The sequence below is a fragment of the Bacillus sp. FSL W8-0645 genome (assembly GCF_038007905.1).
Classification (GTDB): domain Bacteria; phylum Bacillota; class Bacilli; order Bacillales; family Bacillaceae; genus Bacillus; species Bacillus pumilus.
In genome coordinates this window covers 1,671,503-1,729,173 of sequence record NZ_JBBOYC010000001.1, presented here as the reverse complement: position 1 = coordinate 1,729,173, position 57,671 = coordinate 1,671,503, and the positions used below count along the sequence as shown (strand labels likewise).

Genomic DNA, 57,671 nt, shown 5'->3' with positions numbered 1-57,671 from the left:
ACAGAAAATGAACGTTTTTGAACACCTCCCGCTTGGAATAATTTAAAAGATATTACTATACATTAGTTTAACTATCAAAATTTTACATGTCAATTTATAAAAAAGAAAAAAGATGGCAAAATACCGTCTTTTTTCTAGATTAAACCGTTTTTAATTGTTCACTTTCATCTTCTTCATCTGGCTGGATGAAGAAGATGACCAAAAATAGAGAAATAAGACTGCAAATGGTCGAGAGAATAAAAACGATGGAGTCCCCTTTATCCATGAGATAAGCGTAAATCGGAGGTCCTAAAGCGACACCGATAAAACGCATACTGCTGTAAAACGACGTAATGGTTCCGCACTGCTCTTTTTCAATTCCTTCTGTGATCAGGGCATCAAGTGCAGGCAGGACAATACCGATGCCAACACCGCCAATGCTTAAGCAGATAAACAATACGTAAAAGCTGTGATTCCACCATAAAAACATATAGGAAAGTGATAACAAGGCCATGCCTACGATTAAAAAGATTCTCATTTTCCCTTTTTCTTTTCCAATCGTTTTCCCAGCAACGTATGAGCTGATGGATAGAAAAAGGAGCGGAATGCTAAGCAGGAGCCCTTTTTTGACACCCTTAATTTGATAAGCTGCCTCTAGGTTATCAGATAAGTAAAAAAGCACACCAAAAAGAAGAAACATAATAAAACCGCCAATTGCAAAAATGGCATACAGCCAGCGTCCCTCATGCTTAAATATGGTCTTTGTTGATTTTAAAAATTCTTTAAATGAAGGCGGGTCCTCCTCTTTTATCGCGGATTCTACCATGAACAGTACCATGAGAAAGCTGATGATTGAGAAGAACGGAATAAACCAAAACGGCACAAACCAAAACCATGAAGCCAAAAGCGCCCCAATAATCGGGCTCAATACCTTTCCAGCTGTGTTAGAGGTTTCAATGGCGCCTAGTCCCGCACTGACTTCTTCATCATCATGAAACAAATCTCCAATAAACGGCATCACGACAGGTGCTGCCCCGGCTGAGCCAACACCTTGAAGGACCCTGCCAAATAGAATCCACATGTACGGTTCTTTCATGATCGTTGAGGCAACTGCTGCCACAGCCCCTCCAAGTCCTGCGATTAACAGACACGGCAGGAGTACCTTTTTTCGCCCGATTCGGTCTGATAAATAGCCGGCGATCGGAATACATAAGATCGCGACAACGGAGTATACCGTAATAATGAGGGAGACTTGAAAGGAAGTAATGGAAAGTGTCTTTTCTATCTGTGGCAATACGGGAATGAGCATCGAGTTCCCAAGTGTCATGATTAAAGGCACTGATGATAATGCAATAATATTCTTTTTACTGACTGTTTTCTCGCCCAACATCATTCACCCAATTCTATATACTGTTACGTATTAGTGTGGCAAGTTTTACGGGTATTATGTATGGGCAAACAAAAAGCAACCGCTTATGAAAGCGACTGCTCGTTAAAATCGTTTACGTATCACATGAAAGCTGAATTTATCCGCTCGAAAATAATTTAGCGAGTATAAGACCGGCTGATCATCCTGATCATAGTGTATTTGTTTCAGTAATAATAATGCTGTTTCAGGGTCACATTCTAGTATCGGTGAAACCTGATCGTGGTAGCCGATTGGTTCAATGTCAGCAACTGCATATTTAATCCCGCTGTGTGGTTCTCTTCCAAACAGCTCAAAAAGAGACTCTTCTTCATGGGTAAAGGATGCAGGAAGATGCTTGACCGGAATTTTATCTAAACAGTAAACCACGGGCTGTCCATCGGCCGTTCGAACGCGCTCCATTGAAAAAATCTCATCAGATTCATCACACTGAAAACGAATCGCATCATTCTCTGTTGGCTCCCCTTCTTGAGAGGATAAAAAGATGGTACCAGGCGTCATATTGACTTGCTCTATCATTTTCGTGACACTTGCCAGCTGTTCTATGCCTGTTGAAAAGAGTGGTCTTGTGTTGACGAACGTACCCACACCATGCCTTCTAATTAAATATTTCTCTTCTTCTAATATACGAAGGGCTTCACGCAGTGTCGCTCTGCTCACGCCTAAAAGCTTTGAGAGCTCAAATTCAGAAGGTAGTTTCTCTTTTTCGGCATATACGCCTGATTGTATATCTTCTTTAATACGGTCAATCACTTTCAAATATAAATGGCGATTGTCTGTTTTGGTCGACATGTTTTCCCTCCGTCTAATCAATGCAAATGATAAGATGAGAAATCTCTATTCCGAGATAAGTTGAACATAACTATATCATGTTTTTGCAAATAAATAAATAGTCTGACTTCCAGTTAACATAATCATACTATCGTTCACTTTTTTAGAAAGCTCTCTTCGTTTTATGAAGAGAGCTCGTCATATTGTTCTTTTGAAAGCAGGACTTCTCTCGGTTTACTTCCTTCATAAGGACCAACAACGCCTCGCTCTTCCATTGCGTCAATCAGGCGGGCGGCCCGGGTATAGCCGATACGGAATCTTCTTTGAAGCATAGAGACAGAAGCCGTCTGCATGCCGATGATGAGTTCCACTGCTTCATCATATAAATCGTCATCCACAGCTGTAAGCTGATCCTGCGTTTCTTCAGTTGGAATCATTTCTTCTTGATATTGTGCTTTTTGCTGAGTGATCACATGATCAACGACATGTTCTACTTCTTCATCTGATAAAAAGGCGCCCTGCACACGAACTGGTTTGTTTGCTCCAACTGGTAGAAACAGCATATCCCCTCTGCCGAGCAGTTTTTCTGCGCCCCCCATATCAAGGATCGTCCTTGAATCGGTTTGCGAGGACACGCTAAAGGCAATGCGAGATGGGATGTTGGCTTTAATGACACCTGTAATGACATCGACAGAAGGTCTTTGTGTGGCAATAATTAAATGAATTCCGGCTGCACGAGCCATTTGCGAAAGTCTTGTAATAGAATCTTCCACATCAGAGGAAGCGACCATCATTAAATCTGCAAGCTCGTCTACAATGACAACAATATAAGGAAGTTCTGGCTGTTTCGCCTCTTCTGATTGATTCATTCGTTTAATGTAATCATTGTACCCTTCAATATTTCTTGTCCCCGTATGAGAAAATAATTCATAGCGGCGTTCCATTTCACTGACGACTTTTTTCAGTGCCTGTGAGGCTTTCTTAGGGTCCGTTACAACGGGAGCGAGCAGATGCGGAATGCCATTATACACATTTAGTTCAACCATTTTCGGATCAATCATCATCATTTTCACTTCATGAGGTTTCGCTCTCATGAGAATACTTGTGATAATGCCATTGATACACACACTTTTTCCGCTTCCAGTCGAACCTGCTACAAGTAAATGCGGCATTTTGTTCATTTCAGCCAGAACGGCTTCACCCGAAATATTGCGGCCGAGTCCAATCAGTAGCTTGGCATTTGGACGGTCATTTTGCTTCGATTCTAATACCTCTTTTAAAGAAACCATCGCAATTTCTGCATTCGGAACCTCAATACCGATGGCTGATTTACCAGGAATCGGCGCCTCAATCCGAATATCTTTTGCTGCGAGAGCAAGGGCTAAGTCATCACTTAGATTGACGATTTTACTTACCTTCACGCCGACATCTGGATAGACCTCATATTTGGTAACGGCTGGTCCTAAGTGAACCTGTGTGACTTTTGCTTTGACGCCAAAGCTTTGAAACGTTTTTTCAAGCTTTCTTGCATTTTCGTATATATTTTTCTTGTCTGTTTGCTGCCCTGAGTGCTGCGGCTCTGCCAAAATATCCAGTGACGGCAATTCGTAATCTTTGTTTTCAAGTTCCGTAAACGTCATCGGCGGCGCCTCTTTTGGTTCATCAGCTGAATCTGATGGAACCGGCGTACTTTGTACAGATTCTTGAAGAGGCGAAGTCTCTTTTGCCGCCTGCTCTTTTTGAACGAGCGGGGTGAGAATGTCATCTCTGTCAGCAAAGCTTGAGATAATCGGCTGACTATTGTCAGGCACTGGCGCTTCCTCTTCCATTAAGATCTGATCATCTTCGTCCTCTTCTTGAATACGAGACCGTTTTTTCTTTTGGGCCGTTTTCTGAGAGGGCGCGCTCTTTTTCGCCTGCCTGATTCCTTTCATATCTTCAACAAACGCTTTCCACTGCTTCACCATAAATTGCGAGACAGGCAGCGTCACTTTTTTCACCATTTCTTGAAGAGATCGATTTGTAATCAGAACAATTCCAATCAGCATCAGAACGATTGCCATGATTTGAGAGCCTGCTTGTGCAAATAAGAAATAAGAAGCAGCAAATAATACGGCACCGATCATGCCGCCTCCTAAATCAGGCGACCCCGTCTCACCTTTCATGTCCATCAAGAAAAGCTCAAATGTATTTCTGATCACACTTTGAGAGCCTATCGCACCCGCAGATGAAAGGTGCTGAAAAAGCTTCACATGAGACAAAAGCAAGATACTCGCAATGATGCAGTATAGACCTGCCTTTCTCCTTGTCAACATATCTGGGATTTGTTTTTTCCAGAAGATGGTCACGCCAAAAAGAAATAATCCGATAAGGCAGAGAATGAACCATTCACCTGCAAAAAATCGGAATAAATGTACGAAGGTTTGTCCAACGACGCCTAGCTGTAAAATGGCGATGATCGCTATGGCAATACAGACTAACCCATTTAATTCATATTTCAGTTTTAGTTGTTTATTTTGTTTTTTTCTCGTTTTCCGTTTTCTCTTTTTAGCCATACTCATCACCTTACTACGAAAGAAAATATAACCTACCGAAAGATCAGAAAGAAAGCAGCCTGGTTTTGGCTGCTGCATCTTGTTGTAAGTTTTCCCTTTATTATAGCATAGAATCATTCATATGAGTCGGTTTGATTGGAGCCTAATTGTAACTTCAATCGCTTGCCTGGTGCAAGCTCTTGATTCAGAAAGTCCATTGGATTGGTGCTCATGACTTGAACGATTTCTGCTTCATCCTCTTTCATTTCAACCATAACTGGCACGCCTTGGATGTTTACCTGCTGAAGTTTCCGGTCTCCTTGTTCCTCCGCGTAAATGGCTTCATATGGTATAGTTGTGTATAAAATCATTGGATCAGCCCCTCGTTTTGAGATGCCCTTTCTCCAATCAGCTCATTCAACTTTTTAATCGCTTGTCCTACACCGCCTACTTCATTCATGAGTCCGTATTCTGCTGCCTCATGACCAACAACATTTGTTCCAATGTCTCTTGTCAAATTGCCTTTTGAGAACATGAGCTCTTTGAACTTCTCTTCTGTAATATTGGAGTGGCTTGTCACAAAGTTAATGACTCTTTCCTGCATTTTATCTAAGTATTCAAAGGTTTGCGGGACACCAATCACAAGACCGGTTAAACGCACAGGATGAATGGTCATCGTGGCTGTTTCCGCAATATAGGAATAGTCACACGATACAGCAATCGGGACACCAATAGAGTGGCCGCCGCCAAGTACAATCGATACAGTCGGTTTTGATAAAGATGCAAGCATTTCTGCAATCGCTAGTCCCGCTTCAACATCGCCGCCTACTGTATTTAAGATGATCAAAAGCCCTTCAATTTTTGGATTTTGCTCTACTGCTACGATTTGCGGTATGACATGCTCGTATTTGGTTGTTTTATTTTGTGGTGGAAGCTGCATGTGGCCTTCAATTTGTCCAATAATGGTAAGGCAATGGATATTTGTATCTTGCGGCAGCTGTGGTATGGCTGTTTCACCAAGCTGTTGTATTTTGCTCATAATGCTGTCTTTTTCTTCTGGCTTTCGCTCAGGCTGCTGTTCATTTTTTTCGTCCATTTGTCTCCATCCTTTCCTCAAACTCTCCTCCTATTATGAACAAGAAGGCCGTATTCAATCCGCATTCCTCACACCACATCAAAAAAGCCCAAAGAGCTTATGCTCCTTGGGCTTTCTCATCATACTTCCATAATAATTGGAATGATCATCGGCTTACGTTTTGTTTTTTCATATAGGAATTGATTGAGTACGTCGCGCATGGATTGTTTCAATGTTGACCATTCAACAATTGAGTTTTCCGTTTGCTCTTTGACAATCCCTTTGACCATTTCTGTCGCTTTCACAATCAGCTCTTCGGATTCTCTTACATACACAAATCCTCTTGTGATGATTTCAGGTCCAGAAATTAATTGTTTCTTTTGTTTATCGAGCGTAATGACGACAATTAAGATACCATCTTGAGACAATAGGCGTCTATCGCGTAACACAATGTTCCCGATATCACCAACGCCAAGACCATCGATCAAAATATTGCCTTGGTGAACTTTTTCACCAATCTTGACGTTCTGTCCTCTAAACTCCACAACATCCCCTTTATCAATCAAGAAAATGTCACTTCGTTTCATTCCCACTTCTTCAGCAACACGAGAATGTGCTTTTTGCATACGATATTCGCCATTCACCGGAATTAAATACTTCGGCTTTAGTAAGTTCAGCATGAGCTTTAACTCTTCTTGGCAGCCATGTCCAGAAACATGCACACGTTTTTGCGCAAAAATGACTTGTGCGCCGCTTCTTGTAAGGAAATCCACTGTTTTTGAATAGGTGAGTTCTTGTCCAGGAAGAGGTGTAGATGCAATCACAACCGTGTCATCTTTTTCAATATGAAGCTGTTTGTGATTTTGTTTCGCCATTTTTGTTAACGCAGCAAGAGGCTCTCCGTGGCTTCCAGCTGTCAGAACGACCACATCGTTTTTCGCCATTTTCTTCACTTCTTGAACTGGTACAAATAATTCTTCGTCTGCTGTGACATAACCAAGTTTGATCGCCAGCTGAAGAGTCGTCATCATATTCTTTCCTGCTACGGCAAGCTTACGGCCATTTTGATTTGTTGCATTAATGATCTGCTGCACTCGGTTAATGTTAGATGAAGATACAGCCACAATGACACGATTTTCAGCATTGTACATCGCATTTGAGATTTCGTCTTGGACGAGCGCCTCAGAAGGTGTATAACCTGGTTTTTCAGCATTGACACTGTCTGAAAGAAGTGCTAAAACGCCATTGTTTCCAATTTTCGCAATCTCTCCGATGTCACAGGCTTGGTTAAGCGCTGGGGTTTGATCAAATTTAAAATCACCTGTGCATACGATTGAACCAAGAGAGGTTTTGAAGCTGATCCCAACTGAATCAGGGATGCTGTGATTCGTTCTAAAGAATGATACCTTTGTTGTTTCAAACGTAATGACTGATTTTGCATGTACCTCACGCAAGTCAGCTTTTTGATTGAAGCCATACTGTTTTAATTTTTCTCGAAGTAACGCAAGGGTCAGCTTCGTTCCGTAAACTGGTACAGACAATTTGCTTAAGCAATGGAATACGCCTCCGATTGCTTCATCATGTCCGTGGGTAAGAAAGATTGCTTTCACCCGATCAGCACGTTCTGTTAAATAAGAGATATCAGGAATGACGACGTCAATGCCTAGCATTTCGTTTTCTGGATGCATCAAGCCTGCATCTACCACATATATGTCCGAATCAATTTCAATGACATATAAGTTTTTCCCGATTTCTCCAACGCCTCCCAGTGCAATAATTCTTACGTTCTCTGTATTTTTCTTTTTCAAAATTCTTTTCCTCCTAGTCTCAAGCCCGTCCATCATCGCTTAATGCTATTATAACTGAATCTAATTTTAGAAAACAAGATGAAGTCACATTTTAAGAAAGTGTTTATGTATAAAAAACGGTCATACTCAGGGACATCTGAGAATGACCGCTTACGAAATTTTTTGTTTTGATCAGCTGTTTAAGACGCTGCTTAAATCCAGTCTCTCTTCTTCTGACAAAGGTAAAAGCGGAAGACGAACAGATCCGACATCTAGTCCTTTCAGCTGAAGAGCTGTTTTGACAGGCGTTGGATTTGGCGCTGTGAAAAGCTGTTTCATGATTGGGAGCAGCTTTTGATGGATTAATGCGGCATTGGCCGTTTGACCTGAAGCATAGCTTTTCAGCATTTGCTGCATATCAAGCCCTACGATATGAGACGCCACAGAGACCACTCCTTTTGCACCAACAGATACAGCTGGAAGTGTTAAGCTGTCGTCACCTGAATAGACATCGAAATCTTCTGGTGTCTCTGCAATGATTTTTGTCATGGCATCAAGATCACCGCTTGCTTCTTTGATCGCGACAATGTTAGATATTTGTGCAAGCTTAATGGTTGTTTCTGGGGCTAATGACGCAGCCGTTCTCCCTGGTACATTGTAAAGCATGACAGGAAGAGATGTAGACTCGGCAATGGCTTTAAAGTGTGCATACATGCCTTCCTGTGATGGCTTGTTGTAGTAAGGTACGACAAGCATCACTGCATCAACGCCCGCTTCTTCTGCTTTTTTCGTTAGTTTGATAGACGCATTTGTATTATTACTGCCTGTTCCTGCAATGATTTTACAACGACCATTTGCTAATTTTACCGATTGCTGAAAAAGAGCGACTTTTTCTTCAGTCGATAAAGTTGGCGATTCGCCTGTTGTCCCTGCAACGACTAACGAGTCACTGCCGTTTTTTAACAAGTAATCAATGAGAATTGATAGCTTTTGGAAATCAATGTTGCCCTTTTTATCAAAAGGTGTAATCATAGCTGTTGCGATATTTCCGAAATTCATTTTTTTCACCTCATCATGATTCAATCACATTTATCTTGAAAGTTCAAACACTTCGTGCAGGGCATTGACAGCTGCTTTCATGTTTTCTTCGTTCACTAGCACCCAAATGGTCGTATGGCTGTCAGCCGATTGTAAAATCGGAATGTTTTGCTCGGATAGAGCCGATACAATTTTAGATGTGACACCTGGTACACCCATGATGCCTGCGCCAACAGCTGATACTTTCGCACAATTTGTTGTGACAATTGGCGTATAACCAAGATCTTTTAGGATCGAGGTTGCCTTTTCAGTCATTGCACCTGTCACGGTATACACAATCTCACTCGGTGTAATGTTGAAGAAATCGACACTGATTTGTGCATTAGCCATTGCTTTAAAGACCTCTGTTTGGACGCTGTATTGCCCTTCTTTTGCCGGGACTTTGATTTGCGTCACATCATTGACATGTGCAATCCCCGTAATGAGGCGGTCGTACACATCATGGCTCATTTTATCTGAGTAGTGTGACGTGACGAGTGTGCCCTCTTCATCAGAGTATGTTGAACGAACCCTCATTGGTACTTTTGCTTGCATCGCAATTTCGACAGCTCTCGGGTGAATGACTTTTGCTCCTTGATATGCAAGGTTGCAAATTTCTGTATATGTCACGACTCTGAGCGGCTTTGCATTTTCAACAATGCGGGGATCTGCCGTCATGACGCCTTCTACATCTGTAAAAATATCAATAAAGTCTGCCTGCAATGCAGCACCTAAAGCAGCTGCGGACGTATCACTGCCGCCTCGTCCAATTGTGGTCACGTCTCCATTTTTCGCGGCTCCTTGGAACCCAGCAACAACGACTACATCATGTTCAGATAGTGCCGCCTCGAGACGTTCGCACTTCATATCAATAATTTTCGCACTCGTATGTTCCTTATCTGTCACAAAACCAGCCTGTGCGCCTGTCATCGCTACAGCTTTTAGCCCGTTTTCATTCAGCATACTTGAAAACACAACAGCTGAAATATTCTCTCCGCAGGAAACGAGCAAGTCTTTTTCTCGATTTGTCATATGCTGCGCGCTGCCGTATAGCAGACCAAGCAGCGTATCTGTCGCATAAGGATCGCCTTTTCGTCCCATTGCAGATACGACGACAACCGACTTATAGCCTTTCTCTTTTGCCGATAAGATATGTGCAAGTGCCCTTTTTCTACCTTGATCATCTTTGACAGATGTACCGCCAAATTTTTGGACAATTATTTTCACTGTTTTCACTCCAAGTTCATTCTGACGTAAGAGAAGAGAGCAGGCGAAAGATGCCTAACTCTCTTCTGTTCGTCCTCATCATCCATTGAATGTTAAACTAATTTTAATGCTTTTAAGCTTTCTGCAATTTGAACGGAGTTCCATGCAGCGCCTTTTAGCAGGTTATCAGATACAATCCACATATGGAACCCGTTTGGACGGTCCAAATCTTTCCGAATGCGGCCGACAAATACGTCGTTTTTCCCAACAGCATCTGCAGGCATTGGATAAATTTGCTGAGACGGATCATCTTGCAGTGTAATGCCTGGAGCATCTTTTAGAATGGACTTGACGTCTTCAACTGTTGCGTCGTTTGATTCTAGTTCGACGTAAACAGATTCTGAATGTCCTGTTTCAATTGGAAGTCTCACACATGTTGCCGCTACTTCCAGCTCTGGCATATGCATGATTTTTTTCGTTTCGTTGATCATTTTCATTTCTTCAAATGTGTAGCCATTGTCTTGGAATTTATCAATTTGCGGAATCGCATTAAATGCAATTTGATAAGGCATGACTTCCGACTTCACATCTTCTTTATTTAAAATGGCTTGTGATTGGCTATATAGCTCGTCAATAGCTTCATGTCCTGCACCTGATACGGCTTGGTAAGTGGACACGATGACTTTTTTCATGCCATACGCCTGGCGAAGCGGTTCTAATGCCGCTACCATTTGAATCGTTGAACAGTTAGGGTTTGCAATGATTCCTTTATGGTCATGCAAGTCTTTTTCGTTTACCTCTGGTACGACAAGAGGGATGTTTTCGTCCATACGGAAAGCACTTGTGTTGTCTACAACAATCGCACCTCGTTTGACCGCTTCAGGAGCTAGCGCCTTGGAAACATTTCCTCCAGCACTGAATAATGCAATGTTCACTCCTTCAAAGCTTTCAGGTGTTGCTTCCTGTACGGTATACTCTTGACCTCTGAATGTCACTTTTGTTCCAGCAGAACGTTTTGAGGATAGTAGAGTCAGTGTATCCATTTCAAAATCTCTGTCAGCTAGTGTTTTTAACATTTGTTGACCGACAGCTCCAGTCGCTCCAACTACAGCTACATGCAATCCTCTTCCCATCAGTAAAACTCCTTCCGACCCATCCATGATTCTTTTCTTTCGGATGGCCATCCTATGACTTTTTACATTTTATTTTACCATAGAAAAGCAAGGCTTGAAGCATCTTTTTTGAATCTTTCATGATTTTCTAGTGAATCTATTATTCGTTTGGTCCAATTAAAATCGGCTGAATTTGTCTATGCTGAAGTGCCTCTTCTACTGTTTGAGAAAGCAAATCCATGTTCGCGACCATGGAGGTCGGTTTTTTAAATGGATCATCTTGACCAAATGGAATAAAGAAAATATTCTTTGTCGATATCAACCTCATCAGATTTGTACCATTTAAGCCTAGCGCATCATTTGTTGAAATTCCTAAAACGACAGGACGATGATTTCGAATGGTTGCTTTTGCAGCCATTAAAACAGGGCTGTCTGTCATGGCATTTGCGAATTTCGCCATCGAGTTCCCTGTTAATGGAGCAATGACCATACAATCAAGTGGCAGCTTAGGTCCGAGCGGCTCTGCTTTCACGATTGAGTCAATCGCCTTAAAGCCAGTCAGCTTCTCAATCCGCTCAATCCAGTCCGCCCCATCTCCGAATCTTGTATTCGTGTTCTGGACCGTATATGACACCACTGGACGTACTTCTGCTCCTTCTTTTACAAGTGCTTCGATTTGCGGATAAACCGCTTCGTACGTACAGTGGGAACCAGTTAAGCCAAAGCCGATTCTTTTCCCTTTTAATGTTGTCATGATTCCATCCCCCTTTTTTCCTCTGCAAGTTCACATAAGAGCCCAGAAAGCACTTTTGCAATGATTTGCCCTGCTGTCTTTGGTGCGACAATCCCCGGGAGTCCTGGTGCAAGAAGCGCCTTCACTCCGTGTTTTTGTGCAAAGTCAAAGTCTGTTCCTCCTGGGCGGGAGGCGATATCCAAAATGAGTGTCTTTGGTGTCATGCTGACGATGACAGATGAATCTAATACAAGGCTTGGAATGGTATTGATGATGATATCTACATCTGTTACTTCTTCTTTTAACCGGTCCATTGAAAATGGATCGAGTCCCATTTCAAAGGCCCGCGCTAAATGCGCTGTATCTGCTGCCCCTACTTTTACATCCGCACCGAGTGCCCGAAATGTGCGGGCAATGGTGAGTCCTGTTCTTCCGAGTCCAAGAACAGCGACACGTGATCCATGAATCGTATAATCCGTTTGCTGAATGGCCATCATGATAATCCCTTCAACTGTTGGAATAGAGTTATATATGGCAATATCATCTCGCTCAAACAGCTTCACAAGTTTTCGGTTCACCTGCTTTGCCAGATTGTCTAAGTACGTATTAGAAATACCTGAGTACAAGGTACAATGGGCAGGGGTTCTTTCTAAATATGTTGCTTCTAGTAACACCTGCTCATTTGAGAAAACTGTCGCGACAACACCTTCATCCGTTGCCCCTGATACTGGCAGGATCATACTGTCTACCTGTTCGAATGGAAGTTCTGACATTTTTAGCTTTTCAGCCCCAATAAATCCGTGATCCAGCTGATCAAATCCAACCAAAAACACTTTGGCATGCTGCTGTGACAGCTTGCGAATAATTTCAAGCTGCCTTGCATCTCCCCCGATCACCGCAACCGTTAAACCGCTCAACATACTGACCGTTCACCTTCTTTATTTAAAAAAGTCTGTAATATTTTCTGAATCTCCCTTTTAGCATATGAGGAGAGGATTCAGCCTGTGAACGAATCGAAGAGAGAAAAGAAAAAGAGCACCCATTTATGATGGATGCTCTTTTTCCCCGGGCGGCTGAAGTCCTTCAGGCACATCGAGAATGATCATATCTGATCCTATTTTTTGAATGTGATTCCACGGGACGCGGATGTCATTTCCTTGCTTTCGAAAGCCAAACCACTTCACCGAAGGTATGATGAGTGCTGTGATTTGACCGTCCTGTTCATTGATTTCAAGGTCGGTTTGTCCAAGCACGCCAAGCCGCTCCGCTCTTTTGATATCGACGATCTCTTTTCCTGACAGCTCACTTAGCCTCAAAATCGCATCACTTCCCTTCCGTATCATATATGCAGCCACAAGAAGAAATAGACCGTCACGCTTTTTCAAGTTATGAATGATGCCAATTTGAATACCAAGCTGGTTTCAGTTGATGAAAGTGATCATGGTCTGCCAGCATTCTCTCCACTCGGTTCACCATACCTTTTACATGTTCAGTGTCATAAGAAAGCGTCCAAACAATAGAAGAAAAGCAGCTCATTGCTGTATAGATAGAAAAAAGAAGCCAAAAATCGTCTGTGGCCTGCTTACTTACATAGTAATCCAGTTGCCCTGCTGAAAACGGAATACTATTTTCTCGGCTAAATAAGGACAGTTTATAAAAATCATGAACCGGGTCACCCCAGTCAGATTGATCAAAATCAATGACGCCGGCATACTCACCTTCTTGTATGATAATATTCCCCAAATGAAAATCATCGTGCTGGAATTGATTAGGTCTCGCCTTTACCGCATCAGCATGTGATTTGATAAAATCTAATACGAATTGCTCTTTCGTAAAGGTCACTCCACTTGATTGATAGGCATGTACATACCGCTCATATTTCGCCATGACTCTCTCATCCCATTGCACGACATGAGAAGGTGCGGGACATGTATGCATGAAATTCAGCTCTCTGCCTGCCCGTCTTCCGATTTCATACTGCTCTTCATTTGTAAGCAGATGGATGGATGCTCTAGCGTTCTCTCCTTCAATAAAAGAGAAAATACGATAGGTACAGTTAAGTTCAGGATTCATTCCAACCTCCATGACTTCAGAACATAGAAGCCCTCGATTTTTAAACTTTTGCTGAACTGACGCTTTTCTTTTAAAATTAGCATACGTTTTGAGATTTGATAACTTGAGCACCAGCTTTTCACTCGAGGATGTTGTGACGAGATAAGTACGGTTTCCGGAAAAGCCAGATGTCATCGGCTGAAAGGAGATGGCTTGTGTCAGAAGCGGAGAGAGGAGTTTCAGTTTTTCAAGTTCCATGTAAGCAGTGCCCCTTTCTACTTGATATACAATAAAATAAACGGCAGACCTCTTAAGAAGCCTGCCGTGTTGTTTACATTATGATGGCTGATCACCCGTAGGACTAATAAGCGAGAGCGCATAATCCTCTGTAAAGATTCGTTTTGATAAGTTATTCACACCGTCTAATGTGACTTTGTTGATTTCGTCAATAATTTCATCAAGTGTACGATGTTTGCCAAGGAGCAGTTCGTTTTTACCGTTTCGGCTCATCTTGCTGTTTGTGCTTTCAAGACTGAGCATTAGGTTTCCTTTCATTTGCTCCTTAGAGTTTTCAAGCTCTTTTTGCGTGATTCCTTCACGCTTTAAGACGTCTAGCGTTTGTAAGATGGTTTCAGAGAGCAGGTTTAACTGCTTCGCTCCAGTCCCGCCATAAATCGTCAGCATGCCGTTATCTGCAAATGAACTGTGATAGCTGAAAACAGAATAGGCGAGTCCTTTGTCTTCTCTTACATCCTGGAACAAGCGGCTGCTCATGCTTCCGCCAAGAACATTATTTAAGACGATTAAGTCATAGATGCCTTTGTCTCCAGCTGGGAGGCCATTAAAGCCCATGCATAGATGCGCTTGCTCTGTTTCCTTTTTGCGTGTGAGCTTGTCATAGTGAAATTGCGGCGCTTCTATAGGCTGTTTTTTTCCTTTCGTTTCATACGAACCGAACAACTTTTCAACTTCACTAATGAATGTGTCATCCACATTCCCTGCGACAGAGATGACGACGCGGTCCGGCGTGTAGAATTCATCCATATAAGCTCTTAGAGAGTCACCGTTAAAGGTAGAAAGTGTTTCTTCTGTTCCTAAAATCGGGAACCCTAAAGAATGATCACCATAAATCGCTTTGCTCAACAGATCGTGAACGATATCATCAGGTGTATCCTCATACATTTTGATTTCTTCATATACTACATTTTTTTCTTTTTTCAGCTCTTGTTCATCAAAAGCGGAGTGGAAGAACATGTCGCTTAATACATCGAGGGCGTAGCCAGCATGTGAATCAAGCACCTTTGCATAGTAGCAAGTGTATTCTTTTGACGTAAAGGCATTCACTTGACCACCAATGCGGTCAAAGGATTCTGCGATATCACGTGCAGATCTCGTCTTTGTCCCTTTAAAGAACATATGCTCTAGAAAGTGTGAGATCCCATTAATTTCTGGTGTCTCATGTCTAGAACCCGTTCCAATCCAGACGCCAATTGCGACAGATCTGACAGTGGGATTGTTTTCAAGTACAATTCTTACTCCGTTTTGGCATGTATACGTTTTGACCAAGTTTTGCTCCTCCTATTCAACAAACAGATCGGATCACGGATGTCTTTTTTCACTTAGGAGGTCAGAAACCGTTCCTAATTCATATCCTCTTTCCTTGATTTGAGTGATAAGTGCGTCAAGACTTTTCGCCGTCGAATCTGTTGGATGCATTAATATCATCGCCCCATTGTGAATTTTCCCAAGCACCCGTTTTTGTAGTATGTTTGGTGACGGTTTTTGCCAGTCAATGGTGTCTACCGTCCACATAATGGTTTCCATTCCTTCTTCTGCGGCAAGCTTCACTGTTTCTTCTTTAAAGCTACCGCTTGGAGGGGCGAACCACTTCGGTTTTTTTCCAAGGGATTCTTCAATTTGACGATTTGTTTTGGTAATCTGCTCTAATGCTCGTTCTCTTGTCAGTGTGCGCATATCCGGGTGATTGTATGAATGGTTTCCAATTTCATGACCATCTGCCACGATTTTTTTAGCAAGATCCGTGCTTTTTTTCACCCATTTGCCTTCTAAGAAAAAGGTCGCCTTGACTTGATGCTTTTCCAGTGTCTTTAACATCTTGATTAAATGCTCGTCACCCCAAGCTACGTTGATGAGGAAAGCATTCATTTTTTTATCTGGATGTCCCTTGTAAATGGGTTCAGCACCAAGTTCATGTAAATGAATAGAAGGTTTTGTTTCATTAAAAACAAGAAGCTTTTCATCAAATGACCCTTGTTTTTTCATTTTTTCGTAAGAGGCATCGATATTGACCGTCTGTCCATTTAAACCAGGCATCTTTTTCCACACTTTATCAATCTTAGCATTTTGCGCCTTCACTTCATAGTCAGAAGACTTCGATTCAATCTCTTGATATAAAATATCTTTTGAAACAGATGCAACCTCAGCATACTCTTTCATTGATTCCATATATGTAACAGCAGCCGGCTGCTTCATCGTTTGATATGACACGAGCAGTAAAAATACAAACACAATGAATGGTAACGTTTTTTTCAATGGTTGTCCCTCCCCTTTACCACAAATTATGATGGGGAGAAACAAGCTAGAACTATTGTTAGCGCAAGAAAAGAAAGAAGCCTGGTACGGATACCTGGCTTCTAACATATTTCATTAAGACTGTTTTTCTTCTTTTTCCTTTTCTTCACGTAAAACAGCTTTGCGAGAAAGGTTCACACGGCCTTGTTTATCGATTTCAGTGACTTTGACAAGTAATTCATCGCCAATCTTCACGACATCTTCTACTTTGCCTACACGATCAAGCGCAAGCTCAGAAATATGAACAAGTCCATCTTTGCCGCTGAAGATTTCAAGGAAAGCACCGAATTTTTCAATGCGTTTTACTTTACCTAAGTAAAGTTGTCCTACTTCAACTTCTCTCACAAGATCTTCAATGATTTTCTTCGCTTTTTGGTTCATGTCTTCTTCTGTAGAAGAGATAAAGATTGTACCATCTTGTTCAATATCGATTTTCACACCGGTATCTTCGATGATTTTATTGATTTGTTTACCGCTTGGTCCAATGACATCGCGAATTTTATCAGGATTGATTTTCATCGTTAAGATTTTTGGTGCATAACGAGACAATTCTCCTCTAGAAGCAGGAATCGTTGACAGCATGCTATCTAAGATTTCCATTCTTCCTTTTTTCGCTTGTTGGAGAGCTTCTTCCAAGATGTCTTTTGATAGACCATCGATTTTGATATCCATTTGAAGTGCTGTTACACCTTTTGATGTACCTGCAACTTTAAAGTCCATATCACCAAGTGCATCTTCCATTCCTTGAATGTCTGTCAGCACTGTGTAGTATTCACCGGATTTCACAAGTCCCATTGCAATCCCTGCAACTGGTGCTTTAATTGGAACACCCGCATCCATCATCGCAAGTGTGCTTGCGCAAATACTTGCTTGTGAAGTAGATCCGTTTGATTCTAGTACCTCAGACACAAGGCGAACCGTATAAGGGAAATCTTTTTCAGATGGAATCACTGGTTCTAATGCCCGTTCACCTAGCGCTCCATGTCCGATTTCACGGCGGCCTGGGCCACGCATTGGACCTGTCTCACCAACACTGAATTGAGGGAAGTTGTAATGGTGCATGAAGCGTTTTGATTCTTCAACGCCTAGACCGTCAAGAATTTGCACATCGCCAAGTGCACCTAATGTACAAATACTGAGCGCCTGTGTTTGTCCTCTTGTAAATAGACCTGAACCATGCGTTCTTGGCAGAAGTCCTACTTCTGAAGAAAGTGGACGGATTTGATCTGCACCACGTCCATCTGGACGTACTTTCTCTTCAGTGATCAGACGACGAACTTCATTTTTGACAAGCTTGTTTAATACGTCTTTCGCTTGTTTAATCGTCGCTTCGTCGCGATCTTCTTCTTCAAATTTCTCAACCACAGCTTTTTTCACAGCACTGATTGCATCTTCACGTGCATGCTTCTCATGTACTTGAATCGCTTTCAGCAGGTCTGTTTCAGCAAGTGCTTTTACTTCGTCTGCTAACGTTTGATCTACTTCATATAAAGGAATATCGATCTTTGCTTTACCGACTGCTTTGACAATTTCCTCTTGGAATTCGATTAAACGTTTGATCTCTTGGTGACCATACATGATAGCTTCAAGCATTGTTTCTTCTGGTACTTCATCAGCACCAGCTTCGACCATGTTGATCGCATCTTTTGTTCCAGCGACTACAAGGTTGATGTCACTTTGTTCAAGCTGTTCTACATTTGGATTGATGATAAACTTTCCATCAACTCGTCCTACTGTAACGCCGGCGATTGGTCCCTCAAATGGAATGTCAGACACACATAATGCTAAAGATGAGCCAAACATTGCAGCCATTTCAGATGAACAATCTTGATCCACACTCATGACGATACTAATAACTTGTACTTCGTTTCTAAATCCATCTGCAAATAATGGACGGATTGGTCTATCAATTAAGCGGCTCGCAAGGATCGCTTTTTCACTTGGACGGCCTTCTCTTTTAATGAAGCCACCAGGAATTTTACCTACTGCGTATAATCTTTCTTCGTAGTTCACAGTGAGCGGGAAGAAATCAAGTGGTTTTGGTTCTTTAGAAGCTGTTGCTGAGCTAAGCACAGCTGTATCTCCGTAGCGTACGAGGACCGCTCCGTTTGCTTGCTTTGCAAGCTGGCCAGTTTCAACTGTCAGTTGACGTCCAGCCCAGTCTATGGTGAAGACATGTTTCTCTTGTCCCATTCTGAGAAAAACTCCTCTCTTATCTTGAAATTTTAGTTAATTCTTATTATGAACAAAATGATTTTCACATATCAATGTGAAAGGTGTATGTAGAAGGGTTTTTGCCATTCTTTCAACATTTTAACCATAAAATATTAGTGATTATACGATAAAAAAGCGGGAATCCTCCCGCTTTTTACGATTATCGACGTAAGCCTAGTTTGTTAATTAACTCACGGTAACGAGTTACGTCTTTATTACGTAGATACGTAAGAAGATTACGACGTCTACCTACCATTTTCAAAAGACCGCGACGTGAGTGGTGATCTTTCTTATGAGTACGTAAATGCTCGTTCAAGTTGTTAATTGATTCTGTTAGGACAGCGATCTGAACTTCTGGAGATCCAGTATCAGATTCGTGTGTTTTGAACTCATTAATTAATTGAGTTTTACGCTCTTGAGTAATAGCCATCCTGTTTCACCTCCAAATCATGTTAGCCCCATCTACCTCGCAACCGTCGGTGAAGTCGGCCTGCCAAGTAAGTGGTTTTAAAGCTACAGGAATAATCATACTAAAAATATGATGAATTTGCAAATGGTAGAGCTGTTTTTCTATGATTTTTTTGTTTAATTTCGCTGATGTTGAAAAAACTGAATCGCTTCTTCTTTATCTTGACTGATTTGAGCCGTTAACTCCTGGATTCCGTTAAATTTTTGCTCACTGCGAATGCGCTTGAACCACTGTAATTTAATCGGTTCACCATATATTTCTTCGTTAAAATCAAAGAGGTTTACTTCAATGGCAGGCTGATCAGGGCGTTTTTCATAAAAGGTTGGTTTATAGCCAACATTACAAACACCGTCATACACTTTGCCTTTCACTTCTGCTCTTACTGCATAAACCCCTGTTGGCGGAATGATATATTCAGCAGATAAACCGACATTCGCAGTCGGAAAGCCGATCGTCCGTCCTCGTTTATCACCATGAATGACAATACCTCGCAGCTGATAAGGTTTTCCTAAAAGCTCACTCACATATTCAACATCCCCATTTTTCAATGCAGAGCGTATGAGTGTTGAGCTGACTTTTCGGTCTTGATTAGACAACTTAGGAACGATGGTGGCTGTAATACGCCCTTTTCCGTACTCATCGAAGGTTTCCATTGTGCCTGCACCAAAACGGCCAAACGTAAAATCAAAACCAGCTACTGCGTGCTTTACATTCAGCTCATCTAAATATTGATCGACAAACTCTTGAGGAGATAACGCTGCAAAGCTTTCGCTGAACTGCACAATGTATAAATAGTCAGCGCCCAGCTGTTCGATGAAATCAATTTTATCCTCAAGCGGTGTAATTAAGTCCTTGGGTTCACGTGCTTTTTGCAAAACATGTGATGGGTGCGGATGAAAGGTCATGACCGCTAAAGCCAATCCTTCTTTTCTCGCAATGCTTTTTGCTGCGCCAATCACTTTTTGATGTCCGAGGTGAACACCGTCAAAATACCCTAAAGCCATAACAGACGGGTCTTGATCCTTTTGATTCAATGTATGTGGGTGTGAAATATGTATAGTCTTCACGAGATGGTCACCTTTTCTTTAAGATTGCTTGTCCTGAGATAAGATCTTCGCTGGCTTCATCAGATTCTGTTTGGTCGGGTGCTTCATATATATCGCCATACACCGGCCTGAAGGAGCAAAGACAGCGACACGATCTTCCTCTGCGAAATGAGCGAATTCATCAGGCATTGGCAGGACTGCACCGTTTTCCACTTTACTTGCTAATGTATCATTTATCTCCCATTTCGGCAAATGATTGAGCGCACGCTCGATCGGGACAAGGTGCTCATCTACTGTGCCTTCTTCGCTTATATCTCGCAGCTCATCAAGGGTGATGCACTCATCTAGTGTAAAATCACCTGACCCTGTGCGTATGAGGTGTGACATGTGAGCTGGAAATCCTAGTTTCTTTCCAATATCAACCGCTAAGGTTCTAACATACGTTCCTTTTGAACATAAAACGGTGAATCTAAAAGATACTTTTCCGTTTTCAAATAAAGCAGGTGTTGTCCGCTCGATACGGTGAATTGTAATCTCGCGGCTCGGCCGCTCAATTTCAATGCCTTCTCTTGCATATTCGTAGAGTTTTTTTCCGCCAATTTTCACAGCAGAAAACATTGGAGGAACTTGTTCAATGGTTCCTTCAAACTGTTTCAGCGCATCATCAATTTCTTCTTCTGAAATCTGTTTTTGTACCTTTTTTTCTTCAACCACTTCACCAGTTTGGTCTTCTGTCGTCGTAGAAAAGCCAATCGTGATTTCTGCATCATACGTTTTCGATTTATCTGTTAAATACTCAACGATTTTCGTCGCTCTTCCAATACAAATGGGCAGAACACCTGATACTTCTGGGTCGAGGGTTCCTGTATGTCCGACTTTTTTTGTGTGCAATATCTTTCTCACTTTGAACACACAGTCGTGAGAGGTCATTCCTCTTTCTTTATGTAATAAAAGAACACCATTTATCATCTGCGTTCTCTCCTTTCATAAACGATGAAAAAGGACAGACGATCATCGCCTATCCTTATTTCAACGTCTTATTCGTGATCTTTTGTGTTTAGTTCAGCAATCAGGCTTTCAATTCGGTTTCCGTAATCAACGGATTCATCGAATTCAAAGTGTAGTTCTGGTGTTTTGCGAAGTCTAATTCGATTGCCGATTTCAGAGCGGATATACCCTTTAGCCTTTGCTAGGCCTTTTAAGGTTTCCTCTCTTTTCTTCTCGTCGCCAAGAACAGAAATGTAGACTTTGGCAATTTGCAAATCACCGGTCACTTCGACATCGGTTACAGTCAAAAAGCCGATTCTTGGATCTTTCAGCTTTCTGCCAAGGATGTCGCCCAATTCTTTTTTCATTTGCTCACCCACACGGGTTGCTCTCATACTCATGATCTTATCACCTCTAATTAAAACCACTCAGTTTTCGTGATCGTTCGTTCAATTTCAGGAAAAGAATCAATAAAGCTTAATACACGCTGAAGTTCCTTTTCCACTTGAACCCGAGATGAAGAAATCACGGCGATTCCAATTGATGTACGCTGCCATGTATCCTGATAATCCATTTCAGCCATGGTCACATTGAATTTATGGCGCGTTCTTGTCAATATACGCTGAAGAACCGCACGTTTTTCCTTCAGTGAGGATGCATCATAGATGATACACTCACATTCGGTATAACCGATCATTTTCTTTCGATTTCTTGCATAACGAATGATTCCAGAACATCGCCTTCACGGATATCGTTATATTTCTTAATGGTAATACCACATTCATAGCCTTGTGAAACTTCTTTCACGTCATCTTTGAATCGTTTTAATACGTCGACTTCGCCTTCAAAAATAACGACGCCGTCACGGATTAAGCGGATACCACTATCTCTTGTGATGGTTCCTTCAGTGACATAGCCACCAGCAATTGTACCGATTTTAGATACTTTGAACGTTTGACGAACTTCAACTTGACCAATGACTTTTTCTTCATATTCAGGGTCAAGCATCCCTTTCATCGCAGCTTCAATTTCATCGATGACTTTATAGATAATGCGGTGCAAGCGGATATCTACGTTTTCTGTTTCAGCTGTGCTCTTCGCATTTCCATCAGGACGTACGTTAAATCCGATCACGATCGCATTAGAAGCACTTGCTAAAATGATATCAGATTCTGTAATCGCTCCAACACCCGTATGGATAATTTTCACTTTTACGCCTTCTACTTCAATTTTTTGAAGAGCTGCCGTCAGTGCTTCAGCAGAACCTTGTACGTCCGCTTTCACGATCAGGTTGATATCTTTCACTTCGCCTTGTTTGATTTGCTCAAATAGGTCATCTAAAGATAATTTTGCTTTGTCTGAACGCTTTTCATCAAGCTGTTTTGAAGCACGCGCCTCACCTACTTGGCGAGCTGTTTTTTCGTCTTTGAATACGAGGAACTGATCGCCGGCATTTGGTACATCATTTAAACCAGTGATTTCAACAGGTGTAGATGGTCCCGCTGTTTTCACGCGGCGGCCAATGTCATTGACCATTGCTCGTACACGGCCAAATGTATTTCCAACAACGATTGGGTCACCTACTTGAAGTGTACCAGTTTGAACAAGAAGGGTTGCAACAGACCCTTTTCCTTTATCAAGCTCAGCCTCAATGACAGTTCCTTTAGCCGCACGATTTGGGTTGGCTTTCAGTTCTGCTACTTCGCTGACAAGAAGGATCATCTCGATCAATTCATCGATGCCTTCACCTGTTTTTGCAGATAGTGGAACGAAGATCGTTTCGCCGCCCCAAGCTTCTGGTACAAGGCCATGTTCAGTTAATTCCTGCATCACACGGTCAGGGTTAGCTGTTGGTTTGTCAATTTTATTGACAGCGACAACGATTGGTACCTCTGCCGCTTTCGCATGGTTAATGGCTTCAATCGTTTGCGGCATCACGCCATCATCTGCTGCAACAACTAGGATTGTTGTATCCGTTACCTCGGCACCACGTGCACGCATCGTTGTAAATGCTGCGTGTCCAGGGGTATCAAGGAACGTGATTTTCTTGCCGTTTTCTTCAATTTGGTATGCACCGATATGCTGCGTGATTCCACCAGCTTCGCCTTCAACGACTTTCGTTTTACGAATGCTGTCAAGAAGCGTTGTTTTCCCATGGTCAACGTGTCCCATGATCGTAACAACTGGAGGGCGTACTTGCATATCTTCTTCTTTATCTGCAACTTCATACTTTTCAAGTTCAGTTTCTTCTAAAATGATAACTTCCTCTACTGGAACGCCATATTCAGAAGCGATTAATTCAACTGTATCTTTATCAAGCTCTTGGTTAATAGTTGCCATAACACCAAGCATCATCAGCTTCTTAATGATTTCAGCTGATTCTTTTCCAAGCTCTTCGGCAAGCTGGCCAACTGTCATTGAATTTGTAAATTCAATTTTTTCAGGAAGCTCTTTTTTAGGCTTCACAGGTCTAGCTTGCTGATGCTGTGACTTGTTGCCACCGCGTTTGTTTTTGTTTTTGTTTTGGTTGTTGTTTTTTTTGTTTTTATTAAATTGATTATTCTGCACGTCATTCTTCTTTCTATCATTGATTTTGTTAGATGATTGGTTTTTTTGTTCTGCGGGTTTCTCGTTAGCTGTCTCTTTTGCTTTGGCTTTTTTATATTTAGCGTCTAGCTTTTTCACAGTGTCGTCTTCAAGCGTCGCCATGTGGTTGTTCACTTCCACGTTCATATCCTTAAGCGCTGCTATAATATCTTTACTTGAAACATCTATGGCTTTTGCATATTCATATACTCTCACTTTAGCCATTCGTTCACCCCCAAATAAATTAATCGAGCAAGCTTATAAGCTTCTTAGCGAAGCCTTGGTCAGTGACAGCGACAACTACGCGAGCTTCTTTCCCAATAGAACGTCCGAGAACGGAACGGTCTTCAATTTTTCTAACCGGAACATTATAAAATTTGCATTTGTCAGATACCTTTTTCTCTGTGTTCGGTGAGGCATCTGCTGCAAGAAGAACCAGCTTAGCACGCGCATGTCTAACTTCTTTGATCACAAGATCTTCTCCTGACACGACTTTACGAGCTCGATTTGCTAGACCAAGCAAAGGATACCACTTAGAATCAGTCATTTGGTTTTTTCACCTTTTCAGCTAGTTCTAGTAATTCTTCAAATATGTGTTCGTCAATCTGTGTCTGAAATTGCTGTTGTAAACTGCGTTTGTTCTTTGCCGCAAGAATGGTTTCTTTATCGAGAGAAAGGTAAGCTCCGCGTCCGTTCTTTTTTCCGGTTGCGTCAACAGACACTTCACCTTCTTTAGAACGAACAACACGGATCAGTTCTTTCTTTGGTTTCATTTCTCCCGTCACGACACATTTTCTAAGCGGGATTTTTTTTCGGCTATTCACCTTTTACATCACCTCTTATTCGTCAGATTCCTCAGCTACTGGTTCAGCCTCTAAGAAAAGAGATTCAGAGTCTTCAGTTCTTGGGAAAATACCGAGTTCCCTTGCATCTGTTTCGCTTTTAATGTCAATTTTCCAGCTAGTCAGCTTTGCTGCAAGACGCGCATTTTGACCTCTTTTACCAATGGCTAACGACAGCTGATAATCAGGGACAATGACTGTTGTCGCCTTATCTTCTTCATTCACAATAACATCAAGTACTTTTGATGGACTTAATGCATTGGCAACAAATTCAACCGGGTCATTAGACCAATGGACAATGTCAATTTTTTCGCCTTTTAGCTCGTTGACAATTGCTTGTACACGCTGGCCTTTTGGACCAACACAAGAACCAACTGGGTCAACATCAGGATCATCAGTACGAACAGAGATTTTAGAACGGTCCCCAGCTTCTCTAGCAACCGATTTAAGCTCTACAGTACCATCATAAATTTCTGGCACTTCAATTTCAAATAAACGCTTTAATAGACCTGGATGTGTTCTAGACACATAAATTTGTGGTCCTTTTGTTGTTTTTTCGACTTTTGTAATAAACACCTTAATGCGGTCATGTGGTTTGTAGTCCTCATTTGGCATTTGTTCGTTGACCGGAAGAAGGGCTTCGATTTTGCCAAGTGACACGTAAATGAATTTACTGTCAATTCGCTGAACGATTCCCGTCATAATGTCTTCCTCGCGATCGATAAACTCAGTGTAGATCACACCTCGCTCTGCTTCTCTCACTCGCTGCGTCACCACTTGTTTCGCAGTCTGAGCTGCAATGCGTCCGAAATCTTTTGGCGTGACTTCAATTTCAACGACGTCACCTACCATGTAATTCGGGTTCATATTGGCTGCATCATCTACAGAGATTTCAAGGCGAGAATCATACACTTCATCTACAACATCTTTTCTTGCAAATACGCGAATTGTTCCCGTTTCGCGGTTTAAATCAACACGAACATTTTGCGCTTGATTAAAGTTACGCTTATATGCAGAAATGAGTGCAGCTTCTATCGCTTCAATAATAATTTCTTTACTAATACCCTTCTCTTTCTCGAGAACAGTCAGGGCATCTAACAACTCACTACTCATTTTTATGGTTCCCCCTTATATCAATGAAAAGGTTAATTGAACGAAACTGCTAATCTTGCGTTAGCTATTTTTTCATATGGAATATTGATCTCTTTCTTTCTTGTCTTGATCTTCACTGTCACTGTTGCAATCTCACCATCAAAGCTTGTAAGCTCACCTTCAAACGCTTTTTCACCATCAATTGGTTCATATGTTTTCATGAAAACATTTTTTCCAAGTGCTTTTTCAAAATCAGCTTTTTTCTTTAATGGGCGCTCCGCTCCAGGAGAGGACACTTCAAGAAAGTAGTTTTGGCTAATCGGATCTGCCTCATCAAGCTTTTCGCTCAAGGCTTCGCTCACTTTGGCACATTCTTCGATATCGACGCCTTTATCAGAGTCAATAAACACGCGAAGGAACCAGTTTTGACCCTCTTTGACAAATTCAACATCAACGAGTTCAAGCTGTAAGCCATCTAAAATTGGCTGTACCATTTCGCTTACGACATCCACTACTTTTTTGCTCATTCTCTTCCTCCTTGTGCTTTCGATAAACGCTCTTATCAATCATTCTGCATAAAAACCCTGCTTTATGTGAGCAGGGGGAGCAGAAAACGGATGAATAATGTCGAGACAAAAATTGCCTGTTCAATACAAAAGAGCGGGTTTCCCCACTCTTGTCTCGGTAATCGTTAGCATTTCCATAAAAACTATACCATATCCAAATTTTTTATGCAAATGAAGTTCCTTATTCAGCAGGCATTCGCCATCAGTTCTTTTCGTTCATTCTTTTCGCATGTTCACTGATAAGTGCTGCCTCCCTGCTCCCTTTTATGATGCGGAAACCGTCATAATCGGGATAGAGCGAATCATCGTCCTGAATGCTTGTTAAAATCCAAAATTGACTGCCAGCCCCTCCGAGCCGCTCAACCGCTGACAGCCAGCTTTGGTATACGTCAGGACGTGCTGATTGATTTTGATAGCCAAACTCTTCTAACACAACTGGTTTTCCGATTGTCTTCCCGCGGGTGATATGGTCTTCGATCCATTTCACTCCCCAAGCAGCAGACTTGTTCCAGTGATCTGGGTACAGATGATAGGTTCCATAATCGATATTAGAGAGAGCTGTCAAACGGTCCCAATCGACGCCTTCTCCGCCTCCGTACAACCAATCTTCATGGCCTGGTATGCGAAAAAATCCTTCATCTCCTACTGCAACAAGATGGTGACGATCCAGCGATTTGATCCATGTACTCATTTCATCTGCCCATTTGACTAGTATATTACCCGTTGGATCTGACTGCACACGCGGCTCATTGGCCAATTCCCAAGTCATAATAGCTGGATCGTCCTTATATTGAACACCTGTGTACGTATTCGTTCTTTCTAAAACATAACGCACATAATTTTTGTAAGCATGTTGTATACGAGGATCTGTATAAAAGGCATCATGTGATCCTGCATTGAACCACTTTACGTATTGATTCATCCCGCCAAAGTCATCCCAATTGTTCACTAGCGGGATGACAAGCTTTATTCCTTCCTGTCCCGCTTTATAAATCGCATAATCTAGTTTTTGAAAACCCGATTCTTCATAGACCCCTGGACTAGATTGTAAAACGGAGTTTTCTTGAGGGGCCCCGTCGTGAAATCCCCAAATACGTAAGACCTTTAAATTCATTGCTTTCATATCATCGAACACTGCATCTACCATCTTTTTAGATTTGTAATGGAAATAGTAATTATTTGTACCAGCAAAGTAAAATGGTTGATTGTTCAGCGTAAATTGTGTGCCAGACGTCTGTACATAAGCGGCGGCTTTAATTGTCAGTGAAAACCATCCGGCCCATATAGCGACCACAAGTATGAAGAAGGACACTCTTTGAGTCCACTTTTTCATTTACATTCTCCTCACAATCTATCCTTCTTCAGGTATGATCACATCTAGCCGAAGTGGTGTTTGTTCATTTGAATCAAGTTCAATTGTCTGCTGTTTCAACAGTTTACTTTCTTTACCGATTCGAATCTCATATGTCCCGTGAAATGCTCGACATGTCACATTGCCATTAGCATCTGTTTTTTCAACTCTTTGTGTCGTCCACTCATTTAGAAGCTTTTCGTAACGTCTACCTGCTTCATTTAAAGACCAATCGTAATTCACGATGGCCGCATGCTCACCTCTCCAATGGGCACCTGCCCAAAATCCCCACATTAGCACTCCTTTTACGGCTGGATGACTAAATGCGACGCGATATAAAGCCTCTAGGTTATCCGCTCTTCTATTAGCGTCAGGGTGAACAGAGTCGTACTCTGTAACCCATATAGGAAGTCCAAGCTCAGCAAGCACATCGAGCCTCTCTTTTACAACGGCTGGATCGACCCGTTCTTCAAAATGTCCTTGTACACCAATCGCCTCAATAGGTGCGCCTAACTGACGAAGTTCATTGATATGTGCTTTATAAGCATGGTGCTCACCATATGAGATCACATTATAATCATTCACAAACAATCGTGCTTGAGGGTCAATTTTTTTCGTTTCTTCATACATCCATTTCCAAATATTTTTCCCGAATCGGTCTTTAAAAAATGAACCATGCATCATTTCATTGTTTACATCCCAGTGACGGAATCTTCCTTTAAAGTGATTGCCCGCATGCTCAAGCCGGTTTTTCATGGCTTCATACACTTCGTGATTCGGTAGTGACCTCAGCCAGCTTGGATTCGCATCCTCTACCTCCCAAAATAAAGCGTGCCCCCTTACTGGAAGTTGATGTTTATCTGCAAAATTCAGCATCGCATCGGCTTTTTCGTAGGTGATTCTCCCTCTTTCCGGCTCATTCGCATACCATTTTGCCTCATTTTCAAAAACAGCCCAATTAAAATGCTTCACAAAAAAATTGGCATATTGTTGATTAAATAACACTTGGTCATTCATCGCTGAACCAAATGCAAATTCATGCCTAATTTGCTTCAACTCAACCTCTATTCCTGCTATTGGCTTTTTATCGTGATTTGTGACGTTTATTTCAAGATCTCTTTGTCTATGCTCTGAGATTCGATCATTCGCCTCTTTTTTCCACATCAGATTATTCTGCTCATTTTCGCCCTTGTTTATTGATTGATGAAGAAAGCTTCTTTCTTTGACCATGTAAACACACCCTTATTTTCACTGGATTTATATTTCTTAAACAAACTGCCGGCTCAAAGAAACCGGCAGCTTAAATTTCACCTGTTAGTTGATCAGACGATGATATTCTGCGTAGGCAGTGGCCATATCCACTTGTGACCAAAAACGGTGATAGGTGAAAACCGGTGCCCCATTCTCCCATTTGCCTGTTGCTTCATTATATGAAGACTGATATTTACTCTCGAGTGAAGACCATGCTGGATCTTGTTTAATGTTTGGACGAAGATCAGCAAAACTCGTATAGACCCCATTACCTCCTCGCTGCGGATCAGAAGGAATAGTGCTTGATCCAGGAATCTGATTCCCTTGACCAAAGGTCCCGCTCCAACCATTTGGGAAATACACTTCTTTTTTAAAGAAGCGGTCATAGTCCTCTCTGTCTTCCTCTGTCACAATGCCCACGCCATCATTGTAATTCCACGCAACCTCAAGGAGCTGAGCGGCTGCATCTTTCGCTCTTACGCCAAGCGCTGTATAATCCCCTGTTTCTAGCTTAGCAGCAGCAGCAAAGAAAGTTAAAGCCTTGACGAGACTCCCTAGTACGCCCGTATCCTGAGTTGGATCTTTTGTGACAGCTGTTAAGTTTGGATTTCCTGTTGCAGACTGGAACCCATTCCACGTGTCAGGCTGTCCGCTCCAAGCAATATTTCCAGGAAGCCAAAACTCGCCAGGTGCACTCGTTGTAGCAACAGCAGCATTTGTTCCTCCTAGAATTCTTTGTCCTTGGTCATCTAAGAAATACCCCTCTTCATCCGACACAGGACGGCTGCCGATAAAAATGTAATCTAATGCATAGTCGACCCATTTTGTGATACAAGATCTCGCCATTTGGACATTTTCAGAAGTTTTGTCTCCGTCTTTCACAAAAATATAATAAAGCTCTGCTACGCGCTCCATCGGCCATGCCTGCATCCCGAACCAGTTATTAGAAGGCGGATCAAGATATACAGGTGCATCCTCATATGCCATATCATAAAAAGTACTTGTTCCCGCCGGATATGCACTATAGTCTCCATTCCAGCTATTGGTTGCGCCTCCTGCTATCGCTCCCTCTTTTGATTGAAGCCATACATAAAATTCAAGCTGCCTTTTTAATGTTTTTTCCCAATCGCTTGCACCGGTAGCGGAAGATGGCTTTAAACCACCATTGTCTGAGGACAAAGCATAAGCGGCGACAGGGTTTTGATACCCTTGGTGGCAGTGGCTCGCTCCGATACGCCATGACCAGTTTGCATAGTCGCCAAGTCCTCCGCCCCAAGAGGTATACCACGCCATTAAGTAATGACAGGCACCCTTTCCGTTTCCAGGGTACGGATTCCCTTGCTTGCCGCTTCCAATCGTTTGAAAATACTTATCGTACATACCGTAACGGAGAAAATCACCCATTTTTTTCGCTTTATTAAGATAGGTTGAATTATTGTAGCCGAGTTCCTTTGCCCAATACATCGCTTGTATTGCACGCGCATCAGCATCCGTCGCATTGGTATAGCGCCACTGAGCAGCTGGTGCTTGGTTTTCTTTTGTGAACAAGCTCATAAAGCCTTCATTTGGCTTCCCAAAAGATTGATCATCTTGTGATGGATGTGGGATCGCCTCCCATACAGATTCCTGCGGCCCGCGCTGGAACGTGTTTACATATGCGGCTGTATGTGATGGATTGAGTAAGTTCCCATATTTATACCAGTTATCGACATCAAGCAGCCAGTGCATTAAATACGTTTCATTCGTTCCATAGGTTGATTTCAATTCACCATCAATCGGATCTTGACCAGCAGCACGAGCTCCGCTCAGCTGACTAGGATATTGATCTGGATATGGTTTTTCCGCTGCGTATGTGGCTGGGCTAGAAGGATTGTAGGCGCTCATATGCGGCTGCTCATCATTTCCATCTTCATTTACTGGGATGATGTACTTCTCCATATTGTCCCAGGCTGCCTCTAATTTGCTCCAATCCCCTGTGTAATGTCCGTACAACACCTCTAGCCACAGCCAATAGCTATACGCTTCTGACGTTGTCATATGCCCATAATCAGGCGCTTCGCAAATAAGCGTCTCAATTGAATGATACGGAATTCCTTCTGATGAAAAATATCCATTCCCATCACTTTTAATTTGATGATAAAGCGTTAAAAACCGTTCTTTGTTTGACAAATCCTTCACCCTTTCAAAAAATCTTGATTTTTATTTGTCTGGAAGTGTACCAAATACTAATGCACCATCATCAAAAACAGGAATTCTCGTTGTTTTTTGCATATTGGATGTTAAGCCTTGAAAGGAATAATCATTTGAGGCATCCCATATATTCGACCCATTTGGTGCAGATAATCGAAATTGCATTTCCTTCTTATGCTCTGATTCTCCTCCAGGAAAAATCGCTACGCCTGTAAAATCAATTTCTGCATAATACATGTGAGCTGATGCGTCATATACCTTGAGCGGAGATAAGGAAGCGCCTTCATTGTAGGCGGCTGTCACTTGAATATCTTTTTCAGTGAATCCCTTTGCAAAGACCTCACTCAGATTGACGTAATATCTAAAGGAGAGCGTTTGACTACGTCTAGCCGGCCATCCGGACCGGTTGTATAGAACCGCCTTTACTTGAGTAGATGTTACATCGTTATTCATCACTGCTGCCTCTACAAAAAACTCATCCTCTGGTTGTTCTTTAGGCGGGAAATTGGGCAGTTTTGATTGCCCTTTTCCAAACAGCTGCACCATTTTGGCTATATTTCCTGTAAAAGCGGCATTATAGTCCGTCGCCACCTCGTTTGATACATAATCAGAGATGTCATCGTCATATTGATCCTGTGCATTAGGTCCGCCAACGAGCGCCCCATAAAGAGTGTGACGATGATTCGAAGGATTTGTCAGTTGATTAGACCATGAACCGTGTGCAGTTCGGTGGTGTGGATGCTTCGGCGGGTTCTGGCCAAACCCAACGACATAGCTTCTATTATGCGGATTATCACCAAGCATATAGTGAGTTTGGTTGATCGCGAACGTTTGGTATCGATTCTTTTTTTCTTTATCTGACACCCAATCAGCGTAAACAAAGGCTAAAAATGCTGCATTTGCTGTATAACGCAGTGAGCCCCATTGATCTAGCCATGCCAAACCGCCAGGCGTATAAGTGATTCTTTCGACTTTTCCATTTTGAACAAAACCCGTGGTCCAGTAATCAAGATTACGCTCTGTCGATTCTATAAATCGATTCTCTTTCGTGATTCTGGCGAGTAAGATTTGCGAAGCAAAAAAAGTATTGTCCCACGACATGGTAAACGTATAATCCCAATCCTTCGGCCATTCCTCTACTGCTTTTAATGCTTGATTTAAATAGGTTTCTTCATTTGTTGCCAAGTACAGCCAGATTCCGCCCCAAATGAGTTCATCAATATAGCCGCTCCATGAGTTGTAAAACGGCTGAGCGTTTGTGACACAATCTGTATACTCGCCGCGATACCTGTCAGCAAATGCATAAAGCTGTTTCGCGTGCGTCAGAAGCTTTGCTGCATAAGGGGCATCTGTCTCTTTAAAAATGATAGAGCCCGCTGCTAAAGCTGCCGCAGTTTGGGCGGCCACTTCTGTTCCAGGGCAATTTTCATCAATTTTAAAAGCTGGCCGGCTCATCGGCATCACTTCTGCCGGTCCCCACCAAGCATGGTCAGCATTCCCATCACCTACCTGCGCCCAAAACTCATTCGGACCTGTATGAGCTTTCAAAAAATAATCTGTTGCCCACCTGATCTGATCTAAGATGTCATCAAGCAGTTCTGCCTCTTCATAGGCTTCTCGGTATTCATATACTGTCCATGCAAGCACAGATGCTGAGTAGGCCATCGGAAGTCCAAATTTCACATGATCACCTGCGTCATACCAGCCGCCAGTTAAGTCATGCCCTACATCTTTCCCATCCTCTAGTCCAGAATCTCCCCGCCAGTTGAGACGGTTGCTTTTAGGCAGCTTTCCAGACCGCTGCGCTTCATAAAACAACAAGGATTTTTGAAGAACCTCTACATAGTTATAAGATGCCATTTCTGTATGAATCACCCCTTCTATTTAGTCAAACATGAATAGACAAGCCACCTCCTTTTATTCAGAACGTGATTTGAACAGCTTTGAAAAGAATCAAATATGTTTCAAAAATAAGCATAGTAAACAGCAATCAGCTTTGCGCTCATCGAAGTTTTTTTCTCTTGATTCTTTCTGTGACTGTACCCAGAATGATCATATGTCGCATGAGAACATTTCAGACGGCGAAATTCTCTTTTTTGCTCTATTTGGGTAGAAAGAATGACATACAATCTCTTCTTTTAAAACATCACGCTAAATCAAGGTATATGAATGAATTAGAAAATGATTCCATTTGGTGGAAAATCTTTATTAGTTAACATAATAATATTATTGTATAAATAAAAAAAGAAACGCCCCTTTAAGGGCGCTCTTCATTAATCGCATTAAAACAAAGAAAGCTGGTTTTGATCGGGAAGTGCTTCTAAGCAGCCTTGACGATCTAAATATTCTAGGATCGTTTTCGACACTTTTCCGCGTTTTTGTAAATCTTCTTTTGAAAGGAACTCCCCGTCTTGTCGTGCGCGAACAATATTTAACGCAACGTTCGTTCCGAGTCCAGGGATTGAGTTGAATGGCGGAATCAATCCGTCACCATCAATGATAAACTCTGATGCACTTGATCGGTAAAGGTCCACTTTTTTGAAATGGTAGCCTCTTTCACACATTTCAAGTGCAAGCTCTAGTACAGTTAATAGGTTCTTTTCTTTCGGTGATGCATCTAAACCTTTTGAGTTAATATCGTCCATGACCGCTCGAATCGCATTTGATCCTTTTGTCATTGTTTCAATATCAAAGTCATCTGCACGAACGGTAAAGTAAGCCGCATAGTATAAAAGTGCATGATGCACCTTAAAGTAGGCAATCCGTACAGCCATTAATACGTAAGCAGCTGCGTGGGCCTTAGGGAACATGTATTTGATCTTTTTACAAGAATCAATATACCAGTTCGGTACATTATTATTCTTCATTTCTTCTTCCCATTCAGGGGGAAGTCCTTTTCCTTTACGAACAGACTCCATGATTTTAAAGGCAAGTGACGGCTCTAAGCCCTGATAGATGAGATAGACCATAATATCGTCACGGCACCCAATCACTTCACTTAGTTCACACGTTTTATTGTGAATGAGCTCTTGCGCGTTCCCGAGCCATACATCCGTCCCGTGTGATAATCCAGAGATCTGAACGAGCTCTGAGAAGGTTGTTGGTTTTGTATCCTCAAGCATTTGCCGAACAAACCTTGTCCCAAACTCTGGAATACCGAGTGTACCTGTTTTACAGCCAATTTGCTCCTCTGTTACACCAAGAGGCTCTGTTCCTTGGAAAATTTTCATCACTTCTGGATCATCTGTTGGAATCGTTTTTGGATCAATTCCGCTTAAATCCTGAAGCATACGAATAACCGTAGGATCATCGTGCCCTAGTATATCAAGTTTAAGCAAGTTGTCATGGATTGAGTGGAAATCAAAATGCGTCGTTTTCCAATCAGAACCTGTCGCATCTGCTGGAAATTGAATTGGTGAGAAATCGTAAATGTCCATATAATCCGGCACTACAATAATACCGCCTGGATGCTGGCCCGTTGTCCGTTTTACCCCTGTACAGCCTTGTACAAGCCGGTCGATTTCTGCGCCCCTCATATGAAGATTATGATCTCCAGCGTAGCCTTTCACGTAACCATATGCTGTTTTTTCTGCAACAGTACCAATCGTACCTGCTCGGTATACATACTCTTCACCAAACAGCTCTTTCGTATAGTTATGGGCAATCGGCTGATATTCACCTGAGAAGTTCAAGTCGATATCAGGGACTTTGTCTCCTTTAAAACCTAAGAACGTTTCAAACGGAATATCATGCCCGTCTTTTTTGTACGGCGTGCCACATTCCGGGCAGTCTTTGTCAGGAAGGTCAAAGCCTGAACCAACAGATCCGTCGTTAAAGAACTCGGAATGCTTACAGCTTGGACATACATAATGCGGCGCAAGCGGGTTCACTTCGGTAATCTCTGTTAAAGTTGCAACAAGAGATGAGCCGACAGATCCCCTTGAACCAACAAGATATCCGTCATCAAGTGATTTCTTTACAAGCTTATGAGAGATTAAATAAATAACGGCGAATCCATGGCCAATAATACTTTTTAATTCTTTCTCAATACGGTCTTCTACGATTTTCGGCAAATCATCTCCGTAGATGCTACGCGCCATTTGATAGCTCATTTCCCGTATTTCTTCATCTGCACCTTCAATTTTTGGTGTGTATAGGTCATCTTTGATTGGTTTAATGCTTTCGACCATCTCAGACACTTTTTTCGTATTCGTCACGACGATCTCTTTCGCTTTTTCCTCTCCTAGAAAGGAGAATGCTTCAAGCATTTCATCTGTCGTTCTAAAATGAACTTTTGGCAGTTCATGACGGTTCAGCGGATTTGCTCCACCTTGTGATGAAATTAAGATTTTACGATAAATTTTGTCTTCTGGATGAAGATAATGTACATTTCCAGTTGCTACGACTGGTTTATTCAGCTTTTCGCCAAGCTTCACAATGTTTGTGATGATTTCTTTTAACGCCCGTTCATCTCGAACAAGCTCCAGCTGCAGCAGATGCTGATACACTTCTGGCGGATGAACTTCTAAATAGTCGTAAAATGCTGCAATGTCTTCCACCTCATCAGGTGATTTTTGCATCATTCCTTCAAACACTTCACCCTTATCACAGGCAGACCCGATAATTAAACCTTCTCGATATTTCTCAAGCTGTGAGCGTGGAATGCGCGGCACTCGGTAGAAATAATGAATATGAGAAAGAGAAACAAGCTTGAATAAATTTTTCAGCCCAGTCTCATTTTGTGCGATCAGAATGGCATGGTAAGGACGTGAGCGCTGGTAAGCATTAGACTGACCCATGTTTTCATTCAATTGATCGTGATAGGCAATATCCTTTTCAGCGGCATCTTTTAGCATTTTCAGCATGAGGTAGCCTGTCGCCTCTGCATCGTAAATGGCCCGGTGATGCTGCGTCAGTTCTATATCGAACTTTTTACAAAGTGTGTTCAGCCGGTGATTCTTAAATTCAGGGTAAAGGAATCGGCCAAGTTCCAGTGTATCAATCACAGGGTTTGACGCTTTATCTGTTTTTAACAGGCGCTTGTACGCTGTGTTTAAAAAGCCCATATCAAAGCTTGCATTGTGCGCAACAAGGATATCTTGTCCAATCCATTCTTTGAAATCCCGTACGACATCGACGACATCTGGAGCATCTCTGACCATATCATCCGTGATACCTGTTAATTCGATCGTTGTCGCTGATAATGGATGATGAGGATTTGCAAATGCCTCAAAACGGTCAATGATTTCTCCGCCTTTTATTTTCACTGCTGCCAGCTCAATGATCGTGTCATACACAGCTGAAAGTCCAGTTGTCTCGACGTCAAATACGACATACGTTGCATCCTCTAACAAACGGTGCTCTGGGTTATAGGCAATAGGTACTCCGTCGTCAACCAAGTTGATTTCCACACCATACATCATTTTGATGTCATGCTTTTTACTTGCTGCATACGCATCTGGGAAGGATTGTACAACCGCATGATCCGTCAGGGCAATTGCTTCATGTCCCCATTTTTTTGCTTGTTCTACCAACTTGCCGATGCCAGTAACAGCATCCATTTGACTCATTGGGGAATGCAAATGAAGCTCGACACGCTTTTCACCCTCAGGTGCCGTATCTTCTTTCAGCTGAGGTTTCATTTCGTTTACATCATTGGCAATCATGACAAGGTCTCTAACAAACGTATCGTTTTGAATGCTTCCTCTTGCTTTGACCCACATGCCTTTTTTTAATGATTTCATCAGCTGGGCATCTTCTTTTTCTCTTGCAAACATTTTGATTAAAATACTGTTTGTATAATCTGTAATTTTAAAAATACAAAGCGTTCTGCCGCTTTTCAGCTCACGCGTTTCTGCATCGAATACGTAGCCCTGGACGGTGATTCTTCTTTCCTCATCCATAATACTATCAAGCGTACGAATTTCTTCATTGTCTTTAATTTGATAGCCAATCATGAGAGGGCCAGACGGACCTTCCTCCTGCTCCTCACTTTCCTTCTTCTCCATCTCAGTGAGGGCTTGCATCGCTCTTTCTTGATCTTCAGCAAGCTTTTGTTCTCTGAACTTCTGAATCTCTTGATCTGATACAAAAATTTCTGTATCAAATTGAAGTTCTGGAAAGCCTACTTGTTTAAAAGCAGCCTGGAGCATTGGACTGTACTTCTTCTTGATGGCCAAAGCCTCTGTTTCGCTTTTCGTTTTGATGATGATTTTACGTCCAGACAGCGATGGTTTTTGCTGCTGAAGCAAGCTGATGATTGGAGGAGAAATTCCTTGAAGCTCTTCCACACAATGTGACCAATACGATTGAACGAGCTCTTCAGAGATGCTTGGATCATTGACTTCAATCGTACAAGTAACTTGTGCAATATGAGAAAATGCATTTGTCAGCCTGCTGAGAAACATCGCATATACCTTGTAAGGCAGAAGCGCCTTAAATTTAAAAAGAAAATGCCACGTTTTCGTCGCTTTATGCACCGTCAATTTGACGATTTCTCCTTCTTCAAAGTAACGACTGAGGTCATCATCTGTCATTTGAATCTGATTGAGTAATATATGAAATTGCCGCCGTGTGATCGGTAATTGTTCATCCAAGACAGGACCCTCCTTTTGTCAATCAGAAAGGTACCTCTTTTCTACAGGAGGTACCTTCATTTTTTTGTTCGTTTTTTATGCTTGGCGTATAAATGAAATCAGCTCATCAACAGATACTTCGTGTGATTCCCCTGATTTTCTATATTTCACTTCAACAATGCCTTCTTCTGAACGTTTTCCGCAGCTAATGCGAATTGGCAGCCCAATTAAATCACTGTCTGCAAATTTCACTCCGACACGCTCCTGGCGGTCATCGAAAAGTACGTCAAAGCCCTCATCTTCTAAGCGCTCGTATAACGTTTCAGCTAGCTCTTTTTGAGCATCGTTTTTCATATTTAATGCAAGGAGGTGAAGGTCATATGGCGCAACAGCTTCCGGCCAAATGATTCCTTTCTCATCGTGATGCTGTTCAACAATCGCTGAAAGCGTTCTAGAGATACCGATACCATAGCAACCCATAATCATTGGCTGCGCTCGACCATTCTCATCAAGGTACGTCGCATCCATTGACTCAGAATAACGAGTGCCTAGTTTAAAGACTTGTCCTACTTCAATCCCCTTGGCAAACTGGATTGTGCCTTCTCCATCTGGAGAAACGTCTCCTTCTTGAATCAAACGAAGATCTGTGAATTCTTTCACTGACACATCACGCGCAGGATTGACATTGACATAGTGATGATCCGCCTCGTTTGCACCTGCGACAGCATTTGTCATGCCTTTAACCGCAAGGTCTGCATAAATATCGACTTCTGCTTCCAGCTTCACTGGGCCAACAAATCCAGGCTCTGTTCCAATGACTTCCAGTACTTCTTCGCGAGTAGCAAGCTCTACAAGCTGTGCTCCTACCAAGTTTTTCACTTTCACATCATTTACTTCATGGTCGCCTCTCGTCAGGATGAGAACATACGCATCATCTGCTTTAAACAAAACAGACTTGATACAAAGAGAAGGATCAACTTCTAAAAATCCAGCGATGTCTTGAATCGTTTTCACTTGCGGTGTATGGACTTTTTCAAGTTCTTTGAAGTCCGCAGGGTTTGCTTCTTCCCCTTGATATACAGCTTCAGCCATTTCAATGTTCGCAGCATAGGAAGATGTGTCAGAGTATGCGATTGTATCTTCTCCTACTTCTGACAGTGCCATAAACTCATGTGTATCTTTTCCTCCCATTGCACCAGAATCTGCAATGACTGGTCTAAAATTAAGACCTACTTTTGAGAATACATTGGAGTAAGCTGTAAACATCTTATTGTAAGTGTCATCAAGGCTTTCTGGTGAAGAGTGGAATGAGTACGCATCTTTCATAATAAATTCACGTCCGCGCAGCAGCCCAAAGCGCGGTCTCTGTTCGTCGCGGAATTTTGATTGAATTTGATAAAGAGTTAAAGGAAGTTTCTTATACGATTTCACTTCGCTGCGTACGAGTGATGTAATCACTTCTTCGTGCGTTGGGCCAAGTGCAAACTCACGGCCATGACGATCTTTCATACGCATCAATTCTGGACCGTATGTATACCATCTTCCTGACTCTTGCCACATTTCTGCCTGCTGCAGCACTGGCATTAACAGCTCAGCTGCTCCCGCCTTTTCCATCTCTTTGCGAACGATGGATTGAATATGCTGGATGACTTTATGAGCAAGCGGAAGATAATGATAGATTCCGCTTGTATTTTGTCTAATGAACCCAGCTCTTACTAAGAGCTGGTGACTTTTTGCTTCAGCATCTGCCGGCACCTCTCGAAGAGTTGGAATAAAAGTCAGGGATTGTCTCATGTCGTTACACCTCATTTATGAAATAGGACTTCTCACAAAAACTCTTGTTTCCCGTAATGAGAAACAAGAGACATTGGTTTTTATAAAAATAATCGCTGGATGTCATTCCACGTAACCACTAGCATTAACAGCATGAGGAATGCAACACCGATAAAGACAACAAGTGCTTCTTTCTCACGATTAATTGGTTTACCGCGAATGGCTTCAACAAACAAGAATAGTAAACGTCCTCCGTCTAGTGCAGGAATCGGCAATAAATTCACGATGCCTAAGTTAATACTAAGGAACGCCGCAAACTGCATTAATGTTAACACACCTTGCTTAGCTACTTCTCCTGTCATGTCATAAATCCCAACAGGACCTGCTAACATATCTAATGAAAATTGCCCTGTGACAATTTTTTGCAAGTTCGTTAAAATCAAACCTGCTGTTGAAATCACAGTCGTTCCTGAGGATGAAATAACCTTCAGAAATCCATTTTCCGTTGGCGGATAAGATCCGAAACGGCCAATGTTTTTTCCGTCTGCTTTCACAGCTTCTGGTACAACCTGCATAGTGCTTTCTTTACCGTCTCGGTCAATGACGACATTCATTTTTTTCTCAGGGTTCTTTTGAACGGTTTGAACGACGTCTGTCCAAGAATTCATTTTATCCCCGTTAATGGACACGATGTGGTCTCCCTGCATGAGTCCAGCTTCTGCCGCTCGGCCGTCTTTCGTCAGCTTGCCGAGTACAGGATCATCAACGGTGACCCCTTGAATAAATCCTAGAGCAACTAAAATCACATACGCCAAAATAAAGTTCATAATCGGTCCAGCTGCGATCGCTTTAATACGCTGCCATACCGTTTTTGATCCAAATTGACGATTGTACGGTGCGATTTGAATCTCTTCACCATCTGCAATATAAAAGCTTGTTTGACTCACATTGTAGCCAGTCAAAATATCTTCATTTCCAGCTTCATATCCTGAGATTCTCATGGCATGATCTAAATCAATCTGCTCAACTTCGATGACAAGTGCATCAGGATATTTTTCTTTATCATTTAAGATGATTTTTTCTACTTCATTTTGCTCATTGAATAAGAGCCCCACTGTATGACCTGGTTTAATTTCAATGACTTCAGGGTCCTCTCCTGCCATTTTAACAAATCCGCCAATAGGGAGAAGTCTAATGGTATAAACGGTTTCCTTTCGTTTAAAGGAGAAAATTTTCGGTCCAAAACCAATTGCGAACTCACGGCATAAAATCCCCGCTCGCTGCGCCATAATTAAATGGCCAAGCTCGTGGAAAAAAACGAGCGTTCCAAAAATAATAATAAACGCAATCACTGTATTCACGAACATACCACCTTATGTGAGGATTGATTGAACAAAGTCTCGTGTATCTTTGTCCACTTCATGGATATCTTGCAAACTAGGCGTTGAAATCACATGATGTCTGTTTAGTGCCTTTTCAATCAATTCTTCAATTTGCAGGAACGTTACTTTGCCTTTCAGAAATGCATCGACTGCCATTTCATTTGCTGCATTGAGCACAGTAGGCATTGTCCCCCCTATTTTACCTGATTCATAAGCAAAATGTAAGCAGCGATACCTGTCAAAATCCGCTTTTTGGAAATTCAATTGTCCAATCTCCCAAAGGTTCAATGATTTCGCTTCTGGTAATGGCGCCCTGTCAGGGTATGTGAGTGCATATTGAATGGCCACTCTCATGTCAGGTGTCCCTAACTGAGCCATGACGCTTTTGTCGTGAAATTCCACCATCGAATGGATAATGCTCTCTTTATGTAACAGCACATCAATTTGTTCATAAGGTATATCAAACAACCAATGCGCTTCAATCACCTCGAGCCCTTTATTCATCATCGTCGCTGAATCAATGGTAATTTTCGCTCCCATTGACCAGTTTGGGTGGTTCAGCGCTTCTTCAACCGTAACACCTTCAAGTTCAGTTCGTTTTTTATCTCGGAAACTACCACCTGAGGCTGTCACGATTAAGCGTTCAATGTTTTTAGCTTGTTCACCTTGCAGGCATTGAAAAATAGCGGAATGCTCACTATCGACAGGAAGTAAAGGTACATCATATCTTTTCGCGTACTCTTTTACTATATGACCAGCTGTCACAAGTGTTTCCTTATTTGCGAGTGCAATCGTCTTTTTTTGTTCAATGGCCTTTAATGTTGGAACAAGCCCGACACTTCCGACAAGGGCATTGACCACAATGTCCACTGCTTCATAGGTCGCGGCTTCGATGTTGGCTTCATCACCAGCAGCTATCTTGACATCGTATTCAAATGAATGACCTTTTAGCGTGTGATAGGCCTCTTCACTTAAGCATCCAACAAATTCAGGCTGAAACTGTTCAATGATTGGTATGGCTTTGTCTACATTTCGGCCAAACGTCATGGCTTTCAGCTTAAATTTGTCTGGGTGCTGCCTCATCACATCTAATGTTTGTTCTCCAATTGATCCTGTTGCGCCTAATAGCGAAATATATCTCAAATTGCCACTCCTTCTCTCGTTCAATAAGTTTCTATGAGGTTAGCTGGCAAAAGTTGCGAGCAGTAAATATAAAAACGGCAGAACGAATAAAAAGCTGTCAAACCTGTCCAAAATCCCGCCATGTCCAGGGAGAATTGTCCCTGAATCCTTCACGTGGTAATGACGCTTTAAAGCAGATTCCACAAGGTCGCCAAGCTGCCCAAAGATACTGAGCAAAAGCGTAATAAACATAACAAGCAGATATGATGGCAAAAATCCTGTAACCGCCTGAAACACAAATGACAACACGACCGCTGTGACGATTCCGCCGATAAATCCTTCTACTGTTTTGTTTGGGCTGATCTCTGGCCAGAGCTTTCGTTTTCCCATAGATTTCCCAATAAAATAGGCACCTGAGTCGGTAGACCAAATAATCACTGCTGCGAAGAAGATCGCACTCATGCCATATAAGCCTCTAATTTGGATAAAATAATAGAAACTGACACCAATATATAATGTCGCTAATATCACAAAAGCAACCTCATCGAATGTGAAAGAGTTTTTGCTCAACACTGTATAAGTTAAAAGAATTAAGACTGCAAATAAAGCAATCTGCATTTTTGATGCGTCTACGTTCGGGAAGAAGCTGTTCTCTCCGCCCATTAAAAGCCAAAGCAATATTAAGCTGACAATACCAGGAAAGCTGAAAATCGATATTTTTTTCATTCTTAGAAGCTCAAAGAGAGCGACACTTCCCATTAAGTAAATCAGCAGGGTAAATGGCATCTGTCCATAGATAACTGCAAGTAAAAAGACTGCAGCTGCCAAAACACCCGTCAAAATTCTTTGTTTCATCTGCACCACCCTCTAAATTCCACCGAACCTCCGGCCACGGCGCTGGTATTCTCCGATAGCGCCTATAAGATGCTCATCAGAAAAGTCAGGCCAAAGCACATCCGTAAAGACAAACTCGCTGTACGCAATTTGCCAAAGCATAAAGTTGCTTAATCTAATTTCTCCACTTGTGCGAATAAGCAAATCCGGATCTTGAAGAGATTCTGTCATTAAATAAGCTGAAAACATCTCTTCTGTGATGTCTTCTGCTTGAAGCTTACCTTCTTTGACTTTTTCAGAAATTTGTCTGCATGCGGAGACGATTTCTGTGCGCCCTCCATAGTTGAGCGCAAAATTCAAAACGAGTCCGTCGTTATTCGCCGTACTCTTTACTGCGTTCTCTACCGCTCTTTTCGTATGCTGCGGGAGGCCGTCTGGATCACCTGTTAAGCGCACACGGACATTTTCCTCGATGAGCTCGGGCAGGTAGATGTTCAAAAATTCTTCAGGAAGTTTCATTAAAAAGTCTACTTCTAGTTTTGGACGTTTCCAATTTTCCGTAGAGAAAGCATATAAAGTCAGCACTTTGACATTCAGCTCATTTGCAAGCTTTGTCATGCGCTTGACGACTTTCATTCCTTCATGATGTCCTGCTACCCGCGGAAGAGCACGTTTTTTCGCCCATCTTCCGTTCCCATCCATGATAATGGCGATATGTGCAGGAATTTCTCCATTTAATATGTCTTCTTTTGTCAGACTTTCTAAGTTGGAAGCTGCAGTTTGCTGATTCTTCCAATTTTTGAGTATATTGAGCATGAGATTCCTCCATCACCCAAAAAGGTTGCGTTTCCGCTAATAATATAGTCACCAACAGTATTAACAAAAAAACCCCCTGTAAACATGAAGAGGGTCTTTTCACTATTATCTATTGTACATAGTTTTTTCTTAAACTTCCATGATTTCTTTTTCTTTATCTTTCGTCACATCATCAATTTTAGCGACATATTCATCTGTCAATTTTTGAACATCCTCTGTTGATGATCTTAATTCATCCTCAGTGATCTCACCATTTTTCTCGAGCTTTTTCAACTCATCGTTTGCATCACGACGAACATTACGAACAGCTACTTTTGCTTCTTCTGAATATTTTCTTACCACTTTCACAAGCTCTTTACGTCTTTCTTCTGTTAGTGCAGGAATCGCAATACGGATCACATTTCCGTCACTTGTTGGCGTGATGCCAAGATCAGACTTTTGGATCGATTTTTCGATATCACCGATAGCTGTTTTATCATAAGGTGTGATAATCAGCATACGTGCTTCTGGCACTGTGATTGACGCGATTTGGTTAAGTGGTGTTTGTGCACCGTAATAATCAACCGTCACTTTATCAAGCAATGAAGCATTTGCTCTGCCCGCACGAACAGTTGCAAGTTCACGTCCGTATGCTTGAACGGCTTTTTCCATTTTTTCTTTCGTTTGGTTCAATACTTCTTTTGACACGTTATTTCCCCCTCACTATCGTTCCAATTGATTCGCCATTTACGGCACGTTTAATATTTCCTTCTTCCATAATAGAGAATACGATTAATGGAATGTCATTGTCCATACATAATGAGGACGCAGTAGAATCCATTACTGCAAGCCCTTCTTTTAGCACATCAAGATATGAAAGCTTGTCATATTTTACTGCATCCGCATCTGTACGAGGATCAGCACTGTAGACACCGTCTACATTATTTTTCGCCATTAAAATGACATCTGCTTCAATTTCTGCTGCACGAAGTGCTGCCGTTGTATCTGTAGAGAAATAAGGGTTACCAGTACCTGCAGCAAAAATCACGACACGTTTCTTCTCAAGATGACGGATCGCTTTTCTTCTTATGTATGGTTCTGCAACCTGTCTCATTTCGATAGAGGTTTGTACCCTAGACTGAATGCCAAGCGTTTCTAGGCTGTCTTGTAGCGCGAGTGAATTCATCACTGTTGCCAGCATACCCATGTAGTCTGCTGTTGCACGGTCCATTCCTAAGTCACTACCTGTCTTACCGCGCCAAAGGTTTCCTCCGCCTACAACAACTGCAACCTCAACATCTAGCTCTGCAATTTCTTTTACTTGCTTTGCAATTGAATGAATGACAGTTGGGTTAATTCCATTTCCAGCATCACCTGCTAGTGCTTCGCCACTTAGCTTCAGTACAATGCGATTATATTTCGGTTTGCTCATGATAACCTCCAAGTGTATACTATACCGTCTCTTATTATGCGTAAGAAACTGCCTTTTGTAAATCAATATCCTCTAAAAAATAGGGAACACAGCGCTTGTGCTCCCTAAAAAAGCCCCAGAGAGCTTTTCAAACATTATTTTTTCACTTGGCTCATCACTTCATCAGCAAAGTTGTCTTGACGCTTCTCGATGCCTTCGCCCACTTCATAGCGAACATAAGTTTGAATGCTTGCGTTTTTCGCAGCTACTACTTGTTTCACTTTTTCATCTGGGTTTTTAACGAAAGCTTGGTCAAGTAAACAAATTTCTTCGAAGAATTTGTTTAGACGGCCTTCTACCATTTTAGCAACGATGTTTTCAGGTTTTCCTTCTTGAAGCGCTTGCTGCGTTAATACTTCGCGCTCACGGTTTGCTTCTTCTTCTGACACTTGGTCACGAGAAATGTATTTAGGGTTTACAGCAGCAACGTGCATTGCGATGTCTCTTGCAAGCTCTTCGTCAGTTGTTCCGTTAAGAACAGCTAACACACCGATGCGTCCGCCCATGTGTAAGTAAGAACCGAATGCTGCGTTATCTTCTTTCGTGATAACAGAGAAACGACGTAGAGTGATTTTCTCTCCGATTTTCGCAATTGCAGATGTAATATGCTCTTCAACTGTTGAATCGTTTTCCATTTTAGAAGCATGAGCTTCTTCAATTGTTGCAGGTTTAGCAGCAAGCAAATGATCAGCAAGTTCGTTAAGAAGTGATTGGAATCCTTCGTTTTTCGCAACGAAATCAGTCTCAGAGTTCACTTCTAGGATCACGCCTGTGTTGCCGTCAGTTTTGATAAGAGTTAATCCTTCTGCCGCAATGCGGTCTGCTTTTTTCGCAGCTTTTGCAATTCCTTTTTCTCTTAGAAGATCGATTGCTTTATCGATGTCACCATCAGTTTCTGTTAACGCTTTTTTACAGTCCATCATACCTGCACCAGTTTTTTGACGCAGTTCTTTCACTAATTGAGCAGTAATAGCCATTTTACATTTCCTCCTTCTATGTTAAAACACGGATTACTAGGTGAAAAAAAGGTGATAAAAGGCATTTCCCTCTTATCACCTTTTGAATAGGTTACGCAGTTGTTGTTTCAGTTTCTGTCGTTTCTTCTACAACAGCTTCTTCTTCGCCTTGTTTAGACTCAAGAATCGCATCTGCCATTTTAGCAGTTAGAAGTTTTACAGCACGGATTGCATCATCGTTTGCAGGGATCACAACATCAATTTCATCTGGATCACAGTTTGTGTCAACGATACCGATGATTGGGATATTCAATTTACGAGCTTCTGCAACTGCAATACGCTCTTTACGAGGGTCGATAATGAAAAGTGCATCCGGAAGACCTTTCATGTCTTTGATTCCGCCTAGGAATTTTTCAAGACGTTCTAATTCTTTTTTCAGTTGAACGACTTCTTTCTTAGGAAGAACATCGAATGTACCGTTTTCTTGCATTTTTTCAATATCTTTTAAACGTTTGATACGTTTTTGGATTGTTTCAAAGTTTGTTAAAGTTCCACCAAGCCAGCGTTGGTTCACATAGAACATACCAGAACGGATTGCTTCTTCTTTCACTGAATCTTGTGCTTGCTTTTTCGTACCAACGAAAAGGATTTTTCCTCCGTCAGCAGCAAGGTTTTTCGTGAAGTTGTAAGCTTCTTCTACTTTTTTCACCGTTTTTTGAAGATCGATGATGTAGATACCGTTACGCTCTGTAAAGATGTAACGCTTCATTTTTGGGTTCCAACGGCGTGTTTGGTGACCGAAGTGTACACCAGCTTCTAGCAATTGTTTCATAGAAATAACTGACATGTTGTTGCCTCCTAATATAATGGTTTTTTTTCCTCCGCTCAAGTCATGTTCACATAAAACTGCGCCACGGCAGCACCTTCATACGAATCATTAAGCGTGTGTATTTAACACCAAGAAATAATATAACACATGATGGACTGACAATCAAGAATCCTTTACAGCTTTCCGCTAAATTTTAATAAAAGCTCGATTTCTGTCTTTCCAGTTTTCAGTTCTTTCGCTATTTCTTCTAGCGAATGCCCTTGGTCATATAAGGTCTTCACCTGATCCTCGAATGTTTCTTCTATTTCATTTTCAGAAGGCACAGAAGCTTCTGATTCAAGATGTGGAACGGGTTCGTTTACCTTCTCTTCCTGCACTTCAACTTCGCTAAGGAGAGCCGACAAGTGCTCTGGTACTGGCTCTTCACTTTCTACCGATTGCTGGGATTCAATTGGTGTTTGTGGCTGCTTTGGTGTCTGAAAATCCGATTTCAGCTCTACAGCAGAAAAATCAGGGGAAGCGGCTGCCACTTTTGATAGTTTGTCATTCTCTTCTTTGACTTCCATCAAAAATGCAGCCAGGGTATTTTCCGTTTCTTCTAGAAGTTCTCGCTGCTTTTGTTCAGTTGCCTTCAGCGAATTCATTCTCGTATATAAAATGATCACAAAATAAATAAGTGCAGCATGAAGCATGAAGCTAATCAGCCATAACATATTTTTTCACTCACTAACTCTTTAAGATTGAATGGCTTTATCAAGCAGATGCTTAAGCTTGAACAATGCCTTTGAATGAATTTGCGAAATGCGTGAGGTCGATAAATTGAGCACGTGACCGATTTCCGTTAACGTCAGTTCCTCTTTATAGAATAGACTGATCACGAGCTTTTCTTTTTCAGATAGCTCGGTCATTTTTTCAGCAAGCTGTTCTATTAATTCATCTTTCAGCATCTTCTCCTCAGGTGTCACAGTTTTCTCGTCGCGAATCATGACTTGGACGTTTTCACCGTCTTCTTGATCATGCAGCTTCTCGTCGATTGAAAGCAGATTTGCAAAGAAACCTTCATTCATTGTTGTGACAACATCCTGTTCACTCATGCCAAGTTCCTCTGCCACTTCTGTCGGCGTCACATTTCGTAAATAGCGTTGTTCAAGCTTTTCAATAGCCGCTTCTACTTTTTTTGTTTTTTCTCTTGATGTACGAGGCAGCCAGTCCTCTTTACGAAGACCGTCGATGATGGCCCCGCGGATTCTGAAGGATGCATATGTATCAAACTTCAGATCTCTTCCGGGGTCGAATTTTTCAAGGGCATCATATAAACCGAGCATCCCTAGACTGATCAAGTCTTCTTTATGCACTGACTTCGGGAGACCGATGGAAATTCTTCCAACATGATATGTGACGAGCGGCATATAGCGGCGCATAAGATCATCTCCAGCAGCTGGGTCCTTCCACTCTTTCCATCTAGCCCATAGCGCCTGATCTTCGTAATTTAAGGATTGCATCTTTCTCCCCCTATACTTCCTTAGTTATATCTTCATAATGCCTTGCTTCACAGTGCGGATCTCAAGCTCTGTCGTAAGCGGGTCAAATTCAATCGTACGGCCATTGTTCCCGCCCGTATCCTCACTAATGATCGGGATGCGATAAAGAGACAGATGTTCTTTAACAGCTGATACGTTTCTAGGTCCAATTCTCATCAGATCATTGGTTGTCTTAAACTTAAACATTTCTGCGCCACCAGCAAGTTTTGCCTTTAGCGCATGTTTGCGCGCTCCTTCTTTAAGGAGCAGATCAATTGTATGCTTGACACCTGTATCTGCATATTTAGCCAAGTTCTCCACTGCCCCTTTTGCAAGGGATGAGTCTGGAAGCATGACATGGACAAGACCTGCCAGTTTTTTTTCTTGATCAAACAGAACAAGCCCTACACAAGAACCAAGTCCGGATGTCCGAATGCGGTCCGGTGTTTTCACAAGCTGAACATCCGCAATACCAACCTTTACAACTGCCGGAATCTGAACGTTCATTACAGGTTACCTAATGCTTTGAATAGTTTTTCAAACGATTCAAAGTCTGGTAATAGAAACATATTTCCTTTCAGCTCTTGCTTATTTTGATCATCAAAAATTGATGTATCAATCACAATTGCCTGATCACCTAGAGGGCTAAATTGCATTAATCCTTCGCTAATGACAGCCCCGAACATATCGAGCGTAACATCTGGAACACTTGGGTGAAGCTGCAATTTTGTTAAATCGGCAAGGGCTGATAAATAAGAGCCTGCTAAAATATTTCCCAGCTCGTGTAGTGCTGACGTCCCCATCACATGCTCGTGAATGGTATCAATATCAAATGCTGGATCTCGTACAAGCTCTCTTACAAATTGCTCGGCTTGCTCAAAGGGCATAATGAAAAAGATAGAGCCAGATAAATCTCCTTCCATTCGCAGGAAAATGCTTGCAACTGGGAGGTCTGCACCACCAAAGAAATCCATTAATTCTTCAAAAGAGAGAACCTTGACAAACGGAACAGCCATATCTATTTTGCGATCCAATAGGCTGGCAAGAGCAGACGCGGCGTGGCCTGCTCCAATATTCCCGACCTCTCTTAACACATCCAACTGTTCATCTTTTATTTCATTGAAAATGCTCATTTCACATCCTCCTTAATGAACAGGTGCATCTTGAACGCTCTTATCGAGGACAGCACCAGGATGAATGATATTAAATAGACGCTGATCATGCTTAATGATACCTGTCACCCATGATTGTCCTTCTTTTTCAGCTGATTCAGGAGAAGATTCTACTTCTTCCTGATGGACTGTAATGACATCATTTGCTTCATCAACAACCCAGCCGACTTCAATGTCACCAACCTGTACAATAATCATTCTAGTTTCATCTGTAATCTCGTTGTCAGTAGATCCAAGTCTCACTCTAAGATCGATGACAGGCGTCACGACACCGCGCAGATTAATAACACCGCATATATAAGGGGCAACGCCAGGGATTCTTGTCGGCTGCTGCCATTTTTCAATGGACTTTACTTCTGATACTGAAATGGCGTATTCTTTTTTGTTTACGATAAACACAATCATCTTTTCGCCAGTTTTGATATCTGTACTCATTTCAGACCGCTCCTCTATTGTTTTTTACTTGATCAGTGCATTACAGTCAACGATGAGTGCAACCTGACCGTCGCCTAGGATTGTTGCGCCTGAGATCGCAAACACGTTTGGCAGGTAATCTCCTAGTGATTTCAATACAACCTCTTGCTGACCAATGAATGAATCGACCACAAATGCTGTCAGCTTGTCTCCTTTACGAACAACGATGATGTGCAGTTCTTCCTCTAATTCATTCGCATTTGGTACGTAGAATTGTTTCTTCAGGTACACAACCGGTACGATAAATCCGCGGAAATCAATCACTTCACGATCATGTGTTTGAAGGATGTCGCTTTTCTTAATAACAGCCGTTTCAATAATAGAAGAAATCGGAATCGCAAATGTTTCCTCTTCCAGCTTCACAAGAAGAACGGAAATAATTGACAATGTAAGCGGGAGCTGGATAGAGAACAATGAGCCCTGTCCTTCTGTTGAGTTGATGCTCACAGATCCGCCTAGTGATTCCAGCTTGTTTTTCACGACGTCAAGACCTACACCGCGGCCTGAGATGTCAGATATCTCATCAGCTGTAGAGAATCCTGCTGCAAAGATCAATGAATCAATTTGATGATCTTCGATGGTTTCCGCTTCTCTTTCGGTAATAACCCCGCGCTCTAGTGCTTTTTCAAGCACCTTTTTACGGTTAATCCCGCCGCCGTCATCTTCTACTTCAATGAAGACGTGATTTCCACTATGATAAGCCTTTAATAGAACGGTTCCTTTTTCTGGCTTGCCTTTTTTCACACGTTCTTCTGGCGATTCAATCCCGTGATCTAGACTGTTTCTGAGTAAGTGTAAGAGCGGATCTCCAATCTCGTCGATCACTGTTCGATCAAGCTCAGTATCAGCGCCTTCAATGATCAGTTCAATTTTCTTATTGAGCTCTTTTGTCAATTGACGGATCATACGAGGGAACCTGTTAAACACAGTTTCTACAGGTACCATTCTCATGTTCAGGATGATCGATTGCAGATCGCCTGAAATACGTGTCATTCTTTCGACCGTATCAGTGAGTTCGTTATTTTCAAGCTCTTTGGCAATCTGTTCTAAACGTCCTCTATCAATAACCAGTTCTTCAAATAGATTCATAAGAGAATCTAGACGATCGATGTTGACACGAATCGTTTTCGTGCCACCGGCAGCTGCACCGTTATTGCCATTTGCTTTTGGCGCATCGTTTGCTGGTGCTTTCGCAGCAGGCACGGAGACTTCTTCTTTTTTCTGCTCAGGTTTTGCTTCTTGTTTTTCAGCTGGAGTCGCTTCTTCAAATGCAGAAACTTCTGAGATCTCAACTTGTTCAACTTCTGAGATCGTCATCACGATTTTTTTCACTACGTCCATCGGTTGTTTAGATAAATAAGAAATACTGAATTCAGATTCGAAATCTTCTGATTCTAAAAGTTCTGCATTTGGAACTGTTTTGACGACCTCGCCTGCTTCATTCAGTCTTTCAAAGATCATATAGACACGAACGGCTTTTAATAAGCATGCGTCACTTAATGTTACATTGAGTTCATAACATTTAAAGCCTTGTTCCCTCGCTTCATCAAGCACTGTTCGTTCAAATTCGTTATAGTCTAAGTCGTTTGCAGCAGCCGCTGATACAGCCGCTGTTTCAACACTAGGAGCTGCCTCAGCATGGCTTCCTGTCACATCTAGCTTTTTACTAATCTCTGTGACATCGCGTTTCCCATCTCCGCCTTCTGCAATTGATTGAACCATTGCTTCAAGGTGATCAAGTGCTTCAAACATCGTGTCCATTGACTCAGGTGTGACAATCATTTGTTCATTTCGAATGGCATCAAACATGTTTTCTAAATGATGTGTTAGCTGAGCCATATCAGCGTAGCCCATCGTTGCGCTCATGCCTTTCAATGTATGAGCCGCTCTGAATATATCATTCACTAGCTGCAAGTCAGTTGGGTTCTTTTCTAAATCAAGAAGTTTTTCATTACAAGTTTGTAAGTGTTCTCTGCTTTCATCTAAAAAGATATCTAAGTATTGGTTTACATCCAACGTGTTCACGCCCTCTCTTTTTTCATGGAGCTTATAATTGCATGTGCGATGTCATCCACATGCCTTGTTTCATGTGCAAGGCCTGCTTTAATGACTGATTTAGGCATTCCGAAAACAACACATGATTCTTCTTTTTCTGCAATGACTTTTGTATGACCGCTTGCGACCATTTTTTTGACACCTTCTGTGCCGTCACTACCCATGCCTGTCATAATGACAGCAATTTTCTCGTAACCCTTTATATGACTGATGGATTCAAATAAATAGTTAACAGAAGGTTTGTGCCGGCTTTCCGTGTCCTCTGGAGATAGCCTGATGACTAAGGATGCCCCTTGTTCATGAAGTGACATATTCATTCCACCAGGCGCTATGTAGGCTACTCCATTTTTAGCGATGTCTCCATCTTGTGCTTCTTTAATCGAAATTTGAGATAAATGGTCTAACCTAGTAGCAAGTGATGCCGTAAATCCTGCCGGCATATGCTGCACAATCAAAATAGGTGCTTCTATGTCCTTGGGCAGCTTCGTGACAACTCGTTGAAGTGCCCTTGGCCCTCCCGTTGATGTTCCGATTGAAATAATCTTTCGGAGTGAGCCGCTTTTCACTGCTTGCGGGCGAGGTGCAGCCACTGGAATTGGCGGCTTCATCACCGGCGGCTTTGGAGAAACCTGTACTTCAGTGCGTTTCCTTGACAGCCCTGCCGCAAGCACCCGCTCTACAATTTGGCCTCTTACTTTGTGTAAATCGAGCGAAATACTTCCTGAAGGCTTTGTCACAAAATCAAAAGCACCAAGTTCTAAGCAATGGATGGTTAAATCTTTCCCTTGCTTTGTCTGGCTTGACACCATAATCACGGCAAGGTCGTGTTCAGCCAGAATTTGTTTTAATGCTTCTGTTCCATTTAAAACAGGCATTTCCACATCTAATGTGACGACATCTGGATTCAGTTCCTTGATCCGTTTTAAGGCATCTTCCCCATTTCGCGCCGTTCCGACGACTTCTATTTCTTGCTCGGCACTTAGGAAATCACTAATGAGCTTTCGCATAAAGGCCGAGTCATCTACTACAAGCACTCTAATCATGAGTCCACCTTCCTCCTTTTAAAAAAAGAGGACAACTTATCTATAAACGTATGCTGCTCTCTCTGTGCCTCTCTTATCTGCTGTTGATAAAGTGTTTCTGCCAGCATCTTGATCGTTTTACTCAGCCGTGAATGAGGCTGCTTCATATAAAATGGAATTTGTTCAGCCACCGCTTTTGGAACCGCAGGATCATCCGGCACAGCACCAGCAAATACTAGTTTTCTGTGTAGAAATGATGTGACCACTCCTGCTAATTTCCGGTAGGTTTCTGACCCTTCTGACGGGGTTTTACACCGGTTGACAATGATTTGCACAGATTGTTCGAACTGATGAATCGCTAAGTGTTTAATTGCGCTGTAGGCATCCATGATCGATGTTGGTTCCGGCGTTGTCACAACCACAACTTCTCCTGCTGATAAAACAAAAGGTAGTTGATCTTTAGACAAGCCAGCCCCCATATCAAAGAAGATACAATCAAAGTCGTGCATCATTCTTTCCATTTCCACTAGAAAAAACGACCATTGATCTTTATCTAAAGAAAACAGCTGTTCAAGTCCGCTTCCGCCAGAAATGTAATAAAGGTTGTTCGTTCCTTGAGTCATAGCTGCTTGGAAGGATTTCTTCCTGACAAGAACATCTAATATAGAGCTAGTCGATGTTTTCCCTAGTAAAATATCAATATTCCCCATACCAAAATCAAGGTCGATGACTAACACTCGCTTCCCTGCATTTGCGATAGACAGTGCCATATTCAGCGTCAAATTCGATTTTCCAACCCCACCTTTACCGCTCATGACAGCAATGGTTTTTGCCTGTCCGCTTATACCAAGAGGAGCTGGTGCGATCGTTTGATTCTGCTGAACGAGCTTTCTTAAACCTTCTGCTTGGTCGGGCTTCATCATTGTAAGACCATCCTTGTTAATTCAAGAGGAGAGCCCTCAAGAATATCCTCAGGAACATTTTGACCATTTGTTAAAAAGCCAAGTCCAATTTGAGAGTCTGCAATGATTTGAAAGATGGTTCCCATCGTGTCTGTTTCATCTACCTTTGTAAAAATGAATTGATCGATTGGAACGTGTTCAAAGCGTTTAACCATGGCTTTCATGTCCTGATACTTCGAGGTCGCACTCATCACTAGGAAACTTTGAATGCTTTCATTAAATGGAATGATGTCTGTCAGCTCTTTGATATACGCTTCTTCTTTAAAGTTACGACCCGCTGTGTCTACGAAAATATGATCATACTCTTTAAACGTCTCTTGAGCTTTTACAAAATCCTCTCTCGAATAACAAACCTCAAGCGGTGCATTGAGCAGTTCCGCATATGTTTTCAGTTGTTCGATCGCTGCAATTCGGTACGTATCTGTTGTAATAAAAGCGATTTTCTTTTGCTTCTGAATGGCCGTTTTGGCAGCGAGCTTTGCAATCGTTGTTGTTTTACCAGCTCCAGTTGAACCAAACAGCACAATGTATTTTGAACGAATCATCGGCTCATCAGAGGTGTGAGCCGGCAGCATATCTGCCAGCAGTTGTTCAAGTTCTTTTTGAATTTGATCTTCCTTGACAGCACCCTTTGTTAAAAGACCTTTGAGGCATTCGTCTCGAATGGCATCATCAAGACCTTGATCCTTCAGCTTTTGATCGATTGCCATGAGAGGATCAGGCAGAATACCAGCATGCCGCTCATTCCTCGCATATTCTAAAGGCTGAGCTTGAGAAGATACTGGTTTCACTGCCTCAGGAGCAAAAGACGGCTCTTCAGGCCGGTGTTGAATTTGCTCCTTTTTTGGAAATACTGGAAGAGGAGGCGCAGGGTGTCCACCTTTACCCGCTCTTTCTTCAAAATCTTGATCCAGCACTGCAATCACTTCAACCATTTGCTGTTTCTTTAAACCGAATAGCTTTCGTTTCACAACAGTTTTGGAATTTAAAATGACGGCATCCTTCCCAAGCTGCTGCCTAATTTGAATCGTCGCCTCTTGCATTGAATTCGCTATGATTTTTTTCATTTTCATTAGATATCCACCACTCCGATGCTCTGTACTTCCACATTTGCTTCTAGTTCGTTATAAGATAGTACCGGTAAGTCCGGGAAATATCTTTCTAACAGCTGCTTGACGTACATTCTTATAGGAGGTGAGCACAATAGAACCGGCGTTTCCTGACGGAGCGAAAGCTGTTCAATTTCTCTCGCCACTGATTGAATCACACTTTCAGAGGATTCTGGATCTAACGATAAGTAGTTGCCATGCTCTGTCTGCTGTACACTGTCAGCAATCACCTTTTCCACTCGGCCTGAGCATGTCACGACTTTGAGCGATTCATTTTCTCTCGCATATTGTGCGGTAATCTGTCTTGCCAACGCCTGTCTGACATACTCTGTTAACAAATCTGTATCTGTCGTTAATTTTCCGTAGTCTGCAAGTGTCTCAAAAATGGTGACAAGATTTCGAATAGAAACCTTTTCTTTCAGCAGTTTTGCCAACACTTTTTGAATATCACCAACTGCTAGTGGATTTGGCGTCACCTCATCCACTAAGACAGGATAACTTTCTTTCAGATGATCGATTAATTGCTTCGTTTCTTGGCGTCCGAGCAGTTCGTGTGTGTTTTGTCTAATTTTCTCTGTGATGTGAGTAGACACAACCGATGCTGGATCTACAACCGTATAGCCAAGCATCTCAGCCTGATCTTTTTCTGCTTCTGAGATCCATTTAGCCGGAAGACCAAAAGATGGCTCGATTGTTTCAATCCCTTCAATCGGATCATCATCCGGCGTAGGAGACATCGCTAAGTAGTGATCAAGCAGTAGCTCCCCTTTTGCCACTTCATTCCCTTTTATTTTAAGCCGATACTCATTTGGGTTAAGTGCAATGTTGTCTCGAATTCGAACAACTGGAATCACAAGACCTAATTCGAGGGCAAGCTGTCTTCGGATCATTACAATTCGGTCTAACAGGTCACCGCCTTGATTTGCATCGGCTAGCGGAATCAAGCCGTAGCCAAATTCAAATTCAATGGCATCCATTTGCAAAAGGTGAATGACGCTTTCTGGACTTTTCATCTCTTCTACCTCTGCCTGTTCCTCTAGCACCTCTTCGATTTCTTCTTGATCCTGTTTGTTTTTCGACATCAAGTATGCGCCGAGAGCAAGTAAACCTGCGATCGGTCCTGTCAACAGTACGCCGATTGGAGTAAACAACCCAAGAAGGAAGATCGTGCCTGCTGTGACGTAAAGCATAGCAGGGAATGCAAACAGCTGTTCAGTGATATCTGACCCAAGGTTCCCATTAGAAGCAGCCCTTGTGACGACAATTCCTGTCGCTGTTGAAATGAGAAGTGCAGGAATTTGTGAAACAATTCCGTCTCCTACCGTTAATAGTGTAAAGTGGGAAGCTGATTCTTGAATCGACATTCCTTGCTGAAGCATCCCAATAATAATCCCAAAAATAATATTAATAATGACGATGATAATACCTGCGATGGCATCCCCTTTGACGAACTTACTTGCCCCATCCATCGCACCATAAAAGTCTGCTTCTCTCGCTACTTTTTCACGGCGATTTCTCGCTTCACTTTCTGTCAGCATTCCTGCATTTAAATCAGCGTCAATACTCATTTGTTTACCTGGCATCGCATCGAGGGTAAATCTTGCCGCAACCTCAGATACACGCTCAGCCCCTTTGGTGATCACTATAAATTGAATGATGATCAGAATAAGGAAGACCACCAGACCAACGAGTATATTTCCACCAACAACAAATGAACCAAACGTTTCTACAACCTTTCCAGCGTCTCCAGTTGATAGGATAGATCGTGTTGTAGAGATGTTAAGCCCTAAGCGAAACAGCGTTAAGAGCAAAAGCAATGATGGAAATATTGAAAATTGCAGTGGTTCTTGCATGTTCATTGTGGTGAGAAGCACGATAAGCGCAAGAGAAATATTAATAATGATTAAAATACTTAATAGCATTGGCGGAAACGGTATGACCAGCATCGCCACAATTAAAATAACACTGAATAAAACAGATAAATCTCTTGCTGCCATGCCTGTTCTCTCCTTTTAAAACCAAAAATTCATAAAATCTTTTGTTTCGTTTTATAGACGTAAGCTAAAATTTCTGCGATCGCCTTAAAGTATTCCTCTGGCACCGCTTGGTCGATGTCGACCTGATCATATAGTGCACGAGCGAGCGGCCGGTTTTCTACGGTCATGATATCGTGCTCTTTCGCAATCGTTCTAATTTTCAAAGCCAAAATATCTGTTCCCTTTGCCACAACAAAGGGCGCGTCCATCTTTTCTTCGTCATATTTCAAAGCAATTGCATAGTGGGTTGGGTTTGTAATGATGACGTCCGCTTTTGGGACTTCCTGCATCATCCGTCTCATGGCCATTTCCCGCTGACGCTGTTTAATCTTTGATTTTATGAGCGGGTCACCCTCTGATTTTTTATACTCATCTTTGATGTCTTGTTTGGACATCCGTAAGTTTTTTTCATAATCAAATTTCTGATACATATAATCAAGCCCTGCTAAGATCATGAGAGCACCTGCTGCATACAGACCCATAATCAAGGTCATATTTGCGACGAAATGAAGGGTTTCCTCTGCTGTTAATAAAGGAAGCCTCAGAATCTCGTCAAAGTGCATCCAAAGTGCAATAAATGTCGCAAAACCAATTAAACCAATTTTCAAAATGGATTTTAATAGCTCTACGAGGGCTCGAATACTGT

The 57,671-nt window shown here is 42.1% G+C and carries 51 protein-coding genes (1 of these 51 cut by a window edge); all 51 read right to left on the bottom strand.

All coding sequences use genetic code 11. From position 1 onward, the window contains the following. Positions 1-139: 139 nt before the first annotated feature. Positions 140-1,369, bottom strand: a complete 1,230-nt coding sequence (locus NST39_RS08685) for an MFS transporter (protein WP_445662395.1) — start codon at positions 1,367-1,369, stop codon at positions 140-142. Positions 1,370-1,471: 102 nt separating this feature from the next. Further along, positions 1,472-2,197 carry a GntR family transcriptional regulator gene (locus NST39_RS08680; RefSeq protein WP_341027916.1) on the bottom strand — a complete coding sequence of 242 codons (726 nt, stop codon included), beginning with the start codon at positions 2,195-2,197 and terminating at the stop codon, positions 1,472-1,474. Positions 2,198-2,358: 161 nt separating this feature from the next. After that, a complete protein-coding gene (locus tag NST39_RS08675) occupies positions 2,359-4,731 on the bottom strand; it encodes an FtsK/SpoIIIE family DNA translocase (RefSeq protein WP_341027913.1) in 2,373 nt (790 codons plus the stop codon). A 113-nt stretch (positions 4,732-4,844) separates the two neighbouring features. Further along, the gene (locus NST39_RS08670) at positions 4,845-5,081 is read right to left on the bottom strand and encodes a YlzJ-like family protein (protein ID WP_341027911.1); all 237 of its coding nucleotides are present in this window, start codon (positions 5,079-5,081) and stop codon (positions 4,845-4,847) included. Beyond that, a complete protein-coding gene (locus tag NST39_RS08665) occupies positions 5,078-5,806 on the bottom strand; it encodes a ClpP family protease (RefSeq protein WP_003212436.1) in 729 nt (242 codons plus the stop codon). Before NST39_RS08665 ends, NST39_RS08670 begins: the two co-directional genes overlap by 4 nt. 119 nt (positions 5,807-5,925) lie before the next feature. After that, positions 5,926-7,593 carry a ribonuclease J2 gene (rnjB, locus tag NST39_RS08660; protein WP_106067484.1) on the bottom strand — a complete coding sequence of 556 codons (1,668 nt, stop codon included), beginning with the start codon at positions 7,591-7,593 and terminating at the stop codon, positions 5,926-5,928. Positions 7,594-7,764: 171 nt separating this feature from the next. After that, a complete protein-coding gene (dapA, locus tag NST39_RS08655) occupies positions 7,765-8,631 on the bottom strand; it encodes a 4-hydroxy-tetrahydrodipicolinate synthase (RefSeq protein WP_341027907.1) in 867 nt (288 codons plus the stop codon). A gap of 30 nt (positions 8,632-8,661) precedes the next feature. Beyond that, a complete protein-coding gene (dapG, locus tag NST39_RS08650) occupies positions 8,662-9,876 on the bottom strand; it encodes an aspartate kinase (RefSeq protein WP_341027904.1) in 1,215 nt (404 codons plus the stop codon). A gap of 92 nt (positions 9,877-9,968) precedes the next feature. Beyond that, positions 9,969-10,988 carry an aspartate-semialdehyde dehydrogenase gene (gene asd / locus NST39_RS08645; protein ID WP_341027902.1) on the bottom strand — a complete coding sequence of 340 codons (1,020 nt, stop codon included), beginning with the start codon at positions 10,986-10,988 and terminating at the stop codon, positions 9,969-9,971. A gap of 139 nt (positions 10,989-11,127) precedes the next feature. Beyond that, positions 11,128-11,721 carry a dipicolinate synthase subunit B gene (gene dpaB, locus NST39_RS08640; protein WP_341027899.1) on the bottom strand — a complete coding sequence of 198 codons (594 nt, stop codon included), beginning with the start codon at positions 11,719-11,721 and terminating at the stop codon, positions 11,128-11,130. Then, positions 11,718-12,620, bottom strand: a complete 903-nt coding sequence (gene dpaA, locus NST39_RS08635) for a dipicolinic acid synthetase subunit A (protein ID WP_003212195.1) — start codon at positions 12,618-12,620, stop codon at positions 11,718-11,720. The genes dpaB and dpaA overlap by 4 nt, the downstream gene beginning before the upstream one ends. A 123-nt stretch (positions 12,621-12,743) precedes the next feature. After that, a complete protein-coding gene (locus NST39_RS08630; RefSeq protein WP_044142096.1) occupies positions 12,744-13,016 on the bottom strand; it encodes a YlmC/YmxH family sporulation protein in 273 nt (90 codons plus the stop codon). A gap of 70 nt (positions 13,017-13,086) precedes the next feature. Beyond that, entirely contained in the window at positions 13,087-14,010 is a 924-nt protein-coding gene (locus NST39_RS08625; RefSeq protein ID WP_341027896.1) for an aminoglycoside phosphotransferase family protein, read from the bottom strand. A 78-nt stretch (positions 14,011-14,088) separates the two neighbouring features. Beyond that, complete coding sequence (locus NST39_RS08620; protein ID WP_341027893.1) at positions 14,089-15,318, bottom strand: M16 family metallopeptidase; 1,230 nt, start codon at positions 15,316-15,318, stop codon at positions 14,089-14,091. Positions 15,319-15,351: 33 nt separating this feature from the next. Then, positions 15,352-16,305: a polysaccharide deacetylase family protein gene (locus tag NST39_RS08615; RefSeq protein WP_445662383.1), complete on the bottom strand. Its 954-nt coding sequence runs from the start codon at positions 16,303-16,305 to the stop codon at positions 15,352-15,354. 114 nt (positions 16,306-16,419) lie between these two features. Then, a complete protein-coding gene (gene pnp, locus NST39_RS08610; protein ID WP_111911531.1) occupies positions 16,420-18,537 on the bottom strand; it encodes a polyribonucleotide nucleotidyltransferase in 2,118 nt (705 codons plus the stop codon). Between the two features lie 181 nt (positions 18,538-18,718). Further along, positions 18,719-18,988, bottom strand: a complete 270-nt coding sequence (gene rpsO, locus NST39_RS08605) for a 30S ribosomal protein S15 (RefSeq protein ID WP_008354438.1) — start codon at positions 18,986-18,988, stop codon at positions 18,719-18,721. Between the two features lie 155 nt (positions 18,989-19,143). Continuing rightward, positions 19,144-20,094: a bifunctional riboflavin kinase/FAD synthetase gene (gene ribF, locus NST39_RS08600; protein ID WP_044141883.1), complete on the bottom strand. Its 951-nt coding sequence runs from the start codon at positions 20,092-20,094 to the stop codon at positions 19,144-19,146. 18 nt (positions 20,095-20,112) lie between these two features. Continuing rightward, the gene (gene truB / locus NST39_RS08595; protein ID WP_341027889.1) at positions 20,113-21,042 is read right to left on the bottom strand and encodes a tRNA pseudouridine(55) synthase TruB; all 930 of its coding nucleotides are present in this window, start codon (positions 21,040-21,042) and stop codon (positions 20,113-20,115) included. 68 nt (positions 21,043-21,110) lie between these two features. After that, positions 21,111-21,461, bottom strand: a complete 351-nt coding sequence (gene rbfA, locus NST39_RS08590) for a 30S ribosome-binding factor RbfA (RefSeq protein ID WP_003210803.1) — start codon at positions 21,459-21,461, stop codon at positions 21,111-21,113. Positions 21,462-21,478: 17 nt separating this feature from the next. Continuing rightward, complete coding sequence (locus NST39_RS08585; protein ID WP_012009994.1) at positions 21,479-21,757, bottom strand: DUF503 domain-containing protein; 279 nt, start codon at positions 21,755-21,757, stop codon at positions 21,479-21,481. Continuing rightward, positions 21,754-23,871 (bottom strand): translation initiation factor IF-2, encoded by a 2,118-nt coding sequence (infB, locus tag NST39_RS08580; RefSeq protein ID WP_106065294.1) that lies wholly within the window; start codon positions 23,869-23,871, stop codon positions 21,754-21,756. Before infB ends, NST39_RS08585 begins: the two co-directional genes overlap by 4 nt. A gap of 19 nt (positions 23,872-23,890) precedes the next feature. Continuing rightward, complete coding sequence (locus NST39_RS08575; RefSeq protein WP_034619894.1) at positions 23,891-24,193, bottom strand: YlxQ family RNA-binding protein; 303 nt, start codon at positions 24,191-24,193, stop codon at positions 23,891-23,893. Then, positions 24,186-24,470 (bottom strand): RNase P modulator RnpM, encoded by a 285-nt coding sequence (gene rnpM / locus NST39_RS08570; protein WP_003210758.1) that lies wholly within the window; start codon positions 24,468-24,470, stop codon positions 24,186-24,188. The genes NST39_RS08575 and rnpM overlap by 8 nt, the downstream gene beginning before the upstream one ends. Positions 24,471-24,485: 15 nt before the next feature. Further along, complete coding sequence (gene nusA / locus NST39_RS08565) at positions 24,486-25,601, bottom strand: transcription termination factor NusA (protein WP_003211013.1); 1,116 nt, start codon at positions 25,599-25,601, stop codon at positions 24,486-24,488. Positions 25,602-25,633: 32 nt separating this feature from the next. Continuing rightward, entirely contained in the window at positions 25,634-26,107 is a 474-nt protein-coding gene (rimP, locus tag NST39_RS08560; protein ID WP_003211398.1) for a ribosome maturation factor RimP, read from the bottom strand. A gap of 241 nt (positions 26,108-26,348) precedes the next feature. Beyond that, positions 26,349-27,479, bottom strand: a complete 1,131-nt coding sequence (locus NST39_RS08555; protein WP_341027885.1) for a glycoside hydrolase 5 family protein — start codon at positions 27,477-27,479, stop codon at positions 26,349-26,351. 18 nt (positions 27,480-27,497) lie between these two features. Beyond that, positions 27,498-28,727 carry an endo-1,4-beta-xylanase gene (locus NST39_RS08550; RefSeq protein ID WP_341027883.1) on the bottom strand — a complete coding sequence of 410 codons (1,230 nt, stop codon included), beginning with the start codon at positions 28,725-28,727 and terminating at the stop codon, positions 27,498-27,500. An 84-nt stretch (positions 28,728-28,811) separates the two neighbouring features. Next, positions 28,812-30,917 (bottom strand): glycoside hydrolase family 48 protein, encoded by a 2,106-nt coding sequence (locus tag NST39_RS08545; protein ID WP_341027881.1) that lies wholly within the window; start codon positions 30,915-30,917, stop codon positions 28,812-28,814. Between the two features lie 30 nt (positions 30,918-30,947). Then, a complete protein-coding gene (locus NST39_RS08540) occupies positions 30,948-32,798 on the bottom strand; it encodes a glycoside hydrolase family 9 protein (protein ID WP_341027879.1) in 1,851 nt (616 codons plus the stop codon). A gap of 422 nt (positions 32,799-33,220) precedes the next feature. Continuing rightward, positions 33,221-37,474 (bottom strand): PolC-type DNA polymerase III, encoded by a 4,254-nt coding sequence (locus tag NST39_RS08535; RefSeq protein ID WP_341029957.1) that lies wholly within the window; start codon positions 37,472-37,474, stop codon positions 33,221-33,223. Positions 37,475-37,609: 135 nt separating this feature from the next. Beyond that, positions 37,610-39,307 carry a proline--tRNA ligase gene (locus NST39_RS08530; RefSeq protein ID WP_341027877.1) on the bottom strand — a complete coding sequence of 566 codons (1,698 nt, stop codon included), beginning with the start codon at positions 39,305-39,307 and terminating at the stop codon, positions 37,610-37,612. Positions 39,308-39,387: 80 nt separating this feature from the next. Continuing rightward, positions 39,388-40,653, bottom strand: coding sequence for an RIP metalloprotease RseP (rseP, locus tag NST39_RS08525; RefSeq protein ID WP_341027875.1), 1,266 nt, complete (start codon positions 40,651-40,653; stop codon positions 39,388-39,390). Between the two features lie 6 nt (positions 40,654-40,659). Beyond that, positions 40,660-41,811, bottom strand: coding sequence for a 1-deoxy-D-xylulose-5-phosphate reductoisomerase (gene dxr, locus NST39_RS08520; RefSeq protein ID WP_341027874.1), 1,152 nt, complete (start codon positions 41,809-41,811; stop codon positions 40,660-40,662). 39 nt (positions 41,812-41,850) lie between these two features. Continuing rightward, entirely contained in the window at positions 41,851-42,645 is a 795-nt protein-coding gene (locus tag NST39_RS08515) for a phosphatidate cytidylyltransferase (protein WP_044141895.1), read from the bottom strand. A 12-nt stretch (positions 42,646-42,657) separates the two neighbouring features. Then, on the bottom strand, positions 42,658-43,440 hold the full coding sequence (locus NST39_RS08510; protein WP_044141896.1) for an isoprenyl transferase: 783 nt from the start codon (positions 43,438-43,440) through the stop codon (positions 42,658-42,660). A gap of 129 nt (positions 43,441-43,569) precedes the next feature. Continuing rightward, positions 43,570-44,127, bottom strand: a complete 558-nt coding sequence (gene frr / locus NST39_RS08505; RefSeq protein WP_003212469.1) for a ribosome recycling factor — start codon at positions 44,125-44,127, stop codon at positions 43,570-43,572. Position 44,128: 1 nt separating this feature from the next. Next, entirely contained in the window at positions 44,129-44,851 is a 723-nt protein-coding gene (gene pyrH, locus NST39_RS08500; RefSeq protein WP_003210919.1) for a UMP kinase, read from the bottom strand. 134 nt (positions 44,852-44,985) lie between these two features. Beyond that, positions 44,986-45,867, bottom strand: a complete 882-nt coding sequence (gene tsf, locus NST39_RS08495) for a translation elongation factor Ts (RefSeq protein WP_341027872.1) — start codon at positions 45,865-45,867, stop codon at positions 44,986-44,988. 91 nt (positions 45,868-45,958) lie between these two features. Continuing rightward, positions 45,959-46,693 (bottom strand): 30S ribosomal protein S2, encoded by a 735-nt coding sequence (rpsB, locus tag NST39_RS08490; RefSeq protein WP_003212093.1) that lies wholly within the window; start codon positions 46,691-46,693, stop codon positions 45,959-45,961. Between the two features lie 155 nt (positions 46,694-46,848). Continuing rightward, a complete protein-coding gene (locus NST39_RS08485; protein ID WP_126741933.1) occupies positions 46,849-47,388 on the bottom strand; it encodes a Swarming motility protein SwrB in 540 nt (179 codons plus the stop codon). A gap of 21 nt (positions 47,389-47,409) precedes the next feature. After that, positions 47,410-48,177 carry a FliA/WhiG family RNA polymerase sigma factor gene (locus NST39_RS08480; protein ID WP_012009976.1) on the bottom strand — a complete coding sequence of 256 codons (768 nt, stop codon included), beginning with the start codon at positions 48,175-48,177 and terminating at the stop codon, positions 47,410-47,412. A 24-nt stretch (positions 48,178-48,201) separates the two neighbouring features. Beyond that, positions 48,202-48,702 carry a chemotaxis protein CheD gene (locus NST39_RS08475; protein ID WP_044141899.1) on the bottom strand — a complete coding sequence of 167 codons (501 nt, stop codon included), beginning with the start codon at positions 48,700-48,702 and terminating at the stop codon, positions 48,202-48,204. After that, a complete protein-coding gene (locus NST39_RS08470; RefSeq protein WP_003211405.1) occupies positions 48,702-49,328 on the bottom strand; it encodes a chemotaxis protein CheC in 627 nt (208 codons plus the stop codon). Before NST39_RS08470 ends, NST39_RS08475 begins: the two co-directional genes overlap by 1 nt. Before the next feature lie 12 nt (positions 49,329-49,340). Next, positions 49,341-49,802, bottom strand: coding sequence for a chemotaxis protein CheW (locus tag NST39_RS08465; protein ID WP_065097287.1), 462 nt, complete (start codon positions 49,800-49,802; stop codon positions 49,341-49,343). Positions 49,803-49,826: 24 nt separating this feature from the next. Then, a complete protein-coding gene (locus NST39_RS08460) occupies positions 49,827-51,857 on the bottom strand; it encodes a chemotaxis protein CheA (protein ID WP_341027866.1) in 2,031 nt (676 codons plus the stop codon). A gap of 5 nt (positions 51,858-51,862) precedes the next feature. Further along, positions 51,863-52,939 (bottom strand): protein-glutamate methylesterase/protein-glutamine glutaminase, encoded by a 1,077-nt coding sequence (locus tag NST39_RS08455; protein ID WP_044141904.1) that lies wholly within the window; start codon positions 52,937-52,939, stop codon positions 51,863-51,865. Next, on the bottom strand, positions 52,936-53,841 hold the full coding sequence (locus tag NST39_RS08450; protein WP_341027864.1) for a MinD/ParA family protein: 906 nt from the start codon (positions 53,839-53,841) through the stop codon (positions 52,936-52,938). Before NST39_RS08450 ends, NST39_RS08455 begins: the two co-directional genes overlap by 4 nt. Further along, a complete protein-coding gene (flhF, locus tag NST39_RS08445) occupies positions 53,838-54,953 on the bottom strand; it encodes a flagellar biosynthesis protein FlhF (protein WP_185107252.1) in 1,116 nt (371 codons plus the stop codon). The genes NST39_RS08450 and flhF overlap by 4 nt, the downstream gene beginning before the upstream one ends. Next, positions 54,953-56,986, bottom strand: a complete 2,034-nt coding sequence (gene flhA, locus NST39_RS08440; RefSeq protein WP_044141909.1) for a flagellar biosynthesis protein FlhA — start codon at positions 56,984-56,986, stop codon at positions 54,953-54,955. The genes flhF and flhA overlap by 1 nt, the downstream gene beginning before the upstream one ends. Positions 56,987-57,015: 29 nt before the next feature. After that, a protein-coding gene (gene flhB, locus NST39_RS08435; protein WP_065097282.1) for a flagellar biosynthesis protein FlhB crosses the window boundary here: on the bottom strand, positions 57,016-57,671 show its 3' portion. 433 nt of this gene lie beyond the right edge of the window; only the last 656 of its 1,089 coding nucleotides appear in the window; its start codon lies beyond the right edge, outside the window; it ends in the stop codon at positions 57,016-57,018.

Bases quoted from the DNA above. Each gene is read 5' to 3' on its own strand.
- NST39_RS08685 (WP_445662395.1), bottom strand. From the start codon at position 1,369: ATGTTGGGCGAGAAAACAGTCAGTAAAAAGAATATTATTGCATTATCA.
- NST39_RS08680 (WP_341027916.1), bottom strand. From the start codon at position 2,197: ATGTCGACCAAAACAGACAATCGCCATTTATATTTGAAAGTGATTGAC.
- NST39_RS08675 (WP_341027913.1), bottom strand. From the start codon at position 4,731: ATGGCTAAAAAGAGAAAACGGAAAACGAGAAAAAAACAAAATAAACAA.
- NST39_RS08670 (WP_341027911.1), bottom strand. From the start codon at position 5,081: ATGATTTTATACACAACTATACCATATGAAGCCATTTACGCGGAGGAA.
- NST39_RS08665 (WP_003212436.1), bottom strand. From the start codon at position 5,806: ATGGACGAAAAAAATGAACAGCAGCCTGAGCGAAAGCCAGAAGAAAAA.
- dapA (WP_341027907.1), bottom strand. From the start codon at position 8,631: ATGAATTTCGGAAATATCGCAACAGCTATGATTACACCTTTTGATAAA.
- asd (WP_341027902.1), bottom strand. From the start codon at position 10,988: ATGGGAAGAGGATTGCATGTAGCTGTAGTTGGAGCGACTGGAGCTGTC.
- dpaB (WP_341027899.1), bottom strand. From the start codon at position 11,721: ATGACAACATTAAAAGGGAAAAGAATCGGCTTTGGCTTAACTGGTTCC.
- dpaA (WP_003212195.1), bottom strand. From the start codon at position 12,620: ATGTTGAGCGGTTTAACGGTTGCGGTGATCGGGGGAGATGCAAGGCAG.
- NST39_RS08625 (WP_341027896.1), bottom strand. From the start codon at position 14,010: ATGGAACTTGAAAAACTGAAACTCCTCTCTCCGCTTCTGACACAAGCC.
- pnp (WP_111911531.1), bottom strand. From the start codon at position 18,537: ATGGGACAAGAGAAACATGTCTTCACCATAGACTGGGCTGGACGTCAA.
- rpsO (WP_008354438.1), bottom strand. From the start codon at position 18,988: ATGGCTATTACTCAAGAGCGTAAAACTCAATTAATTAATGAGTTCAAA.
- truB (WP_341027889.1), bottom strand. From the start codon at position 21,042: ATGATAAATGGTGTTCTTTTATTACATAAAGAAAGAGGAATGACCTCT.
- rbfA (WP_003210803.1), bottom strand. From the start codon at position 21,461: ATGAGTATGAGAGCAACCCGTGTGGGTGAGCAAATGAAAAAAGAATTG.
- NST39_RS08585 (WP_012009994.1), bottom strand. From the start codon at position 21,757: ATGATCGGTTATACCGAATGTGAGTGTATCATCTATGATGCATCCTCA.
- infB (WP_106065294.1), bottom strand. From the start codon at position 23,871: ATGGCTAAAGTGAGAGTATATGAATATGCAAAAGCCATAGATGTTTCA.
- NST39_RS08575 (WP_034619894.1), bottom strand. From the start codon at position 24,193: ATGACTGATTCTAAGTGGTATCCTTTGCTTGGTCTAGCAAATCGAGCT.
- nusA (WP_003211013.1), bottom strand. From the start codon at position 25,601: ATGAGTAGTGAGTTGTTAGATGCCCTGACTGTTCTCGAGAAAGAGAAG.
- rimP (WP_003211398.1), bottom strand. From the start codon at position 26,107: ATGAGCAAAAAAGTAGTGGATGTCGTAAGCGAAATGGTACAGCCAATT.
- NST39_RS08555 (WP_341027885.1), bottom strand. From the start codon at position 27,479: ATGAAAAAGTGGACTCAAAGAGTGTCCTTCTTCATACTTGTGGTCGCT.
- NST39_RS08550 (WP_341027883.1), bottom strand. From the start codon at position 28,727: ATGGTCAAAGAAAGAAGCTTTCTTCATCAATCAATAAACAAGGGCGAA.
- NST39_RS08540 (WP_341027879.1), bottom strand. From the start codon at position 32,798: ATGGCATCTTATAACTATGTAGAGGTTCTTCAAAAATCCTTGTTGTTT.
- NST39_RS08535 (WP_341029957.1), bottom strand. From the start codon at position 37,474: ATGACAGATGATGACCTCAGTCGTTACTTTGAAGAAGGAGAAATCGTC.
- NST39_RS08530 (WP_341027877.1), bottom strand. From the start codon at position 39,307: ATGAGACAATCCCTGACTTTTATTCCAACTCTTCGAGAGGTGCCGGCA.
- rseP (WP_341027875.1), bottom strand. From the start codon at position 40,653: ATGTTCGTGAATACAGTGATTGCGTTTATTATTATTTTTGGAACGCTC.
- NST39_RS08515 (WP_044141895.1), bottom strand. From the start codon at position 42,645: ATGAAACAAAGAATTTTGACGGGTGTTTTGGCAGCTGCAGTCTTTTTA.
- NST39_RS08510 (WP_044141896.1), bottom strand. From the start codon at position 43,440: ATGCTCAATATACTCAAAAATTGGAAGAATCAGCAAACTGCAGCTTCC.
- pyrH (WP_003210919.1), bottom strand. From the start codon at position 44,851: ATGAGCAAACCGAAATATAATCGCATTGTACTGAAGCTAAGTGGCGAA.
- tsf (WP_341027872.1), bottom strand. From the start codon at position 45,867: ATGGCTATTACTGCTCAATTAGTGAAAGAACTGCGTCAAAAAACTGGT.
- rpsB (WP_003212093.1), bottom strand. From the start codon at position 46,693: ATGTCAGTTATTTCTATGAAACAATTGCTAGAAGCTGGTGTACACTTC.
- NST39_RS08485 (WP_126741933.1), bottom strand. From the start codon at position 47,388: ATGTTATGGCTGATTAGCTTCATGCTTCATGCTGCACTTATTTATTTT.
- NST39_RS08480 (WP_012009976.1), bottom strand. From the start codon at position 48,177: ATGCAATCCTTAAATTACGAAGATCAGGCGCTATGGGCTAGATGGAAA.
- NST39_RS08475 (WP_044141899.1), bottom strand. From the start codon at position 48,702: ATGAACGTTCAGATTCCGGCAGTTGTAAAGGTTGGTATTGCGGATGTT.
- NST39_RS08470 (WP_003211405.1), bottom strand. From the start codon at position 49,328: ATGAGCATTTTCAATGAAATAAAAGATGAACAGTTGGATGTGTTAAGA.
- NST39_RS08465 (WP_065097287.1), bottom strand. From the start codon at position 49,802: ATGAGTACAGATATCAAAACTGGCGAAAAGATGATTGTGTTTATCGTA.
- NST39_RS08455 (WP_044141904.1), bottom strand. From the start codon at position 52,939: ATGATTAGAGTGCTTGTAGTAGATGACTCGGCCTTTATGCGAAAGCTC.
- NST39_RS08450 (WP_341027864.1), bottom strand. From the start codon at position 53,841: ATGATGAAGCCCGACCAAGCAGAAGGTTTAAGAAAGCTCGTTCAGCAG.
- flhF (WP_185107252.1), bottom strand. From the start codon at position 54,953: ATGAAAATGAAAAAAATCATAGCGAATTCAATGCAAGAGGCGACGATT.
- flhA (WP_044141909.1), bottom strand. From the start codon at position 56,986: ATGGCAGCAAGAGATTTATCTGTTTTATTCAGTGTTATTTTAATTGTG.